This window comes from Actinoplanes cyaneus (assembly GCF_016862095.1).
Classification (GTDB): Bacteria; Actinomycetota; Actinomycetes; order Mycobacteriales; family Micromonosporaceae; genus Actinoplanes; species Actinoplanes cyaneus.
Window position 1 is genome coordinate 1 of the sequence record NZ_BOMH01000018.1, and the last position, 56,676, is coordinate 56,676.

Here is a 56,676-nt window from a genome sequence, read left to right on the forward strand (position 1 = left end):
GTGCGGTGGACGCCTTGTCGGAGACGACGCTCAAACTCAATGCCACAGCGGCGACGATCGAAGCCACTGATGTCGACAGCGCTGGCCGGTTGACCGAGGCGGGCCGAGGGCCCGAGCCGCTGTTGTGAGCGACAATCCGCTCGTCGCCCGGGCGCAGAGTTCGACGACCTGGTCTACTGGGCTGGGGTTGGTCGAAGATGCCCGGCAGGTCAGCGACGGCATCCGGAACAACAGTTGGGTCGATGCCACGCTCGGCGGGGTCGGCGGAAGCCTGGATGTCTTGGCGACGGCGGTGGATCCGTTCGGTTCGTTGTTTGCCTGGGGTGTCGGCTGGCTGATGGAGCACGTCAAGCCGCTCAAGGACGCTCTCGACTGGCTTGCCGGGAAGCCCGACGAGATCGCCGCGCATGCGGCGACCTGGCGGAACGTCGCTGCATCCACGGCGGAAGCCCATCAGCAGTATGCAGCGGCGATTCGCATGCAGACCGCTGACTGGTACGGCGCCTCGGGCGACGCCTACCGCACTCATGCCGGTGAGCAACTCGCCGCCGTCGACGGCATCGCGACCGTCGCGAACACGATCTCGTACGCGGTCGAGGGCGCCGGTCTGCTGATCGGGCTGGTCCGGGAGATCGTCCGTGACCTGATCGCCCAGTTTGTTGCGACGCTGGCGGTGCGGTTGCCGCAGTGGCTGGCCGAAGAAGGCGTCACGCTCGGCCTGGCGACCCCGGTGGTGGCTGCGCAGGTCGGCACCCTGGTCGCCAAGTGGGTCAACCGGATCCAGCACTTCATCCGGGCCCTGTTCAGTAGCCTGCGCCGCCTGAGGGGCAAGCTCGGCGAGCTCGCCAGCATCCTCGACCGTCTCAAGCAGCTACTCGCACGACTCGGCCGCAGCGAACCGGCAAGCCCGGCAGCACCTCGCGGCGTGAGTCTGTACTCGCGGCCCGGAGCATTGTCGAATCGTGAGGTTCTCGAGCAAGATGTCGGTTTGCCGCGAACGGCGGAAACTGTCCAGCACTTTGCCGAAATGGCTGGCGTTGATTTCCGGGGAGTACCTGTCGAAGTCGTCGAGAGTGCCGATGACATCGCCTACCTGGATTTCCAGGGTGCTGTGGCCAGGACCGACTCGCTCGGCATCCAGCTGGGCCCCGCGGCGTTCCAGGACGAGGAGACACTGGTGCGGACGCTCGGACATGAAAGTGTGCATGTCCGCCAACACGAGGATGGCCGGATCACGACCATGACGGGACCGCTGGAGGATGAGGCATACGGGGCTGAGGAAGGCTTCGTCGAGACATGGAGGAGGAACCGCGCATGACCCGGCTCACCATAGAGCGAGTGCACCGCTTGTCGAGCCGCCCATGGCTGTTCGTCACCGGGCACCTGGAGGGTGAAGCCCTACGCATCGGCGACGAACTAACAGTCCTGGACGGCGGCGTACCCTCCGGTCTTGCGGTGGTGAGATCCATCGAACTGCACGCCGCATCGTCGAAGACCACGGTTGCCGTTGACACGGACGTCGTTGACTCTGTTCGAGAAGGCGCGGTACTGGCCGGGGAGTGACTCGACCTCGATGCGTCGTCGGCATCGCCGCGGTGCTGGTTGCGGTTGGTGCCACTCAGCAGGACGGCGGGGTCGGTGCTGTCCGACTCGCGTCTCGTGACGTTCAGTCGCCGGTTGGTTGACTTCGTCAGCGTTCACGCCCGACCTCGATTGCCGCGTGAGCTGGTTAAACGTCCTGTTAGCGGGTTGCCGGGAACGGCCGTGCGGTGGTTCGCATGGTGCAACGTCCGGCCCACCGGGTTCGGCATTGCGCGAATCGGATCCGGTTCGTTGCCGTCGCCGGTGGACGCGGCGACACCCGCCGCGTCCACCGGCGACGGGCTCGTCGCGGGGCAGCCGGAACACCGGGATGATCTCGTCACCGATGATGCGGATCTCGGCGATCAGTTCCTCGATGATGGCTTTGCGCTCCGGGCGGTCGGTGGCTGGACTTCATCGATGCTCGGCCGGAAACCGGAATCGAACGGCGGATGAGACCCGGCTCAGCGGGAACCACGGGGAAGTCCCTGCCGAGCCGGGTGGTCTGGTTGGTCGTCAGATGTAGTCAGGCTCGAGTTCGGTCCGGGCGGTGTCGAGCAACTCGGCGGCGAACACTTGGATGTCGACCTTGCCGAGCCAGCCGACGAGGGTGCTCCGAGCCTCATCGATCTGCGCGGCGAGCGCGGCTTCGCCGACGATGTCGGCCGGGGCGATCACGCGTCGCAGCGGGGTCGACTCAATGGCGGCCTTGGCCAGCCTCTCGCCGATCCAGAAGCCGGTGCGTTCGCGGATTACGAAGGTCAGGTGGACGCTGTCCGCGCTCTGGTCGAGGGCGTGGGGGTTGTGGACCCAGCCGCGCGGAAGCACGAGGACCTGTCCCGGTTTGAGCTCGATCTCCAAGTCGGGGCCGTCAGCCTTGAGCTGTTCGACCAGTTCCCCGAGAGGCTGAGTGTTGGACGCCTTGTAACCGTGGTGCGGTTCTTCGACGACAGGCCGCCAGATCTGCCAGGTCTTGGTACCGGACGCCTGGTAGACGATGCCGATGTTCTGATCCCAGTGGTAGTCGAGGCCCTGGGTGCCGGCGGGTGTGACGAATGCGGTGACGTAGCAGCCGAAGCCGGTCTCGTGCTGGATGGCTCGGCACATGGCGTGCAGCGGCGGGTACCAGCGGTCCAGGTTGCGGATCTGGAAGCTGTAGCCGCGCTCGCGCCACATCGCGATCCGTGCGGGGTCGAGCTTGCCGGCGGTCGCGTACGCACGGGGGTGCCGGGCGGCGCCGTCCTTGACGACATTGATCTCGTCGGCGGGCGCGCAGCCAGTATCGAGGTAGGTGTTGAGCAGTTTCGCGTTGACGATGGCGGGAAGGTGGCTGCCTTCGGGTAGGTCGTGGACTGCTGGTTTGGTGGGCCAGGTGGTCATCATGGACTGGTACGTCGCTTGATCGAAAAGCATCCTGAGGGACACGTCGTCCTCCGCGGGCGGGAGTGGTCAGGGTCGGGGCGGAAGCGGGCAGGGGATGTCGGGCAGGTGGCTGTGCGGACAGCAGATGGCCGCACAGCCGATGACTCCGCCGTTCGGGTTGGTGTAGTACTGCCAGTAGGCGTCCACGCCGTTGATCAGCCCGTCACGGGAGGTCGTTCTGCGCGCGTCCAGTCCGACGTCGTAGGCCAGCGGTGAGGCACCGTTTACGGCGGGGAATCCGACGTCGCCTTCCATGGGCGGGTGGCTTTTGTAGGTGGCAGCCATCCAGTCGATGGCTTCGTCGACGTCGGTCCAGGTGAGATCGGCCGACACGGCGTTGCGGCGTAACAGGTAGTGGCCGAGCCGCATCGGTGGCAGTGACGACCGGAGGAATTCCTGGGCCTGAGGTGTGCCCGGTGCACCGGGCCGGCGCAGTGATTCGTCCTTCAGATCCTTGCTCGATCCAGTCCAGAGATACCCGTGCCAGTGCCCGGAGGTCATCCCGCTTCCTCAATCTTTTGTCAGGTGCGGTGGGCCGCCCTCCCGACGGCCCACCCGGTGTGAACTGGGCTTGCGGATCAGGCGTTGTCGCTCGGGCCGGTGATGGCGGTGACGAAGTCGGTCATCTCCGCCGCGCTGAAGCGCAGGGTCGGGCTGGCCGCGCCGAGCTTGGTGTCGCGGATGGCGTAGGCGCCGGGCTCGCCGGGGATGTCCGCGAACGAGACGCAGGACTCCAGGCTGCCGCCGATGTTGCCGCCGCACGGCGTGCGGAACGCCGTTTCCGGGACCTCGACCCAGTACAGGTCGTCGGTGTCCATGGCATGCTCTCCTTTGCGTGCGCGCCACGAGGTCCGTCCTCGCGGGTGGTGCATTCGCCCCGGTCTGGTCGTCGTCTTTGCGGGGAAGGCGACTGGACCGGGCGCTTAGAAGCCGAGAAGTCGATCGCTCGGCGTTGATGGAGAAGTGCTCGGCCGGTCGGGCTGGTGTGGCGTCCTCGGGACCAGCATCAGTGGCCGCCGTTCGCGCGGCGCCGCTGAGCCGGGGTGAGCGCTCCCGCTCGCCCGACCTGGTTGTAGGACTCCGTCGGCAACGCCGACCAACTCGGTGCGCTCGGCGTGTGTGGCGGGGTGGCCGGTGCGGGCAGGTCGGCGGTGGTCATCGCGCCGCAGTGCGGGCACCACCGGCTCTTGACCTTGAAGCTGATCAGGCCTGCCAGGAACCCCACCAGAAGCGCGCTCGTCGCCGCTATCGCCACCACTGGGGTGCACCTCCGCGAACGCGGTGGTTCGTGGTCGTCGCCATGTCCTGCCTTCCGTGATATCGAGGGCATGCCGACCAGCGACGTACTGTCACGGTGGTCCCACCGGTCCGCAGGTTGCTCTGGCGCGGCGGGGACTGCATGCCCGGTCTCGATCCAAGGGGGTGGCGGCCGGTGTGGTGCGACGGTCGCCGTGGGCTTCGCTGCTGTTCACCAGGTGTTTCGGTTACAGCGTGGCGGTCCGGTGACCCGGAAATGAAGCCGGCAGGCGTCAGCCGCTGTCAGCCGACGCGACAGGTGTCGGAGTACAACCCGGAAGGAGTACGGCTACTGTGCGCTGATGAGCGTTGAGCCGAAACGGGCCAGTGAGTGGACCATCCATGGGGAACGCGTCGTCGACGACACCCGGCGGGCGGTGCTGAGCATCGCGGACGTGGAGCTACCCGACGGCGTCCGTTTCGAGCAGTACGTTCTGCGTATCCCGGCCGCCGCGATGGTCATCGTGCTCGACGACGACGAGCGTGTGCTGATGATGTGGCGGCACCGGTTCATCGTGGACCGCTGGGTCTGGGAACTGCCCGGTGGCTACCTCGACCCGGCCGAGGACTCCATGACCTGCGCCGCCCGCGAGGTCGAGGAAGAGACCGGCTGGCGGCCACGCAGCATCGAGAAGCTGATCAGCTTCCAGCCGATGGTCGGCACGATCGACCAGGAGAACATCGTCTACCTCGCCCGAGGCGCCGACTTCACCGGCGCGGCCCCGGACATCAACGAAGCAGAACGCCTCGGCTGGATCCCCCTCGACGAGATCCAGCAGCACATCGACAACGGCACCATCGTCGGCGCCGGCTCCGTCTCCGGGCTGCTCGCCCTGCTGCTCCGGAAGGCGACCGGCAAACTCTAGGCGCTGGCCAGGACCGGCCGGGCCCGCTCGGCGAAGTCCTGCACCGCAGGTAACCCGACATGCTTGGAGAGACGATCGGCGAGGTCGGTCAGGTAGTCGCGAGCGCGTGACGAATACAGCCCTTCCGCGGCCTCGACCGCGTCGACACCGATCCGTGCGGCTTCCTCCGGCTCGCCGTTCTGCGTATGCGCCACGGCAAGCAGGACGAGGTTGAACTGCCGTCCCCGCGCATACTGCCGGCCATCCATGTCCAGCGACCGGGTGGCAAACCGTGTCGCGATGTCGCCTCGGCCGAGTGCGGTGAAGCAGTGACCGAACTTGGCCGCCAGGTACGACTCGTCGAAGTAGCCGATCCACTGCGGCTCGCTGGTCCGGTCAGCCTTGTCGAAGATCGCCTCGGCCCTATTCAGCGCCGTCGCGCAGGCTTTCTCGTTGCCGCCGACGGCATGACCTTGGGCTTCGAGGACCGCCGATTCCGCTTCGATCGCGGCGATACCCGCCTCGGCCGCTGCACGGCTGGCGGCCTTGGCCAGATCCACCGCCTCGCCGGATGCCCGCAGGAACGCGGCCTGATGGCTCATCGCTGCCAAGATCTCTGCTCCGAGCGCCCGATCACCGGCGCCAGCCGCCAGGCGAAGAGCTTGGATCAGGTACCGCTGCGCCAAGCCGTGCATACCGGCGTCGTACGAAGCCCAGCCCGCGAGTTGGGTCGTCTCCGCGACCGCGGACAGCAACTGGCGGCCGGTCGCCGCGTCGTAGCGACCATTGATCAGCTCGGTGACATCGGCGTTGAGGAACCGGACCAGGCTGTCGCGGATGTGGCCGCCGCCGAATTGATTGTCAAGCGTCCGGTACGTCGAGGTCATCCGGCGCACGGTCTCGACGTCGGCTGCCCCGATCAGCCGCTCACCGGTCCCGGCCGGGCGCTCGTCGAGCGACGACATCAACCATCGCATCGCCGCAGGCAGGAAGGCCGTCGCGCTGAAGCTCACCTGCTGAAGCAGGTTCCGCCGCTGCATATCGCCTCGCCAAAGATCAACAGCGACATCTATGCCCTGCCGCCAGTCCGGCGCGAACTCCAGCCCGGACGGCGCGGCCACCAACACTTGTCCGGAAGCGACGGGCCGGGCATCGGTGTCGGCTGACACCTCGGACACCATGGCGGACAACTGCCCACCCGCTTCGAGTGCCTGATCGAGCAGAACCGCGACGGACATGCTCGGTCGTTTGGTCCCCGATTCGAGATCCCACAGGTGGCCGTGCGAACAATGGATCATCCCGCCGAGTCGGCGCAGCGACAATCCATGCTGCTCACGCAGGTCCTTGAGCTTGCGGCCGAAGTCGGGATGGGCAACAACGATCCGCCGTGGCATCGGCCACCCCCAACGATTCCGATGAACGGTGATCCCGGCTTTCCCAACCGGGCATCACCGGACACCATAGCCCTGAGCCGGACGTTTCCGGAGGGCACACAATCTCTCGGTCCCGTTCCGGCGTGCAGCATCTACCCGATGCAGCGACCGCTGAGGTGGACCGTCACCCACTGATTCCGACGACCTCGACCTCGACCTCGAAACTGCGCAGGTGTCGTACTGCCCGGTGCAGTGGACTGCCGGGGACGACGGTGGGGTGGTTCGCATGGTGCAACGTCCGGCCCATGAGCGCGACTGGGCGACTTGCGTCCGCTAGAAACGTGGGCCCGGGTCGCCCTCGTCGTTTCCGCCTCGGGGGCGAGCCTTCGAAAACCCGCATCATGGTGATCGCGAAACGTTCGGTGCCGCAGTCCGAAAGTTTCGGAACGCTCGGTATTCACACTCCTCCCGTGTAGCCATGAGATAACACATCCGCATCACAATGCGGGTGAAAGGCGCCATCCACCAGGTCTTATCTTCCTCGCCATCACGCGGGACCAAGATCGATATTTCCGATACATTTCCGGAAGTTGTTGACAAGGCATGGCCGAACGGTCAGGATCACGCAATGACGGTGCTCAATGACTGTCACCCCCGCCACGGGTGCGATATCGCTGCACGGTGATGACCGTCTTCGTCGCCGGCACATCCCGACCTCGGGTGGTCGTGCCTGTGGAACCGCTCCCCGCCCCCTCTGTCAGGAGGACGCACTCAAATGACCGCAGATCTCGCTCCCCCCAACCGCCGCAGGCGCGGCCGCCTCCGCCTGCTCACCGGCGCCGCCTGTGCCGTGGCGATGACCGTCGCCGGGGTGCTGACGGCCGGTGCCGCGCACGCCGAGGCCGACCGGACCGTCAGCTCGAACACCACCGGGACCCACAACGGGTACTACTTCTCGTTCTGGAAGGACAGCGGCAACGCGAGCATGACGCTGCGCGCCGACGGCCGGTATTCCAGCAGCTGGGACCGCAGCACCAACAACTGGGTCGGCGGTAAGGGCTGGGCCACCGGCAGCCGCCGGACGATCACCTACTCGGGCAACTACAACCCGGGTAACAACAACACCTACCTCGCCCTGTACGGCTGGACGCGCAACCCGCTCATCGAGTACTACATCGTCGAGAACTACGGCAGCTACAACCCGAGCACCGGCGCCCAGCGGCTCGGTACGGTCACGACCGACGGCGGCACGTACGACATCCTGCGCACCCAGCGGGTGAACCAGCCGTCGATCGACGGCAACGCGACGTTCTACCAGTACTGGAGCGTCCGCCAGCAGAAGCGCAGCAGCGGCACCATCACCACGGCCAACCACTTCGACGCCTGGGCGCGGGCCGGCCTGAACCTCGGCACGAGCTGGGCCTACCAGATCATGGCGACCGAGGGCTACCAGAGCCAGGGCAGCTCCGACATCACCGTCCAGGAAGGCGGGGGCAACCCGACCACGCCGTCCAGCGGGCCGACGCAGAACCCCGGCAGCAACTGCACGGCCGTTCTCTCCGCCGGTCAGCAGTACGGTGACCGGTTCAACCTCAACGTCGCGGTGCAGAACGCCAGCAACTGGACCGTCACGCTGAACCTCAACGGCGGTCAGAGCCTGCAGAACAGCTGGAACGCCGCGGTCAGCGGCACGACCGGGAGCGTCACGGCCCGGCCGAACGGCAACGGCAACAACTTCGGCGTGACGATCATGGCCAACGGCAACTGGACCTGGCCGACGGTCACCTGCCGGACGAGTTGACAGTACCGGCACCCGGAGAACACCGGTGGCGCGGCGGGCGAACCCGCCGCGCCACCTTCCAAGATCGCCATCGGCGCGGATCCGTAAGTGTCGAAGGCAGAAAAGAGCAGCCGGTCAGGACTGGTGGCGCATTCTGGCGGCGGTCTTGCGGGCGTCGTAGCCGTGCGGCACCCCGTCGGCGAAAACGATGTCGCCGGTCACGTGGTCGGTGCGCAGGGGCAGGATCTCGCGGTACGCCGGGGAGTCGTACCACGCGTGGGCAGCGCCCAGATCCGGGAAGGCGATCATGACGAGCGCCCCCGGCCACTCCCCCTCGATCACCTCGACGGGGGTGCCGTGCACGAGGAAGCGCCCGCCGTAGGGGTCCATCGTGTCCTGGATCCGCTCGATGTAGTTCAGCACGTCCTCGTGGTCGCTGGTGGTGTGCAGGTGCGCGACGGCGTACGCGGTCATCTTGAGGCCTTTCGATGCGGCGGCGGTGCTGACCCCACCGATCGTGCCGTCACGAGGGAATGCCGGCGATTACCCGCGAGGTAATCGTGAGCCGGCGACGCTGCACCTTAGACCCGCACCTCGGGGTACGGGTCAACGCGATCCTCGTCGCGATGACAAGCGGCGCCCAGGACGGCCAGTCTGGTCCGGCAACGACAACCGACCAGGGAGTATGTGATGACGGCCATCAATCGGGTTTTCGGACGGCAGATCCTCGACAGCCGCGGCAATCCGACAGTCGAGGTCGACGTAGAGCTCGTGGACGGGTCGCGCGGCCGGGCCGCGGTGCCGTCCGGGGCGTCGACCGGGGCGAACGAGGCGGTCGAGTTGCGCGACGGCGATCCGGGGCGGTTCCACGGCAAGGGTGTGACCCGGGCGGTCGCCGCGGTCAACGGTGAGATCGCGGGGGCGGTGTGCGGGCTGGAGGCCGAGGACCAGGCGCTCGTCGACGCGACGATGATCGAGCTGGACGGTACGAAGGACAAGGGCCGCCTGGGTGCGAACGCGATCCTGGGGGTGTCGCTGGCGACCGCGAAAGCCGCGGCGGCCGCACATCGGCAGCCGCTCTACCGCTATGTCGGCGGGGTCGGCGCGACCCGGCTGCCGGTGCCGATGATGAACATCGTCAACGGCGGCGCGCATGCCGACAATCCGCTCGACTTTCAGGAGTTCATGGTCGCCCCGGTGGGCGCGCCGACGTTCGCGGAGGCGGTCCGGATGGGTTCGGAGATCTTCCACACGCTGCGGCGGCGGCTGGCCGCGGCCGGGCACAGCACGAACGTCGGGGACGAGGGCGGGTTCGCGCCGGACTTCGCGGACGCCGACGAGGCGCTGCGGTTCGTCACGGGGGCCGTCGAGGAGTCCGGGTACCGGCTGGGCAGTGACGTCACGATCTGTCTGGACCCGGCGAGTTCGGAGTTCTTCGACGGCAGCGCCTACGTCTACCGGGGTGAGGGTGTCACCAGGTCGGTCGACGAGCACATCGCGTACCTGCTGGAGCTGGCCGGCCGGTACCCGATCAGCTCGATCGAGGATCCGATGGCCGAGGACGACTTCGTCGGCTGGAAGGCGCTCACGGCGCGGGCCGGCGACCGGCTGCAACTGGTCGGCGACGACGTGTTCTGCACCGACGCGGACCGGCTGACCAGCGGCATCGAGGGCGGTTACGCCAACGCGATCCTGGTTAAGGTCAACCAGATCGGCACGCTGACCGAGACGCTGCGCACGGTGGAGACCGCGCACCGGGCCGGTTACCGCGTGGTGATGTCGCACCGTTCCGGTGAGACCGAGGACACCACGATCGCCGATCTGGCGGTGGCGACCGGGTGCGGGCAGATCAAGACCGGTTCGCTGTCGCGCAGTGACCGGACCGCCAAGTACAACCGGCTGATCCGGATCGAGGAGGAGCTGGGGCGGTCGGCCAGGTACACCCGCCCGGCGTGACCTCAGAACTCGCCGTGGTGACGGACGTCGTCGGCCAGCCCGGCTCGATAGTGCTCGGCGAACTCGGTCAGCTCCGCGATCTCGTGCTGCAGGGCGGAACGCCGATCGTTGAGCTGCATCACCGCCTCGCCGTCACGGCGCAGCGCGTCCTGCTCGATGTCGAGGGCCGTCGACCGGGCCTGCTGGACCAGCCGCTCGGACTGCTCCCGCGCGTCGGCCAGCACCTGGCCGGACTCCTGGTCGGCGTCCAGCACGTGCTGCTCGGCGGTGTGCTGCGCCATGGCCAGGACCTGCTCGTTCACCTCAGGCGCCGGAGCCTGCGCGGGCGCGGGCGGCGGGCCGGCGCGGCGGGCCTGCTCGAGCCGGCGTTGCAGAGCGTCGGCCTCACGTTCCGCCTTCTCCCGCGCGCGCAGCGCGCGGTTCAGCTCGTCGCTGACGACCGAGAGATCCTTCCCGGTCTCGTCGTCGGGGCCGGCGCGGCGGACCTGCTCCTCCAGGCTCTCGCGCTCCTCCAGGAGCCGGATCATCTCCTGGGTGACCTCCTCACGGAGGGCGTCGACCTCGTCCGCGTCGTAACCGCGCTTACCCAGCGCGGCCTTGCGGAAGGTGATGTTGTGGACGTCGGCCGGCGTTAGCGGCATGGATAACTCCCCGATTCGATCAGCTTCCGACTGTACGCCAGCCCGTCAGCACCCCGCTGTCATTGAGATGCGTCGATCGGTCTGCCAGGATGGCGGGCATGACTACCGCGCGGCGTCTGATCTCGGTCATGTCCGTGGCGATCCTGGCAGTGAGCGGAGCTGTCGCCGCGACCCCGGCCGGCGCCGCTCCGCCCGGTGGCACCGACCCGGAGACCCCGTGGCGGATGCGGCACTGGCCCCAGACACAGCCGTGGCAGCGCGACGAGGTGGCCGCGCTGGCGAAACGGGGCGGGCCGCAGCCGATCGACCCGCAGCACTACGAGCTGCCGGACACGATGACCTGGGCGGACTACCGTGCGGTGCCCGGCACGAACTGGGCGGACCCGGCGGTGCGGGGCTCGGAGCGTACGTTCAAGGGCGCGCTGGTGCTGGTGGATTTCCCGAACCAGCCGTTCGTGGTGACGCAGCCGGCCAACTCCACCATCTACGGCAACCCTTCCGGCGTACAGAATCTGGATCGTGCTGCCGTTCCGGCGTTCTATCGGGACTTCCTGAACAAGCCGGGCGAGCTCAATCGCGGTCACACCATTCACGAATACTGGATGGAGGACTCCAACGGCCGGTACGGCATCGACCTGAGCTCCTTCGGGGTCTACCAGATGCCGGCCAAGAGTCACGAGTACGGGATCGAGAACTCCATGCAGCGCGGGCTCGGGTGCCCGGCCGGCGACAAGTGTGGGCGCGACATCCGTACCGACGCGAAATCGGCCTGGACCGCGGCGGTGGGTGAGGAGGAAGCGGCCTCGTTCGACTTCGTGTTCTTCCTCTCCGCGGGCCAGGACGAATCGTCGACCTGGCAGGAGTTCGGGCAGATGAAGTTCCAGACCAAGAACGACGTCACCGAGGAGTTCGGGCCGCCGGACGACGCGCTGCCGAACTCCAACGCGACCCGGTACGTCGACTGGACCTCCTGGGCGGCCTCGTCGAACGTCTGGCCGAACGCCACCCAGGGCAGCTCGCTGCAGGCGGAGAGCTCGGGCATGTCGACCTACGCCCACGAGTTCAGCCACATCCTGGGCATCGGCGACAACTACAACAATCCCTACAGCGTCCCGGCCCGCCGCGATTACAGCGGGCCGTGGGAGATGCTGAGCCGCGGCACGTTCAACGGGCCCGGCGGGCCGCACAGCCGCTGGCTGATCCCGGGCACCGGAGGGTCGTCGATGGGCGCGCAGCACATGCTGCGCAACAAGATGAAGCTCGGGATCGTCGACGACGACGCCGTGCTGAAGCTCTCCCGCGACGCGCTGACCCGCTCGGGTGTGGTGCTGACCAGGGTCACGGCGCGGGAGGTGGAGGGCCGCGGCCTGGCCGGGATCAACGTCACACTCGACGGCGGCGACCACGCCCCGGCCTGCGACACCGCGACCGATCCCTACTGTGACGGCGGCGGCTACGACAACTACACCCTCGAAGTGGTCGACCGGATGGGCTTCGACTCGTTCACCCCGGACTCGGGGGTGCTGCTGGCCAAGACCAAGAACGCCGACAGCGCGCCGTTCATCTGGACCGTCGACGCGAACCCGCAGGACATCGACAAGGTCGACTTCGTGCTGCCGGACGGCACGCCGCAGAAGATGACGATCGGTGACTACCGGCAGTTGTCGGACGCGCTGTTCCACGCCGGGACCGGGTCGGGCAGCGAGTTCGAGCACACCGACGCCGCCAACCGCCTGCAGTTCTACGTGCTGGGCCGCCAGCGGGACCGGCAGGGGGTGCTCTCCTACCAGGTGGCGGTGCGTTCGCTGGACGGCGCCGGCCCGCTGCGCCGCGGTGTGCAGGCCTCCCCGGCGACGGCCCGCACGGATTCGTCCGGCTGGGCGCGCTGCAGCGTTCCGGTCCGCAACACCGGCCGTGGTGACGACGTGTTCCGGGTGTCGGCCTCCGGAGCCACCCTTCCGCGTACGGTCGTGGGCGTGCCCGCCGGCCGGACATCGTCGGTGGACGTCTACGTCAAGGGCCGGTCGCGCACAGCGGTGACGATCACGTCGGAGAGCAACCCGGCGGCGACCGTCACGACGTCCTGCACGGTGCGCCGCTGACCTCGTCCTCCTGGCCCTCGTACAAACGTCGGGTAAGTTCGCGGCATGATCAAGGACTCCGTCGAAGAGCTCACCCGAGCGAACCTGTTCGACGTCTTCAACGAGCGTGACGGCGACCGGCGCCGGGCGGCGATCGGCCGCGTCTACGCCCCCGGCGTGACGTTCTCCGATCCCGAGGAGACCGTGACCGGGCACGACGAGCTCGACGCCAAGGCGCAGAAGATCCTGGACGAGGCACCCGGTTTCGTCTTCTCCGCCGCCGGGCCGATCCACGTCGTGCAGGACCTGGGTTACCTGGCCTGGGGCTTCGGCCCGCAGGGGCAGCCACCGGTGGTGCGCGGCGTCGACATCACGCAGGTGGCCGGCGGCCGGATCGTCAGCGTCCACACGCTCCTGCTGGACGCCGGCGAGTAACGAACGGCAGCGGTGCCGGGCCACGTTCACGGCCCAGCACCGCCGTCGCGCTGCTACGGCTTCCTCGCCCCGGAACGGACGAAGACCGGCATGGTGTCCAGCGTCGTGGTGATCGAGGCGGTGGTCCCGCCCGCGTACCGCTTGCCGGTGAAGTAGTCCGTCCAGGTGTTGCCCGGCGGGAACCACACCGTCGTCGACGCGGTCGTGCCCGGCGTGGTCACCGGTGCGACGAGCAGGTCCGGCCCGTAGAGGTACTGGCTGCCCGCGCTCGCGTAGGCCTCCTGCTCGTTCGGGTACGCCAGGTACATCGCCCGCACGATCGGGGTGCCAGTGCGGGTGGCCTCCGCGGCTGCCGCGTACGTGTAGGGCTGCAGCTTCTTCCGCAGGTTCAGGAACTTCTTCGCGGAGGCGTTCGCGGCCGGTCCGTACTGCCAGGGCAACCGGTCGCTGTGGTTGGAGTGCAGCCGGTCGATCGGCTGGAACGTGCCCATCTGCACCCACCGCGCGTACAGGTCGTCCGGCAGCTTGGTGCTGCCCGGCTCACCGCCCGGCTCCTGCAGCCCGTTGGTGTGCCCGCCGATGTCGTGGCTGATCGCGGCCAGCCCGGTCGCCGCCGACTCACCGGGCGTGTAGCCGACCTCGAACCGCAGCGTCTCCCAGTTCGAGATGGCGTCGCCGGTGAAGTGCAGCGTGGTCCGCTTGTCGGCCCATGGTCCGGTCGCCAGCGGGCCCGGGTTGCCGTAACCGCCGGCCTGCAACGACCCGTAGGCCCGGGAGAACGCGAAGCCGGTCTTGTCGGCGTACTCCTGGTTGATCCGGGCGTCCAGGCCCTGGGAGGCGTCGCAGCACCAGTCCAGCCACCAGAAGTCGACGCCGGTCGCGCCCATCTGGTCGTGCAGCCAGAAGTACGCCTTCAACTGGTCGGCGTCATTGAAGTCGAAGACGTAACAGTCCGCGCCGCCGTTGCAGCCGGTCCGCTTCAGCTTGCCCTTGGCGATCTGCTGCGCCTGCGCGAAGTGCGGATCCGAGCCAAGGATGCTCGGGTGGATGTTCAGCCCGGTGTGCACCCCCTGCTTGCGCAGCCAGGTCGCGAACGCGGTCCAGTCCGGGAACCGGGTGGGGTCGATCGACCAGCCGTTCCACCTGTCCGGCGACTTGAAGTCGGTGTCGATGACCAGCGAGTCCAGCGGCACACCCTCGCTCTTGAAGCGCGACACGATCGACTCGAATTCGGCGGCGGTACGGTCGTAGTACTCCGAGTACCACACGCCGTAGGCCCACTTCGGCAGCAGCTTCGTCGGGCCGGTCAGCGTCGACAACTCGTCCAGCGCGCGACGGTAGTTCTGGCCGTAGGCGAAGACGTAACCGTCCGGGTGCGCCGCGGCCGAGTCGTCGACCAGCGACCACCCGTCCTGGAAGAGCAGCCCGGCATAGGTGCGCGCGCCACCGTCGACGCCGTCCAGGCCGCGCCGGTAACCGCCGAGCGGCGCGTGCGGAGCCAGCAGCGGCGCGTGCTTCGCGGTCACCGCGACGGTGTCCACGTTGACGTGGCAACTCTGGTCACTGGGACAGCCGAGGCTCACCGTGTTCGTCCCGGCCTTCAAAGAGACCAAGATTGACTGGGTACGCCAGTAGTCCCATCCGCTGGTCGGCGGCAGGGTCGCGGTGACCGCGGGGGCGTCGTTCGCCGTCACCGCCACCGTCCGGCTCTGCACCGGCTGGCTGCCGGCCTGCCCGTTCGCATACCGCAACTGCACCTGGTAGGTGCCCGCGGCCGGCACGCCGGTCACGGTGAGCGCGGTCCCGGCGCCGGTCCGTTCCAGCCCGGCCAGGAAGCCGTCGCCGGAGTACCCGTTGTGGTCGTCGGCGAGCTTGCCGCCACCGGTCAGGGCGCCGGCGTCCGCCTCGCACAGGGTGCCGAACGCGCACGGTTGCGGGGCGGGCGGGACCGGCCCCGGGTACGCGGCGCCCGGCGCGAGCACCGCCACACTGTCGATGTTCACGTTGCCGGAGTCCGTCGCCGCCCGCAGCAGGCTGACCTCGTGGCGCCCGGCGGTCAGGCTCAGCGGCACCGAGGCGAGCGCCCAGGTGTCCCAGTTCGCGGTCGGCGGCAGGCTCAGCGTCCCGGCCGCGACGCCGTCGACGGTGACGGTCAGCGTGCGGGTGACGTTCTGGCCGTCCCCGCCGGTGCTGTTCGCGTACCGCACCGTGAGCTGCTGAGCTTCCGCGGCGGCCGGGGTGACCGCGAACGTGGCCGACGCGCCGGTGCCCTCGAAACCGGCCGCGAAGCCGCGACCCGTGTAGTCCCGGTGATCCGTCGCCGCGCTCGGCCCGGCCAGCGCGAACTCCTCCGCCTCGCACAGGGCGCCGGGCACGCACTCGGGCGCGCCCCGGCCGGCCCACGGCGCGGCGGTGACGGTCTGCTTGCCGGTCCTGAGCCGTACCGTCAGGTTGTCGTCGGTGAAGGCTCCGGAGCCGACCTTGTACCGCAGGGTGGCCGCGCCGGTGTCGATGGTCAGCCAGCCGCGCGAGACGCGCTGGGTGAACCGGGCCGGCGTGAAGTCGTCGCGGCCGATCACATTGAAGGTGCCGGCGTCGGTGAACTTGCCGTTCGGCGCGTACTCGGTGCGGATCAGCGTGGGCGACAGCACCTGGAAGCGGGCGTTCCCGGAGACGACGCTCCGGGGCTTCTTCGAGTGGGCTTCGGCAGAGGTGGACGAGGCCAGGGTGAGGCCACTCGACACCAGAGCCAGGGAGGCCGCGACAGCGACCCTCCTTCGGACAAGATCGCGCAAGGGAAACCCCCATCGGTGGCGATGAGATCTGTCGGTGACAACGCTGTCATCCGCCAGTAACAAATGTCAATGGATCAAACAAACCTCCCGGCGTACGGCCTACGCTTGGACGATGCGTCTGGAACAGCTCGAGTACCTGGCGGCTGTGACGCAGCACGGCTCGCTGCGGCGCGCCGCCGAACAGCTGCACGTGTCGCAGTCGGCGCTCAGCGAAGGGATTAGCAGCCTGGAACGCGAGCTGGGCGTGCCGCTGCTGGAACGGCACCGGGCCGGCGCCCGGGTCAGCCCGGAGGGGCGGGACCTGCTGCCGGTGATCACCGAGATCCTGGCCGGGGTCGCGCAGCTCAAGAACGCGGCGACGATCCGGACCATCCGGGTCGGCACGGTCAACGCCGGGACCTCCGCGCTGCTGGTGCCGAGCGTGCGCGAGTTCGGGCGCGGCCACCCGCACACCACCGTCGACGTGGCGGCGCTGCTGCAGGCCGAGATCCAGGAGGGTCTGTTGGAGGGCCGCCTCGACGTCGGCCTGGTCAACGTCTTCCCGGACGATCCGATCCCGCCGGCCCTGGAACGGACCGTCCTGTTGCGCGGCACCCCGGTCGTCTGCTGCCGGGCCGACGACCCGCTCGCGGGCCTGCCCTCGGTCGGCGTCGAGGATCTGCGGGCCCGGCCGTTCGTGGCGATGCGCCCCGGATACCTGATGCACCGGCTCGCGCAGCGACTCTTCGGCGACACCCCGCCGGGCGAGACGATCTCCACCGACGGCGCCGAGATGGGCAAGGTGCTGGTCGCCAACGGCACCGGCCCGACGATCCTGCCCGACTACAGCATTCACGGCGACCCGCTGGAACAGGCCGGGGTGATCACCGCCCGGCCGCTCACGGAGCCGGTCCCGCCGGTCACGATGCTGTTGCTGCGGCGGCGCTTCGACCGGGTGCCGCCGACCGTCCACGACTTCGAGCAGACCATCCTCCGCCTGGCCGCCGGAACCACACCCTGACCGGTCAGCCGCGCCACTCCGGCAGCAGCGCCGCCACCTCCAGCCGGAACGGGAACGGCTCGTCCGGCGTGATCGTCTCCCCTGGGCGCGCCACCACGGCCGTCTTGTAGTGGTCGCCGACCAGGCGCTGAAGGTGCAATTCCACCGAATTCTGCGGCTGCTCCACACGCATATACCACTCGATCCCGGCTGCCGCGTACAGCTGCGCCTTGGACAATCGGTCCGTGCCCGCGTTGCTCGGCGAGACCACCTCGACAACCAGCTTGGCGTCCGCCCCCTCGACGGTCATACCCATGTCGTCGGTAGCGGCAACGACAATGTCCGGCTCCACGACGCGACCGCTGGCCAAACGCAGATTGACCTCCTGGAGTACGAGGAGGCCAACGCCTCGTGCCGCATCGTGGAGTTCCCTGGTGAGCAGGAATCCGATGTGCTGATGCCGCTTACTCGGTGAAGGACTCACCCACAAGCTCCCATCGATCAGCTCGACCCGATTCGGGGTCTCGCCGAGCGCGAAGTATTCCTCTTCGCTCCAAGGTCCCGGGTGCTCGATCACGGCCACGCTCATTCGCTCGCCTCTTCCTTCGGCATCAGCGTGCCACGTCGGACCGACCCGTGCGACACGCATCGGGCACGACCACGCCAACAAAAGAATACTAGCCCCGAGACCAGTTGTCATGGGGCATCTTGTCATACGATCGACGAACGGCGAAGTCGGGGTTCGGCGGGACCGATGGGGTGGTCGGGAGATCCGTACGCCGGAATGGTTGTCCTGGGGTCAAAACCTAGTGAGTCTGTAGGTAATCTCGGGTTCTAGGTGAGGAACACCCATGTCGTTGAAGTTTCACTGGTTCCTGCCCACCAACGGCGGCGACGGGCGGCAGGTGGTCGGCGGCGGCCACGGGCTGTCGGCGGGCAGTTCCGGGCGACCGGCCGACATCGGCTACCTCACGCAGGTGGCCAGGGCCGCCGAGGAGAACGGGTTCGAGGCGGCGCTGACCCCGGCCGGCGCCTGGTGCCAGGACGCGTGGCTCAGCACCGCGATGCTCAGCCAGACCTCCGAGCGGCTCAAGTTCCTGGTCGCGTTCCGGCCCGGGCTGGTCTCGCCCTACCTGGCCGCGCAGATGGCCGGCACGTTCCAGAACATGAGCGAGGGCCGGCTGCTGCTCAACGTGGTGACCGGCGGGGAGAGCCACGAGCAGCGGATGTACGGCGACTACTTGGACAAGGACGCCCGCTACCAGCGCTGCGACGAGTTCCTGGAGATAGTCCGGCGGCTGTGGGCCGGTGAGACCGTCGACTTCCGGGGCGAGCACCTGTCGGTGGACGCGGCCCGGCTGGATCAGATCCCGGACCCGGTTCCGGCCGTGTACTTCGGTGGCTCCTCCCCCGCCGCCGGCATCGTCGCCGCCAAGCACGCCGACGTGTACCTGACCTGGGGTGAGCCGCCGTCCGCGGTGGCCGAGAAGATCGCCTGGATCCGTCAGCTGGCCGCCGAGCAGGGCCGCGGGCCGGACCACCGGCCGATCCGGTTCGGGATCCGGATGCACACGATCACCCGGGACACCGCCGAGCAGGCCTGGGCCGAGGCGGACCGGCTGCTCGCCGGCATCTCCCCGGAGATGATCGCCAAGGTGCAGCAGGGTCTGCGGCTGAGCGAGTCGGAGGGGCAGAAGCGGATGCTCGACCTGCACGGCGGCTCGAAGGACGGTCTCGAGGTGTACCCGAACGTGTGGGCCGGGGTCGGCCTGGTCCGCGGTGGCGCCGGCACCGCCCTGGTCGGCAGCCACGAGCAGGTCGCCGACCGGATCGCGGAGTACGCGGCGCTGGGCATAGAGGAGTTCGTGCTGTCGGCCTATCCGCATCTGGAGGGCGCCTACTGGTTCGGCGAGGGGGTGCTGCCGATCCTCGCCGAGCGTGGACTGTGGAAGGACGAACGGCCCCGGCGCCGTCACCACGTCGCCGTGCCGTTCGCCGCCGCCGGCCGGGCCACGCGGTGACCCCGGCCCGCTTGCGCCGGGCGTTCGGCACGTTCCCGAGCGGCGTGGTCGCGGTCGCCGCCTCGGTCGACGGGCAGCTGACCGGGCTGGCCGCGAGCTCGTTCACCTCGGTCAGCCTGGACCCGCCGCTGGTGTCGTTCTCGGTCGCGAACACGTCGAGGACGTGGCCGGTCCTGCGCCGCGCCGGCCATCTCGGGATCACCGTGCTCGCCGACCATCACGACGCGGTCTGCCGGCAACTGGCCGGGCCGGCTGAGCACCGCTTCGACGGCGTACGGGCCTCGGTGACCCCGGCCGGCGCGGTGACCCTCGACGACGGCCTGGCCCGCTTCGACTGCTCGATCGAGCGGGAGGTGGAGGCCGGCGATCACACCATCGTGCTGCTGCGGTTGCACGCCGTCGCGGACGCGGACGGACCGTCGCCGCTGGTGTTCCACCGCTCCGGCTTCGGCCGGCTCCTCACTCCCTGACGGCAGGGCAAGGCAGGCTGCTCTTTCCCTGACAGCAGAGCAAGGCAGGCTGCCCGTTCCCCGGCGGCAGAGCAGGGCAGGCCGGCGCGGCCGCGGGTCAGCGGTCGTCGGCCGGGGTCGCGGTGACGGGCCGGAGCAGGGCGGCGGTCGTTTCCTGGCGCAGATGCTCGGCCCAGCCCAGCGGGGTCGCGCCGAAGCGCCGGTCGCGCAACCCTGGGTCGGCCCCCAGGTCCAGGAGCAGCCGGGTGAGCGCCGGATCGCCGTTGCCGGCGCCGTGGTGCAGCGCGGTCTCCCACGGCTCTTCGACCGGCGCGTCGCCGCGCCCGTAGGCGTTGACGTCGAAACCGAGCTCCACCAGCAGGGGAATCGCCGCGGACAGCCCTCGGGCCGCGGCCCACACGACGAGGCCGGGACGGGTGCGGCGGGCCTCGGCCACGGCATCGGGATGGCCGGCGCAGACCCGGCCCAGCATGTGGCGATCGGCACGCAGCACCGCGGCGATCAGCTCCCGCACCGGGTCGGGAGCGGGCGGCTCGGCGCCCCGGGCGACGAGGTGGGCGGCGATCCCGGTCTCGCCGTTGAGCTCGGCCAGCTCGACCGGCGTGCGGCCGTCTCCGGGTGCCCACGCGGGCCCGTCGCCCTCGAACGGTGAGCGGATGTCGACGCCGTGCTCGACCAGCAGCCGTACCCGGGCGGGCTGGTGGTGTTCGATCGCCCAGCGCAGCTGGGTTCGCAGCAGCCGCGCGGGCGGGTCGAGCTCGGGGATCCGGGTGTGCCAGGGACCGGCCCCGCCGGTGCCGAGGCCGTAGGCGAACAGCAGCTCCAGGTGGGCGTCGTCCGGGGTGAACATCGCGTTGTACAGGGCCTGCGCGTCGTTGGGGTCGGCGCCGGCGTCGAGCAGCAGCCGGCCCAGCGCCTGCCAGTGCGGGTGGCGGGGCTGATGCCGCGGACCCAGCTCGCCGAGGCCGATCACCCCGGTGAGCAGCGTGAACGGTGACGGCAGGGCATCGAAGAGGTAGCCCTCGTCCGGGTCGGCGCCGGCGTCGAGCAGGTGCCGCGCGACCGCGAGCACCTCCTCGGCCTGCGGCGCCGGGTCGAGTCGCGAGTAGGCGAGGTAGAACAGCGGCCGCCACCGGAACGGGCCGCCCCGTTCCACGGCCAGCCACGGCCGCGCGGCGAGCAGCCGGGCGACGTCATCGGGGCGGCCCGCCGCGGCGGCGGCCCAGATGTGGTTGGTGGTCAGGCCGGGATGCCGGGTGAGCACTTCCCGGGCCCGGGCCCGGCGCTCCGGCCCGTCCTCGCGTCCGTACGTCAGGCAGGCCAGGCGGCAGAACTCGTCGGCGGGGGCGGTGGCCGGGACGGCGCCGAGCCCGGTCTCCCAGCCGTGCTCGGCCACCGTGGCGAGGTATCGCCGGAGCCGGGGCCAGCTGGCGAACCCGTACTCCCGGGCGACGACCAGTTGCGCGGCGGCAAGGGGCGGGCCACCGGGAACCCCGCCGGGGAAGTGCTCGCCCAGCCGGGCCGTCGCGGCGGGGTCACCGGCCCGGGCGGATCGCTGCAGGGAACGGGCCTGCCTGCGGAAGTTGTCTAGGTCAGGGCGGTCGGGCATGTCCAGGACCGGCACGACGATCTCCTCTCGTCCGCCTGATGTCCGCTCGATCAGGCCGAAAGGAGAACGATGGTGGCCATGCCACAACCCCAGGCGGGCTGAGCCCGTTCCCGCGGACCGGCGGCTTCCTGGCAGCCGCCGCCAGCTTAGCCCGTGTCCTGCCCGGCCCGGCGGCGCGCTCGTCGCCGGTGCGGTGATCGGGCCGGTCAGCCGCCGGCCAGCCGGAACTTCTTGCCGTCCGCCTTGAGCAGCAGGAACTTGGGCACCGTGCGCGTGCCGTCGGCGTTGAAGCTGACCGTCCCCGACAGGCCGGCATGAGCGGTGGTGCTCAGCGCGGCCCGCAGGGCGTCGTGACCGGTGCTTCCGGCGCGTTTGATCGCGTCGACGGCGACCATCACCGCGTCGTAGGACTCGGCGCTCGACGGGCCCGGCGCGGCGCCGTAGGCCCGCTCGTAGCGCTGTGACCACTCGGCCAGCTCGGGCATGAACTCGGGAATGAGCAGCGCCGTGCCGTAGACGTCCCGGCTCTGCCCCTCGCTCAGGTCGGCGAGCAGCGGGCCGTCCGTGGCGCCGTCCCCGACGACGATCCGTCCGCTGAAGCCCTTCGTCCGCAGATCCTTGATCAGCTGGTTGGCCTCACCGTAGTAGCCGGTGTAGTAGACGGTGTCGGCCTTCGAGGCGATGACCGCCTGAGCGATCCGCTGGTAATCGGTGGCTCCCTGGCTCAGTTTCAGCTCACCGGCCACGGTCAGCTCGCCGGTGGCGCGGGCCCGTGCCGCAGTGGAGTCGGCCAGGGTGAGCGGGAAGCTGGTGCCGTCGTGGACGATCGACACCCGCTTGCCGCCGAGCCGTTTGATCCAGTCGACGGCGAACACCGCCTCCGCGGTGACCGTGCCGCAGATGAGGAAGACGCTGTCGTAGTGGGGCGCGATGAGGTCGGTCGAGTTCGCCTGCGCGATGACCATCGGCACCCCGGCGTCCCGGAAGATCTTCAGGGTGGGTACGACGGCGCTGCTGCAGTAACCACCGACCGACACCGCCACGTCCCGCTTCACCACGGCCTGGGCCGCCGTGACCGCGGTGCCCGGATCACACGCGTCGTCCTCGGCCACCAGCTCCACTTGTCGCCCGAGCACCCCGCCGACGGCGTTGACCTCGCTGACCGCGAGCCGGGCGCCGTTGAGCATGGACTCGCCGGTGTGGCTGCTGCGCCCGGTCAGCGGCAGCACGCCGGCCAGCCGGATCACGTTCGCGGACGGGGACGCGGCCGGCTCCGGGCCGCCGGAGCCCGAGCAGGCCGGCAGCCCGGCCAGCACGACGAGGGCGGCGGCGAGCGCGAAGGGTCTGCGGGCACGCACACCGGTCCGATCGACGCGATCCGCCCGGAACTGAACGGTTTTCCTTGGGCCGGTGCGGAAGCTGCCGAAACAGGGAATGTGTTCGGGCGCATACGGGGCCGCAGCCTTCTGCCGACGGTGTCGCTTGCCGTCGTGCTCCTCGCCCTGGCCGGCTATGTCCTGCAGGGCACGATCGGCACCACCCGGGCCACGAAGCAGCAGAGCGCCGCCCTGATCGTGGACGAGAAGTTCACCGAGGCCCGGATCGCGGTCGCGATGCAGGAGGTGAACCTGCGCCACTACCAGGTCGAGCCGTCGGTCGCCGTGCTGAGCAGGTTCGAACAGGTGGCCGGAAGCGCCGAGCGCACCCTTGCGGAGCTGGCCGAGTCGGCGGACCAGCAGATCCGGCGGGACGCGCAGGCCCTGCTGACCGGGCAGATCGCCTACCGGCGGCTCGCCGAGCAACTGATCGCCAAGGTGGCCGACAGCGACCCCGGCTTCGCGCAGTTCGACCGGCTCGAGGTGACGCCGGCCTTCTACTCCCTGCAGAACGACGTGGACGACGTCGCCCGCTCGTACCACGAGTACGCGCAGCGGCAGGTGACCCTGTTGCGGAACACGCAGGGCCGGCTGCTGGTGGGCACCGCGATCGGGTTCGGCGCCGGCCTGACGCTGGTGGCGATGATCATGCGGATGGTGCTGGGCTACCAGCGGCGCCTGGTCGAGCGGGCGGCGGACAGCCGGCACCAGGCCCTGCACGACCCGCTCACCGGCCTGCCCAACCGCGCGTTGTTCCAGCAGGACCTGCAGAAGGCGCTCGACCTGGCGGCCCGGGACGGCGGCCCGGCGGCACTGATGGTCATCGACCTGGACGGGTTCAAGGCGGTGAACGACACCATCGGTCATCACGCCGGCGACCAGGTGCTCATCGAGGCGGGCCGGCGGCTGTCCGGGCATGTAGCCGAGGCCGGTGTCGTCGCGCGCCTCGGCGGCGACGAGTTCGCGGTGCTGATCCCGGGCGTCAGCGGCCTGCCCGAGGCCGTCCGTCTCGCCGACCGGCTGGTGGCCGAGCTGAACCGCGACTTCCGGATCGAGGATCAGCTGGCCGCGATCGGCGCCAGCCTGGGGGTCGCCCTCAGCCCGGCGGACAGCGCCGACGTGTTGTTCCGGCACGCCGACACCGCCATGTACCGCGCCAAGCGCCGTGGTGGCGGGGTCGCCGTCTACGACCCGGGCACCGACGCCGACGCGCAGGACGACCGGATGCGGCTCTTCGCGGACCTGCGGGTCCTGCTCGAGACCGGCGACCCGGACGGGCAGTTGCAACTCTGGTACCAGCCGCAGGTGCGGCTCGGCGACGGCAAGGTCACCGCGGTCGAGGCCCTGGTCCGGTGGCAGCACCCCACGCACGGGCTCGTGATGCCGGCCACGCTGCTCCCGGTCGCCGAGCGGGGCGGCCTGGAGACCGGGCTCACCTACCACCTGCTGCGGGTCGCCGCCCGGCAGGCCGCGATCTGGCTGGCGTCGGGCTGGTCCTGCCGGGTCGCGGTGAACGTGTCGCCCGGTGCGCTCGGCGACGACCGGTTCGCCGAGACCGTGCTCGCGACGATCGTGGCCGCGGGCCTGCCCGCCGAGCTGCTGTGCCTGGAGCTGACCGAGACCGGGATCATGGGCGACGCCGGCTCGGCGTTGCGGATGCTGCGCCGGGTCAGCGAGAGCGGCGTCGCCGTGTCGGTCGACGACTTCGGCACCGGGTTCTCCTCGCTGTTGCAACTGCGGGACGTGCCGGCCGACGAGTTGAAGATTGACGGGACGTTCGTCCGCAACCTCGCGGAGGGCACCCCGGACGCGATCATGGTCCGCAGCTCCACCGACCTGGGCCACAACCTGGGGCTGCGGGTGGTGGCCGAGGGCGTCGAGGACCTGCCGACCCTCGCCCGGCTGCGGGAGATGGGCTGCGATCACGCCCAGGGGTACGTGCTGAGCCACCCGGTTCCCGCCGCGGAGCTGCCGGAGGCCTGCCGCCGGGCCGAGGCGGTGGCCAGGTCCGCGACCACCCGGCCGGCCGTCACCGACGCACCGCTGCGCTGAGGGATCCGGGCGGCGCGGTCCCGGCCGGGATCAGCGCGTCAGGTGCTCGTGCGCCCACCGGTCGAACGAGGTGAGCGGAACACCCAGGGCCCGGGCGAACTCCGGGCGGGCCGGCTGCCCGGCCACGTTCATCAACTCCATCGGCAGGCCCGCATAGGGCGGCATGCCCGCGGCGAGCGCCTCGCTCTCGGTCATGTCGGGTGCCGTGAGCGGGACACCGAGGGCGTCCGACAGGGTGTCGGCGATCGCGGTCATCGGCAGGTAGTCGCTCGCCAGCTCGAGCTCGACCCGATGGAACCGCCGGGGATGGGCCACGGCCTCGGCGACCACCGCGCCGATGTCGTCGACCGCGACGAGGGACAGCCGGGTCGACGGCCGCAGGACGGTGACGATGCCGCCGGCTGCGCCACGGGGCAGCAGGTAGGCCGCGGAGAGCAGGAAGTTCTCCATGAAGAAGGCGGGTCTTATCAAGGTCCACACCGAGAAACCCGCTTCCCGTACGCGATCCTCGACGCCCGCCTTGGCCGCGTAGTACGGCTCCAGGGGCGCCCACCGGCCGGTGTCGTGACCGGGCGCCGTGGCGAGCTGGTCCAGGCCGGACACCGACGAGTGCACGAACTGTGGCACCCCGGCGGCGCTAGCGGCCTCGACCAGGTTGATGCCCTGACGCAGCTCGCCGCCGAAGTCGTACGCCCCGTCGCGGACCTCGGGCATCTGGACGGAGAAGACGGCCCGGACGCCGTCCACCGCCGCCGCCAGGGACGCGCGGTCGCGCAGGTCGCCGGTCACCAGTTCGGCGCCGAGAGCGGCGACGGCTTTCGCCTTGGGGGTGTGCGGGTCGCGGACCAAGGCCCGTACGGCAAGGCCCGCCGTCAGCAGTTTGCGGGTGACCGCGCCACCTTGCTGCCCGGTGGCGCCGGCGACGAGAACGGGGTCGGACATCGGTGTGCTCCTCGGCAACTAAACGGCGTGGCCCGCCGTTTCTTGCGGGTTAAGATACGGCGGACCCCGCCACTTAGCAACCCCGAGGAGAACCGATGGCCGGCCAGCGCGCGGATGCCCGCCGCAACTACGAACTGCTGCTGGCGGTGGCGTCCCGGGCGATAGCCGAGCAGGGCGCCGACGCGTCCCTGGAACAGATCGCCCGCACCGCGGGGGTCGGCTCCGGCACCGTGCGGCGGCACTTCCCCACCCGGCACGCGCTGCTCGCGGCGGTCTTCCAGGACCGGACCGAGCTGCTCGCCGGCCGAGCCCGGGAACTCGCCGGCCGGCCGGACAGCCGCGCCGCGCTGCTGGAGTGGCTCGACGCCGTGCTGTCGTTCGCCACGACCAGCCGCGGCCTGGCCGAGGCGCTGCACCGCGACCATGTCGCCGATCCCGCCGACGTGCACGAGCACTGCGCCACCGCCCGCCTGACGGAGGCCGGCCGTCCCCTGGTCGATCGGGCGGCGGCCGAGGGCGCGCTGGCCCCGGACGTCACCGTCACCGACCTGCTGTCACTGGTCACCGGCATCGCCCTGACCACCGAGCACCACCCGGACGCCGCCGCCGAGGCGAGCCGGCTGCTCGGTCTCACCATCGCCGGGATCAGCCCGGGCCGACCATGATCGAGCCGGTCCGACGAGTCGTAGTGTTTCCGGTATGGCACAACGACTGGTCAGCGTCTGGCAACCGTTCTTCCTCGGCAGCGAGAGCCCGGAGGCGGCCCTCGACGCCGCGATCGAGCTGGAGAAGCTCGGTTACTCCCGGCTGTGGTTCTCGGCCGGCTTCGGCGAGAACATCCCGTCCCGTTTCCGCGAGCTCCTGGACGGCACCGAGCGCATCGGGATCGCCCCGGGCATCGTCTCCATCTGGCATTCCTCGCCGGCCGAGGTGGCGGCTTTCGCCCGGGAGGCCGAGCGGGATCACCCCGGCCGGTTCCTGCTCGGCCTCGGCGCCAGCCACGCCGTGCTGGTCGAGAACGACGGCACCGACTACCGCCGGCCGTACTCGAAGATGGTCTCCTACCTCGACGGCCTCGACGCGGCAGGGCTCGACGCCGGGCAACGGATCCTGGCCGCGCTCGGCCCGCGGATGCTGGAGCTCTCCCGCGACCGGTCCGCCGGCGCCCACCCCTACTTCGTCCCGGCCGAGCACACCGCCGAGGCGCGGGTGGCGCTCGGGCCCGACCGGCTGCTCGCCCCCGAGGTCGCTGTGGTCCTGGAGGCCGACGCCACCGCCGCGCGCGCCGTCGCCCGGCAGTACACGGCGGGATACCTGACGCTGCCGAACTACACCAACAACCTGCGCCGCTTCGGGTGGACCGACGAGGACTTCGCCGGCGGCGGCAGCGACCGCCTCGTCGACGCAATCATCCCCTGGGGTACGGCCGAGCAGGTCGCCGCCGGGCTGGAGAAGCACTTCCAGGCGGGTGCGGACGAGGTGGCCGTCCAGGTGCTCAACGGCGGCGACGCGTCGAGTTTCCCGGCCGAGGCGTTCCGCGCCCTCGCCGCCGTCCTGATCTGACGTCGCACGGATCGCCGCCGGGCCGTGACGCGAGACCGGCCGGCGCGGGGACGACAGGCGCGGGGACGGTTATCGTCGGGGTCGTGCCCCCGCTGACGGTCGCTTTCGCCGCCCCGCATCCGGCTGCCGCCGACGCCGCCCGCGCCGTGGTCGCGGCCGGCGGCAACGCCCTCGACGCGGCGCTGGCCGGCGCGGCGGCGCTGACCGTGGCGTACCCGCATCAGTGTTCGATCGGTGGCGACCTGGTCGCGATCGTCCGTCCCGCCGGCGCGGCGCCGCGCGCGGTGCTGTCCATCGGGGCCGCGGCGGCGGCCGTCGACGTGGCGGCGCTGCGCGCGGCCGGGCCGCTCGCCGACCCTACGGACAGCGGCGAACAACTCGGGCCGCGGATGCCGTTCGAGGGCCCGCAGACCGTGACCGTGCCCGGCGTGGTCGCCGGCTGGGCGGCGATCGCCGGGCTCGGCGCCCGCCTGCCCCTGGCCGAGCTGCTCGCCCCGGCCCGCGCGCTGGCCGCCGATGGCGTGCCGGTCAGCGCCGGTCTGCGGCGGGCCGTCCTCGGGCGACTCGACGGCGTCCGCGCCGACCCCGGCCTGTCCGCCCTGCTGCTCGACCGCGCCGGGGAGCCGGTCGGCACGCTGGTCCAGCCGGCGCTCGCGGCCAGCCTCGACCTGCTCGCCGGCGACTGGCGCTCGTTCTACTCCGGGCGCCTGGCCCAGCGGCTGGTGGCGGGGCTCGCCCGGCTGGGCATCCCCCTGTCGGCAGGGGATCTCGCGGCGCACCGGGCCGAGATCACCGACCCGCTGACCAGGGTGATCGACGGGGTCACGTGGCACGCCGCGCCGCCGCCGGTGCAGGGCGCCACGTTCCTGGCCGTCGCCGGCTCCCCGGCGCTGCTGGCCGATGCGCGCCGCGCTCAGCTCGCCCGCAACGTGCTGCTCGGTGACCCGCGCACCGGGCCGGTCGACCTGGACGGGCTGCTCCTGCGCAACCCGGTCACCGGCGCGGAGCGCACCGGACCGGTCGCCCCGGACGGGCAGGTGCGGCGCGATCCGGTCGCCGGCGCTGAGGTGGAGAGCACCGGCCCCCAGCCGGGCAGGGCGGAGAGCACCGGCCCACGGCCGCCCCGGGCGGAGAGCACCGGCCCACGGCCGCCCCGGGCCGAGAGCACCGGCCCACGGCCCGGCGGGGACACCGTGGCGGTGACCGCGGTCGACTCCGGCGGCACCGCTGTCACGCTGATCCAGAGCGTCTTCGGGAGCTTCGGGTCGGGCCTGCTGGAGCCGGGCACCGGCATCGTCCTGCACAACCGCGGTTCGTCGTTCAGCCTCGACCCCTCGCACCCGGGGCGGCTGGCGCCGGGTGTGCGTCCACCGCACACGCTGTGCCCGGCCCTCGCCGTCGGCGCGGACACCGTGGTGGCGCTGGGTTGCCAGGGCGGGCGCTCACAGCCGTGGATTCTCGCGCAGGTCGCCGCGGACGCGCTCGTCTCGCCGCGCCTCGACGAGGTGCTTGCGCGGCCGCGCTGGGTGATCGGGGCCGAGGAGATCGACCGCCGGGTGGCGACGCTGCTGCTGGAGCCGGGCACGCCGGGCGCGGCCGGCCTCGCGTCCACGGCGGCCGGGCTGGGGCTGGCCGTGGAGACCACCGGAGGCCGTCACGACGACGCCGGGCACGTGCAGGTGGCCCGCCTCAGCGGCGGGGTCCTGGCCGCGGCGAGCGACCCGCGCGCGGACGGGCAGGCGATCGTCACGTGACCGGCGGACCGCTGGTCGGCTACGCGGGTCGGCGAGTGCGCGACCGGTGACGGGAGTGGCCGATTCGCGCCATGACACAAGATCGCCATCAATCGGTTGAGCAGGCCACATAGCCTTACCCTTATATCGCGGTTAACGAGAACGTGACAAAACGTATTTACCGTCACCCATCGATAGTGGCATTACTGTCGGAGGGCGGGGCATGACGGATAGTGCGGTCCCATCGTTGGCCATCGGCATAGCTTCCTCACCGGACGACCGCAAGAAACTCGCGCAACTGCTGGGCGGCACCGAGGCGTTCGTCATCGTCTCCACGGTGGAGCAGGCGCGGCAGTTCCTCGACGGGGTGGCGCCGCCACCAACGCCCGGCGACGGATCGCCCGGGCTCCGCATCGACTCCGATCGGCGGGTGCTCTGCTGGCAGGATCGCGAGACCGGGCTCACCCCGCTCGAGCACGATTTCCTGCGCTGTCTGCTGGCCGCGCCGGGACAGGTCTGGACGTACGAGGAACTGCATCTGAAGGTCTGGGGCAACACGCACGTGGGCCGCGGCTCGAACATCCACTCGACGGTGCGCCGGCTGCGGGGCAAGCTCGCCCGGCTCGGCGCGCTGGTGACCATCCACGCGATCCGGGGCGTCGGCATCCGGCTCGCCTGAGCCAGCCGGCCCCGCTGAGCCAACCGGCCCCGCTGAGCCAACCGGCCCGTCCACCTGAGCGGACGGGCCGGTCTCGGTGCGGGGTTCGTCAGCAGCGCACCGGGAGGAGCTTGAAGTCCTCCACCTTCGGCGCCGCGGGGTTGATCTTCGAGGTACGGACCTGCGGCTTCCAGCCGTCCTTCGCGGCGATCAGCGTGAGCGGGTTGTTGCGCTTGTCGAGCCAGTACGCGTACGTCCCGTCGGCCCCCGTGGCGAACGTCAGCGACGTCGCCCAGGAGTCCACCTGGACCGTGGCCCCGGCCAGCGGCCCGGCGGTGGCACCGGCACAGGACGCACCGGTGACCGTGCCCATCAGCTTCGCCCAGGTCTTCGGCGGGGCGGCGTTGAGGGTCACGTCGATCGGCGCGACCGTGTACGGCGTGTTCTCCTTGACCGTGACCAGGCCCGTGTAGGCGCCCGGCTGGTCCACCGACGCGGTGATCGCGACCGTGACCGTGACCTTCTTGCCGGGGGCGAGGGTGACCGACGGCTTGTCGACGGTCATCCAGCTGACGTCACCGGACTCGGCGCACTCCTCCAGGCCGGGCAGTGCCTCACCGCTGGCCGTGGCGTTGAACGACCCCGACGAGCCGCCGACCTTGTAGAAGCCGCACGCCGCCGCGCCCCGGTACCGGGCCGTGTTGGCGTTCGGCAGGGCGGCCCAGGTGCCGGCCGCCGGGTCGAACGCGAAGCCGGCGTTGGTGATCGCGCCGCCCTGCGAGCCGCCGACCACGAGCAGTTTGCCGTTGGCCACCGCGTACGAGGCCGCCCAGTGATCGGCGGGCGCGTCCGCGATCGCGGTCCACGTCCCGGCCGCCACGTCGAGGGCGTAACCGGCCTTCTGGGAGGCCGTGCCGTCGTTACCGCCGGAGCAGTAGACGGTGCCGTCGATGCCACCGCACGAGGCGAACGCCAGCGACTTCGGGTAGTTCGCCGGCGTCGCCCAGCTGTCGGCCGCCGGGTCGTAGCTGACCACGGTGTTCGACATCGGCAGGCAGGACGCGGTGGTGCAGCCGCCGACGGCGTACAGCTTGCCGCCGACGACGGCCTGGCCCGCTGCGGACCGCGGCGCCGGGTTGTCCGCCTTGCGGGTCCAGGTGTTCGCACCCGGGTCGTACGACCAGGTCTCCGCGGCGGGGCCGGACGGGCCCCAGCCGCCGGTCGCGATGATCCGGCCGTCGACGACGCCCACGGTCATCGCCGAGCGGGCCTCGGGCAGGTCGGCGATCGGCGCCCAGCCCTGCACGGCCGGGTCGTAGACGAAGCTGGCCTTCGACGCCGTGGAACCGTCGGTGCCGCCGATCGAGTAGACCTTGCCGTCCAGGTTCACCACCCGGTTGTCCATGACCTTGGCCGGGTACTCGGCGATGTTCGCCCACGGCTCGGCCAGCGGGCCGTCCGCGGCGGCCGCCGCGGTGACCGCCTTGCCGGAGGGTGCCGACGCGAACGACGTGGCCACGGTCAGCCGCTGCGCCGCCGCTCCCGGCGCCGCGAGAATCTGCTCGCGCGTCGACCGGGTGCCGTCGGCCTTCAGCAACTGGAAGCCGTTGTCACGCTCGCCGAACTCCACGGCGACCGGCTGGGTGCCGGTGTTGGTGACGGTGAACTTCTTGTTCGCGGCACCGTCGGGCAGGCGCAGGTCGGCGCTGAGCGACGCCGGCGTCACCTCCAGGCGGCCGGCGCCCAGGGTGAACGCCACCGGGGTGACCCCGTCCGCCTCGACGTCGATCGCCGCGCTGCTACCGGCGTAGCCGCCCGCCTTGGCGTCGAACGTGTGGGTGCCGGTCTTCGTGGACAGCATCCAGAAGAAGCCGTCGGCCAGCCCGGTGTCGTCCGGCGTGGCGACCGTGGTGGCCTTCTCGGCCGGCGCGTCCTTGCTGGTGACCGTGGCGCCGTTGACGTAACCGCCGGTGTTGCCGTCCTTGACGTGGCCGACGACCAGGCCGCTCTCCACCGGCTCGCAGCGGACCTCGCTGCCGATCAGCACGTTGTCCACGGCCCACCACCAGGCGTACGAACCGTCGACGTAGTGGAACCGGACCTGCACCCGCGGCTTGCCGGCGGCCTGCGGGATCGCGACTTCGGTCTGCTTCGGGCCGGTCACGCCGGCGGTCTGGGACAGTACGGTCTCCCAGGTCGTGCCGCCGTCGACGCTGAGCTCGACGTCGGTGCGCTCCGTGCCGTACTGCCGGAACTCCTGGTCGAACCGGACCACCGGCGCGCTCACGCCGGTCAGGTCGACCACTGGGCTGACCAGCGACGTGTTCTGCTTGCCGCCGGAGCCGTACTTGTCGCTGTCGACGATGGCGAAGCCGCCGGCGCCGCCGGTGTGGTTGCCGCGGTTGCCGTCGTCGGTGAGCTTCCAGACCTGGCCGCTGCCGGCGTTGTCGACGACGGTCCAGCCGGTGGGCAGCGCCGCCGCGTCGAACGTCTGGTACTCGCCGTCGGAGGAGAACACGTAACCGGGCGCGGCCGTGCAGTCGCCGGCCGCGGCGGGCACCGCCACGTTCTGCGTGACGTTCTTCGTGCCGACCACGACGTCCTTGGTGACCGTCGCGTAGCCCGGGTACTGCGGGGTGAAGGTGAGCTTGTAGGTGGCGCCGGTCGGCAGCTTGACGCTGTACTTGCCGTTGGTGGGCGCGGTGTAGTCGGAGACTCCGCCCGGCCCGGCGACGGTCACCTTGGCGTAGAGCGGCCAGCCGTGGCCCGAGCCGTCGGTGACCGCACCGCCGACCGTCACCGCCGGCACCGCGGCCAGAGTCACGTCGGCCGTGCTGGTCTGGTCGGCCGTCACGGTGGCGGTCACAGTCTTGGCGGCGTAGCCGTACGCCGTCACGGCCACCTGGTACGCGCCGGCCGGGAGCCGCGCCGAGTACCCGCCGTCCGTGCCGGTGACGACCTGTCGCTCGGCGGCGCCGGTCAGCGCCAGGGTGGCGTTCGCGATCGGCTCGCCGGTGGCCGCGTCGGTGACCTTGCCGGCCAGCGTGCCGGTGTCCCCGACCGGCGCTGCGGTCAGCAACGCGAGCGCGTCGAGGCGGCCCTCACCGAAGACGTTGTTGTCGTCGGTGGTGCCGCCGCACTGGCTCGCCTCGCTGTCGATCGCGGTGCCGTCCAGCAGCGCCTTGGTGGCCGCGATGTCACCGGCCAGCGACGGGGCGCCGGACCACAGCAGCGCGATCGCGCCGACCAGGTGCGGCGCGGCCATCGACGTACCGCTGATGGTGTTGTATCCGCTGCCGGGCCAGCTGGAACGCACGTCCACGCCCGGGGCGGCGATGTTCGGCTTGAGGTCGCCGTTGCGCCCCGCGCCGCGGGACGAGAAGTCGGCGATCACGTTGTCCGAGCCGTACGCGCCGACCGAGTAGTTGGCCGGCAGGCTGCCCGGCGAGCCGCTGGTCTGACAGGCCGACCCGCTGTTGCCGTTCGACCAGACGCCGAAGATCCCGGACGCCTCCCACGCGTTCGTGATGTCGTCGAAGAACGTGTCGAAGGAGGGCTGCGTCGTACCCCAGGAATTGTTGATGATGTTCGGGCGCTTGCTCGCGTCCGGGTTCGCGCCGGTGTGGTCGGTCGGCTCGAGCAGCCACTGACCGGAGTTGATCAGCGCCGTGTCGGACGGGCAGCAGCCGTTGGCCGCGATCCAGCGGACGCCGGGCGCGACGCCGATGCCGGTGGCGCCGGCCATCGTGCCCATCGTGTGGGTGCCGTGGCCGTTGGTGTCACAGGGCGCGCCGCCGCTGCACGCGCCGGCCGCGTCGTACCAGTTGTAGTCGTGGGTGAAGGTGCCGTCGCCGTTGTTGCCACGGTAAGAGCCGGCGAGTTGCGGGTGGTCGAACTGGACGCCGGTGTCGATGCTGGCGATCGTGATGCCCTCGCCGGTGACGCCGAACCGGTCCCAGACCTTGTCGGCGTTGATGTTGGCGACGCCCCACTCGACAGCGGCGGCGGCCTTCTTGCTGACGCCCTCGCTGACCTTCGGCACCTGGATCGACACGGGCGCGTAGAGGCCCTCCACCTCGGCGTGCGTGGCGAGGCTGCGCACCAGCTCGGCGGAGCCGTTGCTGACCTTGATGGCGTTGGTGGCCCAGAACGTCTCGTACCTGGTGCCGGCCTGGTCGAGCTGGGCGCGCACGGCGCTCTGGCTGCCGGCCGCGGTCTTCTTCAGGGCGGCCGCCACGGCCGTACCCCGCTGATCCCAGTCCTTGATCTTGCCGGCCGCGCTCAGGTCGGCGCGCTCGCCGAACCTGACCCAGAAGTCACCGCCGCCGCGCGCCGCCAGCTGCGCGGCCAGCTCCGGCTTGACCTTGTCCTTGCCGGTCGAGTCCGGCGCGGCCTGGGCAACGCCGCCGGTCACGGCCATTCCCGCCCCGGCGACGATGATGATCGCCAGAGCGCGGACCCCGCGTCTGAACAGTGGACGTCTCGCCATGTGCTGTCTCCCTCGTGGAGTCCCGGGCGCCGGACGGGTCACGCCGGTCGCCTGGTCAGCACGCTAAGATCGCCAGACATCGATGTTCAAGATCGCGCTGTGAGCAACAGGTGAGCATCTGATCAGCAATCTGCGTCACCACGTTTCGCTCCACCGGCGAGGGCCGGGGCATCGTGCCGTGGACCACTAGGCTTTGCGGATGCGGAAGACGACCGTGCTCGACGCGCCCTCCAACCTCGGTCTGCGCCCGCCCGCCCCCGGGCTCGTCCCCGGCTGCTACAAGCTGGCCGGCGCGCTGCGCGACCAGGGCCTGCTGGGGCGGCTCGGCGCCCGGGACGGCGGCGTCGTCGTGCCGCCGCGGTACGACGTCCGCGACTGGAAGCCCGGTGACGGTGTCCTGAACGCGGACGCCCTGGCCGCGTACACCCGCACGCTCGCCGACCGCGTGGACCGGGTCGTCGGCAGCGGCGACTTCCTGCTGCTGCTCGGCGGCGACTGCTCGATCCTGTTCGGCGCCGCGCTGGCCCTGCGCCGGCGCGGGCGGTACGGCCTGGCCTACCTGGACGGCTCGATCGACTTCCGGCACACCGGCAACAGCGACAACGTGGGCGCGTCGGCCGGCGAGACCACGGCGATCGTCACGGGTCGTGGCCAGCCGGAGATCGCCGATGTCGACGGGCTGGCGCCGTACTTCCGCGAGCCGGACCTGGTCGTGCTCGGCGTCCGCGACTACGACGACGAGCTGGCCGAGGTCCGCGCTCTCGGCATGCCGGTCTGGACCACCCCGGACATCGTCGCCGAGGGACCCGCAGTCGTCGGCCGGCGCGTGGTCGAGCGGCTCGCCGGGTGCGACGGTTTCCTGGTGCACCTCGACGCCGACGTGCTGGATCCGGCCGTCATGCCCGCCGCTGACGCACCCGACCCGGGTGGGCTCGACTACCCGCAGCTTGTCGCCCTGTTGCGTCCGCTGCTGGCCGACCCGGCCTGCGCCGGCATGCTGGTCACCATCTACGACCCGGATCTCGACCCGGACGGGCGGCACGCCGCGGCCCTGACGGAGGCGATCGTCGCCGCCATGGGCCGGTGACCGGGCCCGGGCTTCTTGTCGGCAGCGTCAAGTTGTTGCTACGTTCTTGACCATGGAGTCAATCTTTCTGGCGGACACCGCTTCCCCGGCTTCCCCGGCGGACGCCGCGCCTGAGGCGCCCGCCACCGAGCAGCCCGCACCGGCCGTGCCGGCGCTGATCTTCCTGGAGTCGGCGGACGACGCCGGCGTCTGCGGCGTGGACGGGGTGTGCAACTGATGACCGCCAGCGCTTTCGGCCCCGCCGCCGAGCCCATCGTCGTCGACGTCTGGAGCGACGTCGTCTGCCCGTTCTGCTACCTGGGCGACAGCGTCCTGCAGCAGGCGATCGAGCAGTTCCCGCACGGTTCCGCGGTCGAGGTCCGCTACCACAGCTTCCAGCTGAACCCGGGCTTCCCGGTCGGCGAGGCGATCAAGGCCGACGAGTACCTGGCGAAGAACTACCGCATGCCGGCCGCCCAGCTCGAGGCCTCGCACTCGCATCTGACCTCGCAGGGCGCCGCCGCCGGTCTGGACTACCGGTTCGAGGACGCGATCATGGTGAACACGCTCGACGCGCACCGGATCATCCACCTGGCGAAAGCGGCCGGCCGCGAGCACGACATGGTGATGCGGCTGTTCAAGGCCGAGTTCACCGACGGGCTGAACCTGGCCGACCACGACGTTCTCGCCGACCTCGCCGCCGAGCTCGGGCTGGACCGGGACAGCGCGGTAAAGGCGCTCGCCACCGGCGCGTTCGAGGCCGAGATCCGGGCCGACATCGCGCAGGCTCAGGCGTACGGGATCTCCGGGGTGCCGTTCTTCGTCTTCGACAACAAGTTCGCGGTCTCCGGCGCCCAGCCCGTTCAGGCGTTCCTCCAGGCGCTGAACAAGACCTGGCAGGACCGCGCCGCCCAGTCGGCATGACCGTGCCGGAACAGCCGCGGCGCGCCGACGCCCGCCGCAACGTCGAGGGCATCCGCCGGGCTGCCCTCGACGTGTTCCGCACCGGCGGCCTCACCACCCCGCTGGACGAGGTCGCCCGCGCGGCCGGCGTCAGCAAGGGCACGATCTACCACCGGTTCGGCAGCCGTCGCGGCCTGATCGACGCGGTCGTCGACGACCTGGTCGCCGAGCGCATCCAGGGCATCATCGCGGCGGTCGGCGAACTGGACGAGCCGCTCGCGCGGTTCGAGGAGTACCTGCTGCGCATGTTCCTCCTGCAGTACGACGAACCGGCCGCCAACGACGTGCTGGTCCGCGCCCTGCCGGACTCCGAGCCGCTGCTGAACCTGTGCGAGAAGGCGCAGGAGTTCGCGTTCGGCCTGCTCCGGGCCGCGCAGGAGGCCGGCGTGATCCGCCCCGACCTGACCCCCGACGACGTGAACCACCTGATCCTGGAGCGTGGCGCGATCGTGCGGTCCTGCGGCTGCACGCAGTCGCGCGCCGACTACCAGCGCCGTCTCCGTTTCCTCCTCGACGGCCTCCGATCAAACCCCTTCCCGCGTACGTCGTGAGCCCCGCCCCCTGCGATCCCCTCCGGCCGCCGTCCCCCGCAGGCCCGGCGCAGCCCGAGCGGAGCGACGCGAGGCCCGCACGGGGCTGAGCCACCGACGCGACTCCCGCCCCTAGCTGGTTCTCATGGACGTTATGAGGCACGAATAACGTCCATGAGAACCAGCCCGCACCAGCGCCGCGCCGCCCAGCCCGACCCCGCGCAAAGGCCGCGCCAGACCCCCGCACAAGGGCTGGCTCGCGGCGTGAGGCCCGGCGGGGTCAGGTGGTGCAGGTGGCGCCGTTGAGGGTGAAGGCGGCAGGGGCCGCGGTCGAGCCGGTGTGGGTGGCCTGGAAGCCGAACGTCGTCGAGGCGCCCGCGGCGATCGTGCCGTTGTAGGAGACGTTACGGGCGGTGACCGCCCCAGCGGCCGGGGTGACGGTGGCGTTCCAGGCGCTGGTCACGGTCTGCCCGGACGGCAGGGTGAACGCCAGGGTCCACCCGTTGATCGGCGTCGTGCCGGTGTTGGTGACGGTCACCGAGGCGGTGAACCCGGTGTTCCAGGCGTTGACGCCGTAGCCGACCCGGCACGCCCCACCGGCGGGCGGGACGCTGGTGCTGCTGCTGGGCGACGACGACGGTGACGTGGGGGTGGTCGTGTCGAGGCCCAGGAAGTGGATCGTGGCGGCGGCGTCCACGGGCAGGTTGTGGCCGTAACCGGCGAGGCTGATCGCTTCCACCGGCGCGTGGTCGCCGGTGGATCCGTACCGCGTGCGGGTGTAATTGGCTTGTGGGGTGTCGGTGACCGCGGGCGTCTGCGAGAGCCCGTGCACGTTCGTCCACTGCTTGATCTCTTCCCCGAAGTTGGGGTATCGCAGGGTGTCGTCGAGCGTGCCGTGCCACAGCTGCATGCGCGGGCGCGCGCCGGTGTAACCGGGGTAGGCGTTGCGCACCAGGTCACCCCACTGCTGCGGGGTCTTGGTGATCAGGCCGTTGGCGCAGTCGCTGTTCCACTCGGAGCCGTTCGTGGTGGCGAAGCAGCCGAACGGCACGCCGGCCCAGGCGGAGCCGGCCGAGAAGACGTCCGGGTAGTCGCCGAGCATCACGTTGGTCATCATCGCGCCCGACGAGATGCCGGTCGCCGCGATGTTCTTCGCGTCGATCGGGTACCGCTGCCGCACGTAGTCGATCATCGACTTGATGCCGACCGGGTCGCTGCCGCCGTCGCGCTTCAGGGCTTGCGGCGAGGAGACGTCGAAGCACTGGCTGCTGCGGGTCACCGACGGGTAGATGACGATGAAGCCGTACTTGTCGGCGAGCTGGGCGTAGCCGGTGCCGCTGTACATGGCCGGGCCGGTGCCGGTGCAGTAGTGGATCGCGACCAGCAGGCCCGGGGCGGCGGCGAGCTTGTCCGGGACGTAGACGTACATGCGCAGGTTGCTCGGGTTGGTGCCGAATCCGGTCACCTCGGTGAGGGCGGCCGCCTGCGCCGGGGCCTGGACGGCGAGGAACCCGCCGACGGCGGTCAGCAGCGCCACGGCGAACAACAGGATGCGTCGTCTCACGGAGCATCGTTTCCGATCTATTGGGAGCGCTCCCAGTATTGCCGTGACGTTTTCAGAGATTCAAGTACGTCATTACTGCGAAGTGAGAAAGGTATCCAACTCGGCGGCCGGAGCAAGCAGCAGGATCGTGGACCCGTCGGTGAAGGCGAGGCGGAGCCGGCCCTCCCGCTCGGTCGCCGAGGCGAACTCCGGCCGCGCACACTCCCAGCGCAGGCGCAGCGAGCCGGAAGCCCGCCGCAGCAGGGCGCGCCGGGACAGCAGCATCAGCCGCTGGTCGGTCAGCACCAGGGTCCGGGGGTCGGTGACCAGGCGAACGTGCTCGCCCAGCCCCTCGGCGAGGGTGCGCCGCGGACCCGGAACGGCACGGCGTCCGGCGTTCGCGGGCCGGCGGAACCGGAAACCCGACATCTCGGCGCGGCTCATCCCGGTCGGGGTGGACCCGTCCGCCTTGCTGACCCGGATCGCGGCGCGGAACTCCTCGCCGGGCCGCAGATGCTCCCGCACGCGCGCACCGAGTTCGTCCCCGGATTCCATCGGCCCTCCGTCCCTGATCCGGTCAGTCGACCACGACGGCACGGGGCGAGAACCACCGGGGTCAGGCGCGGGCGCCGGCCGCGAGAGCGCGCAGGAGGAAGCCCGGGCTGGTCAGGGCGCTGGGATGGGCGACCATCGTGGTCACCTCGCCGAGTCGGTGGTTGACCTCGCGGTCGCGCATCGACGCCTTGAAGATCAGCCCGCTGGCCCACTGGATCGCCCGGTAGCCGCGCGGATAGGGCCCGTCCACGTGCGGCAGCGCCAGGTCGGCCATGGTCGAGACCTGCCACGCCGCGTCCACGACGACCTTCACGTCCTTGAAGTACGACAACGCCGGCGCGGCCAGGTCGGGGTTGCCGCGCAGGTACTCCGAGAGGCAGGACGCGTGCAGCGTCGCCGAGGTCATGCCCTGGCCGTAGACCGGGTTGAACGACGCCACCGCGTCACCGGCCGCGACCAGCCGGGCCGGGAACCGGCGCAACGTGTGGAAGTCACGCCGCCGGCTGTCCGCCTGGTGGTACGTGACCACGCCGCCCGCCGCGTCCGCCGTCGTCGCGACGTCACCGAAGTCGGCCGGGAAGTCCCGCACGCAGCGCTCGCGGTACTCGTCGTCGTCACGGCCGGGACGGTCGTCGGCGTACCCGGAGACCAGCATCGTCCAGCGATCACCCTCGATCGGGGTGAATCCGCCGATCCGCGCGGTCCGGCCCGGTCCGGGGTTCGCGATCGAGATGCACGTCCAGACCGGCGCGTCGGCCGGCCGGGCGAACAGCTTCGTCGCGTAGTTCAGCTTGATGTTCATGCGCTGCATCGGCGGTTTCGGGAACCCGGCCGCCTCGAGCCAGTCGCCGAGCCGGCTGGACCGCCCGGTCGCGTCCACCACGAAGTCGGCCGGCTCCCGCACCCCGTCGACGACGACGCCGGTCACGGTTCCGTTTTCGATCAGCAGGTTCTCGGCCCGGCCGACGACGGTCCGCACGTTCGGCAGCGCCAGCACGCGGTTGCGGATCAGCGCCTCGAGGAACGGCCGGCTGGAGATCAGGGCCTGCGCGGCCGGACCGGTCGGCGGGTCGTCGCGCAACTCGCCGTCCATGTAGAACCGGTTCGTCCCGGGCGGCGGGTCGATCGCGCCGGCGTCCAGGGCCTGCTGCCCGAAGCCGGGGAACCATCGCTCCAACTGCCTCTGCCCGGACGGCAGCAGCGCGTGCACCTGGCTGCCCTGCGGGACGCCGGGCCGCGGGCCGACCGCGCCGATCGGGTCAGCGGCGATCTCCGCGTCCGAGACGTCGATCGCCGCGAGGTCGTCGCGCTCGACGACGAGCACCTGGTCGGCGTGGTCGCTGAGGACCCGGGCGGCCATCAGCCCGGCCACACTGCCGCCGAGCACGACAGCTCGCCGGAACAGGATCCTGCCGCCGGTCGGTTGCTCGGACGTCGTGATCGCGGCGAACCGGCTAGCGACTGACATAGATGGCCCCCGTTGCAGTTAGGAGCCCTCACAATAGCGTCTAGTTGCTCTTGACGATGGCCGCGTTGAGCGCGGTCGCGAACATCGTCCACGCGACATAGGGCGCCAGCGCCGCGCCCGCGAGCCGGTCCACCTTCGCCGCCTGACGCAGGAGCAGCAGGTTGGAGACGTTCAGCAGGGCGATCTCCGCCAGAGCGAGCTTGGGCTGCTTGGCGCGGAAGAAGAGCGCCGTCCAGGCGGCATTGAGACCGAGATTGATCGCGTACGAACGAGCGAACGCCCGCCGCTCCCCCGCGTCCCCGCGGTTCAACGCCCGGGTCCCCGCCACCGCGATCAACGCGTAGAGCGGCGTCCACACCGCCGGGAACGCGGCCGGCGGCGGCTGCCACGGCGGCTTGCGCAGCGTGCGGTACCACCGCGAGCCCGGATCGGTGGCGATCGAGCCGGCGCCCGCCGCGGCGGCCACTGCCGCTGACGTCTTCATCCAGGTGGGAACAGTCATGGCGACTCCTTACCCGCCGGCGTCACGTTTACCCGATCGGGCGACGGGCACGGACTCACCATGGCTACCAACATTCACGGCAAGCGCATCGCGTTCCTCGCCACCGACGGCGTGGAGGAGGTCGAGTACACCGAGCCCCGCAAGGCGGTCGAGAACGCGGGCGGGACGGCCGAGCTCATCTCGATCAAGGACGGCGAGATCCAGGCCGTCAACCACATGGACAAGGCCGGGACGTACGCGGTGGACAAGCTGGTCAAGGACGCGCACATCACCGACTATGACGCTCTGGTGCTGCCCGGCGGCGTCGCCAACCCCGACTTCCTGCGGGCCGATCCGGGCGCGGTCCGGTTCGTCCGTGACTTCGTCGCCACCGGCAAGCCGGTCGCCGCGATCTGTCACGGCCCGTGGACGCTGGTCGAGGCCGGTGTGGTCGACGGCCGGACCCTGACCAGCTGGCCGAGCCTGCGCACCGACGTCACCAACGCCGGCGCCACCTGGGTCGACGAGCAGGTGCACGTCGACGGCAAGCTGATCACCAGCCGTAAGCCGGACGACATCCCGGCCTTCTGCGAGCAGCTGCTGGCCCAGGTCGCGGCCTGATCGGCGAGGCGGGAGCCCGCGGCACGACGCCGCGGACTCCCGGAGGGTCGCTCACACGGTCAGGTCGTCGAGGTGGCGGATCGCCGCTGACACCTGTTCGGTGAGCGCGGTCAGCGTGGCCGCCTGCTCGGCGGTCATCGACTGGGCACGGGCGGTCGTGACGTCGATGTCGGCGATCGCCGCGGTCATCCCGGACATGATCTCCACGACCGCCGCGACGTGCTCGGTCAGCTCGTCCAGCGTGGCGCTGATCGTCCGGGTGGACTCCGCGGTGGTCGTGGCCAGCGTCTTCACCTCGTCGGCGACGACGCCGAACCCCTTGCCGGCCTGCCCCGCGCGGGCTGCCTCGATCGTGGCGTTCAACGCGAGCAGATTCGTCTGCTTCGCGATCCCGCCGATGAACCGGGCCACCTCGTCGACCCGGCGCAGGCTGTCGTGCAGGGTGCCGACCGCGGCGGAGGCCTCGGCGTTGCCGGTCAGCAGGCGGCCGGCCACCGTGCGGACGTCGGCGACCTGGCCCTCGATCCGGGCCGCGGCGGCACTGACCGTCCCGGCGCGCTCCGACACGTCGGCCAGCTGGCTGCTGACCACGGCCGAGGTGCCGGTGACCAGCTCCCGGGCGGCACGCTGGGACTTCTCCTGGGCGGCCGACTGCTCCGCGTGGGCGCGTTGCAGTTCGTGCTGACGGTGCTCCTGCTCCGTACGCAGCAATTCCTCGTTGGTGGAGATCTTGTCGAGCATGCCGTCGATCGCGGTGCCCAGCCCCGCGAGATCGTCGCTGCCCGTCGCGCCGATCCGCAACGTGTGGTCGCCGGACGCGATGATCCGCTCGGTGGTCTCCCGCAGCGGCCGGACCCGGTTGCGCAGGGCACGGCGCGTCGACCAGCGCATCAGCACCACCAGCACCGCCGTGGCGACGATCATCAGGGCGAAGAGCCGCCAGGCGGTACGCGTCGCGGCCTGATAGATCGGCCGGGGCTGCACCGCCTCCAGGGTGAGGCTCGCCCCGTCCACTGTCGCGACGGTCGCGTCGACCGCCATCCGGTCCGACCCGAGCACGGCGGTGTGCACGTCGACCGCACCGACCGAGCTGCTCAGCGTGGGCTGCACGGTCGCGCCCGCGCGGACACCGCCGACGAGCCCGATGCTCAGGTTCAGGTCCTTGCCGAGCGCGCCGAGCCGGGCCGCGTCCAGCTTCTTGAGCATGACGAAGCCCCCCGACGGGGTGCCCTCGCCGCTGCTGCGGAACGCCCCGAGCCCGCAGAACAGGTAACCGCCGCCGGCCGACAGCACGCCGCAGGTGGGTGTCCCGGCCGCGGCGCCCGGGTCGTACAGCTTCCTGAGCAGCACCGGGTCGTCCAGCCCGGCCGGCAGCGCACTGAACTCGTCGGCGCCGGTGGTCATGCCGCCGACGCGCGGCGTCCCGTCCGGCCCGATGCCGAGCACCCCGTCCAGGCCGTTCGTGTCGTGCTGGGTCGCCGGCGAGAAGTCGGCCAGAAACGTTTCATCGTCATCGTTGCCGATGGCGTAGTAAGCGTCGTCCCAGATGCTGTTCGTCACCCCGAAGGCGGTCAGCAGCCGGGCCTGATTGTCCAGTCCTATCCGGATCCGGTCCGCGTCCTGCGCCACCTGACGGGCCTCGAGCCCGTTGAAGGCGCCGGTAGCGATCTGCCTGAGCAGCAGAAAGCCCAGGACGCACGCGGTCAGCGCGCCGAGGACCGGCCACAGCCGTCGTACCCCTGATTTCATAACGGACACATCGACCCCGGCCGGAAACGTCTGAGGCTTGGCCGCGCGTGCGCTCGCTCACACGTTTCAACAATCCAGGCTCACCGCCGGCCCCTCAGCCGGTCACACGCAGGCCCACACGTAGAGGGACTCGCCGTGCTCACGGGCACGCCCCGCCAGCGCGGCAAGCTCGGTCAGCACCTCACGCAGATGCTCGGGGTCGGCGTCGCCGTAGAACTCGTCGATCCGCGCCCACCGGGCGACCAGGTCCGGGATCCGCGCGGCGGTCAGGCCGGCGAGCACGTCGCGGGACTCGTCGCCGAGCACGCTCACCCACGGGCCCTCGTACTCCAGGTCACTCTCGGCGCCCACCGGCCAGATCAGCCTCTCCTGGACCAGGCCGGCCCGCCACTGCTGATCGGAGGCGAAGGCGATCAGCTGACCGAGCGTCACGCCCGGCTCGATGCCCTTGAGGCCCAGGCCGTCGAACACGCCCAGCGGCGAGTCCCCTTCCTGCTCGTCCAGGTGGTCGCGCACCGCGTCCGCCCCGGGCGCCCGGAAGTAGTCGACCAGCACACCCATCGTCCGCTCCGATCGTCCGGCTCCAACCGGCCGGAGCGTATCCGGTCCTTCCGCCGCCGCCTGGGCCACCCTCGCGGCCCTGGGGGATTCGCCCCATCGACCCTAAGGTGGACGGCGTGGAATCGGTGGACGCTCTGCGTGTGGCTTCGCGGCTCGGGCCGTACTTCGCCTGGCAGCCGTGGGACGGGGAACCCGGCTGGCGGCCCTTGCGCGACCTGCTCGACGAAGACGTCGTCGCGGAACGGGTCGAAGTGGCGCGCGCCACGCTGGTCCAGATGTCCGGTCGCGACCGGGAAGCCATCGGTGAACGTGCCGTCGCGTCGATCACCTTCCTCGGGATCGCCTCACGGTTGATCTCGCCGCTGCTCGGTGCGGCAGCCGCCGGGGACGCGCTGCCGATCCCGGACGTCGACCGCCTGTGGTGGCAGCCGGTCCCCGGAGGTCCGATGCCGATCGCCTACCGAGACCTCGCCGCGATGCCGTGCGCGGGCGAGCCGGCCCGGGCCATCGCCGGGGAACTCACCGCGAGCGGGACGATCGGGCTGGTCCAGCCGCTGCTCGAAGCGTTCCGGAGCCGGTTCGCGCTGTCACCGCAGGTGCTGTGGGGCAATCTGGCTTCGGCGCTGGGCGGCGCGGCCGGCATGATCGCCGACCAGCAGCCCGCCCACGCGGCGCGGGCCGCCTCGATCGTCGAGGAGGCACTGCGCAGGCCGCCGCTGCGGTTCACCGCGGACCTGGTCCAGCCGGATCTGGGCTGCGACCGCTGGTTCCTGGTCCGCCGCAACTGCTGTCTGTACTACCGGATTCCCGGCGGCGGCACCTGCGGCGACTGCGTGCTCACCCCGGTCGACGATCGGCAGCGGCACTGGCGGGCGGTCCTGGCCCGGATGAGCTCGAACCCGACGTGACCTTGCCATACCGCCCACGGACAGGTCGGGGGAGACGTCACCCCCGTAGACCTTTCGACAGGCGCGTCGGCGGGTAGGACCAGACCGGAATGAGCACGTAATCGAGTGGCCGCTTCGGCACCCCGCGTCGGCACGCCCGCCCACGGCGTCGTCGACGGCTACCGGGCGTGGTGTCGATGCGACGGTGGTCTGGAATGCGAACGGCGAGGAACCTATCGTCGTGGCATGGTGCCGACAAGGTTCGGAGCGGACCGCGACTGGGGCGAGCGCGCCGCCCGCTCACTGCGCCTGCTGGCCGGAAGCGGCGCGCGGCCGACCGGGCCCGAGATCGCCGCGCTGCAGGCCGGGCTCAACCGACGCGACGAGCCCGCGGCGGCACTGGTCAGGGCGGTCCGGGAGTCGCCCGGCCTCACGATCCGGGACCTGCACCGCCTGGTCGCAGCCGGGCCGGCCGACGACGTACCGGAAGCCTTCCGAGCTTTTCTCGCCCTTGTCCGCAAGCGTCCCTCCTGGGTCGACGACGAACTGCTGACACGCGGGGCCGAAGCCTGCCGGACGTTCGGCATGGACGCCGGCCTGGTTCTGGCCTACGGCTCGCTGCTCGGCGGTTACCGCACCGGCGCGGCCCTCGAGCCGCTGGTCCGGACCGGGCGGCTGACCGGCGGCGAGACGCTGCGCCGGATCCAGGAGACCACCCTCTGGTGGCGAGCGGTGACCTCGCCCGGAGGCATGGCGCCCGACGGTCCCGGCTTCCGGGCCACCCTGCACGTCCGCGTGATGCACGCGCTCGTCAACGCATCGCTGGAGGCCGACCCCGGCTGGGATCACGCGTTCCGCGGCGTGCCGATCAACCAGTACGACCAGGCGAGCACCCTCGGCGTCTTCTCGACCAGTTTCCTGCTTCACCTACGGCTGCTCGGCGTGCGCATCTCCCGGGCCGACTCCCGGGCGGTCATGCATCTCTGGTGCTACGTCGGCTGGCTGCTCGGCGTCGACGAGCAGTGGCTCCCGCACACGGAAAAGCAGGGTCGGCGCCAGCTCTACCACTTCCTCTCCCACGACCCGCCGCCGGACGCGAACAGCGTCGCGCTCGCCCGGGCGCTGATCGACATGACCGACGAGGCGGCCAGCGGCTGGCGACGCCCCTACGAGCGGGAACGTGCCCTCTCCGTGAGCACCTGGCTGCTCGGCCGCGCGGCGATGCGCGACCTGGGCCTGCCGTACCGCCCACCGTGGTACGGCCTGGCCCGCGTCGCCGCGAACGCGCTCATCAGCCAGGGCGCCGGACGCCTGCCCGGTGGCCGTTCCCTACTGCTCGCCCGCGGCGAACGCCAGGCGCGCGCTCAGTTCGCCCGGTGGGGCGTCACGCTGCCGGACTGAGTCCGTCGTTCAACCTCCCGCTCCCCCGGCGTTGCCGCAGACGGAAAGCTACGTCACCAAGCGCCGGCCAGCGCCCTGGACGCGGGCAGCGACGCGGCCCAGCCCGCGTTCTCTGCGGCAGGTGAGTAAGCGCTGCGGCGCGGGGTTTCGGCTGGTCACCACCGTGGTTCTCGCGGTCGCGTCACCACGGTGAACGCCAGCCGGAAGCGCGCTGGTTCTGACCGTGGTTATCCGGCCGTGACAACCACCGTGGAGACCAGCCACGAGCCGCCGGCTGGTCGTCACAGTGGTTTTGCCGAGGCTTCACCACGATGATCCCCAGCCGGGCCAGCCCGCAGCGTGCGTCCGGCCGTGAGCAATGTCCATGCGCCTTTCCAATGCGGTCCGACGGCGGACGACGGGGCAGCGGGATTGGGGGAGAGGACGGCAGTATGGCCGGATGACGGGGACTGGTAACGACGCGCGCAGGCCAAGTGGCTTCCTGATCGGATCGATCATCGCGCTGAGCTTCGGCACGGTGTTCGTGATGGTCAACAGTGGAGGCCTGTCCAGTCCGTGGCCGATCGTGATCCGCGTGGTGGGCCTGGTGATCGCGGTCGCGCTGCTCGTCGCGGTGCTGCGCGTGCGTCACCTCGCCGGGCAGGGGCGCCCGGGGACGTCGACGGGTTCGCCGACCGGCGGTACTGGTATGTGGTCGCCGGTGAGGTCATTGCGTTGTTCGGCGGGCTCTACCTGATCAATCAGGTCTTCGAGATGCCGGGGGCCGCGATCGCCTGGGTCGCCGTCGTGATCGGGGTGCACTTCTTCGCGCTGGCCTGGGCGTGGCGGATGCCGATGTACCACTGGCTGGGCGCCGCGATGACGCTGCTCGGGCTGGCCGGCTTCGTGGCGTATGCGCTCGGTGCCTCGGACGGCATCGTCGCGCTGATCGCCGGGGTCGGCTCGGGGGCCGCGCTCTACGGTGCGGTCGCGGCAGGCATCCGGGACACCCGGAGTCGCGCCGCCGCACGAGTCTGACCACGCGCTCAAACCGCCACACCGCCACACCGCCACGCCGCCACGCCGCCACGCCGCCACGCCGCCGCCCGGTCGCGAGGTCGCCCGGGCGTCCGATCGGCCATGTCACCCCGAAGGCGGAACACACGAGGTGAAGCCCGGGCGCACAAACCACCCCGAAACAGGACGAAGGAACAGGACGGCGCAGGTGAATCCCGCCTGTGTGCGAGCTGTGCGCCTTCCTCCACCGTTACCGGATCGATAAGGTACGGTGCCTGATCAAAGCTCACGGGGAGGGCACCACATGGCCGACATCAGTTGGGCACGCCGGATGGACGCGACCACCGGCGGCGCGATGGTGCTGACCGTCGACGCGGTCGTCTTCCTGATGACGGCACTGGTGGGGGCGCCCTTCGTGCTGTTCTTCATGGCGGACGGCGACGACCCGGTCGGCCCGATCTGGCCGATGGTCACCGTGTGGGTCGTGTCCGCGGCACTCGGTTCAGCGTCGGCCGCCGCCGCGTTCCTGATCGGCGCCCGCGGCACCCAGCGCATCCGTCAGGCCGGCGCCACCACCGCGCTCGTCACGGCGGCGGCGACCGCGGTGCTGGTGGCCACCTCGGTCAGCGCGTCGCCGGTGCTGGCCGCGGTCAGCGCGGTGTTCGCCGCCGCGAATCTGGGCGCCGCGAAACTTCTGTACAGCTCGGAGCCGGAGGCCGCGGCGGCACCGTCCCTGCCGGAGGCGTTCCTGCTGGCCGCGCCCCTCGCGGAGGCCGAGGTCCGCACCCGCGACACGCTGGAGATCGATCTCCGGCGTGCGAGCGACGATCTGCCGGACGAGCCGGAGCACGAGTCGGGCGAGGACCCGGAGCCCGACCAGCGCCCGGAAACAGAGGCCGCGGCGACGAACGAGAGCCCGGCGGCGACGAACGAGACCCCGCGTGCCGAGTCGGCGGCGACGAGCGAGAACTCGCAGGCCGAACCGGCGGCGACGCACGAAAGCCCGCACACCGAGCCGGAAAGCACAGGGACGGACCTGGTGCAGATCACCCGGCTGAGCCGCCCACGGGCCCGGGCCGCCCTGCGCACGCTATCCGGCATCCAGCTCCCGCCACGCGCCCGCCGCCCCCGGCCCGTCCGGAACTGATCGTCCAAGCAGGTCCAGCGCCGCCTGGTTGAACGCCGGCACCCCGGCCGGCGCGTCACCCCGCCAGGCGAGTCCCCACTCCACCGTCTCCCCGTACTCGCCGGGGAGGTAGGCGACGTCCGGCCGCGCGTAGTAACGCCGCACGTGACTACCCACCGCAAACACCCCGTGACCAGCTCCGACCCTGGTCAGCACCTCAGAGATCGTCGTACCCCCCGCCGGGACACGTGGCAGCCCGGCAACGTCCGCGGCATCCGCGGGCACGGCCCACCACCGGGCCTCCCGGATCAGCACTCCCCCGGCGACGAGCCCCGCCCCGGCCACGGGATACGGCGCCAGAAGAACATCAAGCCCCATTTCCCGTACGGCCTCAGCCCCGCCGCCAAGCCGGGCCTCCCGGAGCTCCACCTCCCAGCCGGGCCGCCGCGTCCGGAAATGATCAGCGATCCGGGTGAGCAGCTGGCTGCCACCGGCGCTGACGAACCCGGCGGTCAGTGTTCCGGTGCCACCGTGTGCGGCGCCGATCGCCCGCTGCACGCCGGCCGTGACACCGGCCCACGCCGGCCGTACCTCGTCGAGCAGGATCCGGCCGATCGGAGTGAGCACGACCCGCCTGCTCGTCCGGTCGAAGAGCGGGGCACCGATCCGGCGCTCCAGCTTGCGGATCGTCTGACTGACGCGGGTCGGCGTCACGTGCAGGCGTGCCGCCGTACGCCCGAAGTGAAGCTCTTCGGCGAGGGTGAGGAACGCTTCCAGCTCGTGTCGCTCCAGCATCGCGCCCGCCCATCGTGAAGTTCCGCTTCACGATAGTCGCGTGAGGCGTCGTTGATCGGGTCGTGGCGCCGGCCCGAGACTCGGTCTCATGCACGTCATTCGCGACCATGCCCTCGGCGGCGACGACCCGCGTGATCACCTGGAGATCGTCGATGCCCTTTACCGTTTCGGCCTGGGTCAGGACCTTCCGGACCGTACGTTGCTCGCGTCGGCCTTCACCGCCGGCGCCGAGCTGGATTTCCGCCCGGCGGCTCGCCGCTGGGGTGGCGAACCGCCCCTGATGACCGGCCGGGACGCGATCGTCGACACCATCCTGAGCGGGTTCGCGGGCCGGGTCACCACCTCGCATCAGGTCACCAACCCGCGCGTCGCGATCGACGGCGAGCTCGCCACGATGACCGCGCTGGTCGAGGCGCAGCATGTGCTGACGGCGAGCCCGGCGACGTACGCGCTGCTGAAGAACCGTTACGCGGTGAGCCTGTCCCGCGATGGCGGCCGCTGGCTGATGAGCCACGTCCGCATCGACAACGTCTGGTATCTCGGCGACCCGGCCGCGATCTTCAGCTGACCGGGACCGGCGTGTCCCGTAACGGCAGGCGGACGCAGACCACGGTGCCGGTCGGCTGGTTGTCGGAGAGCGAGATCGTCCCGTGGTGCAGGTGGACGATCGCCCTGGCCAGGCTCAGCCCGAGTCCGTGACCGGCGATCCCGTGATGGCGGACGTTGCTGCCGCGGAAGAACCGGTCGAAGACCCGGCCGTGCTCCCCCGCCGGCACGCCGATGCCGAGGTCGGTCACGTGCAGGTGGATCGTCGTCGGGTCGGTGGTCATGGTGATCCGCACCGGCTCGCCGGCCCGGCTGTAGGTGATCGCGTTGGCCAGCACGTCGTCGACCACCTGCCGGAGCCGGACGCCGTCGCCGGTCGTGGTCAGCCGTTCCGGGAGGGCGGCCTCGATGCGGACACCGGCGTCGGCCGCGGTGTGCCGGGCAACGGTGATCGCGTCGCTGACGACGGCGGTCAGGTCGACCGGGCTGAGCTGCAGGTCGGTGTGCCCGGCGTCGAGGTGCGCCAGGTCGAGCAGCGCGTCGACGATGCTCTGCAGGATGGCAGCGTTCCGGTCGATCGCGGTCACCATCTGCCGGTGTTCGTCGTCGAGCAGGCCGGCGTCCTCGGCGAGCATCCGCGCGTTGGCGGTGATCGACGTCAGCGGCGTACGCAGCTCGTGCCCGACCAGGTTGACGAAGTCCTCCTGAACCTGGCTGAGCTGCCGCGCGAGTTGCTCCGAGCGGCGCAGCGCCACGTACGCGCCGATCTGCGACGCCACCCCGTTGAGCAGCACCACCAGTTGGTCCTCGTGGACCTCGGGCGCGGCGGCGTAGCAGGTGAGCACTCCGAGCAGGGTGCCGCCGTCGCGGACCGGAACGCCGAGCGCGGTACGCACCCCGTTGCGCAGGCAGGCCTCCTGCCGTTCCCGCTCATATCCGGTGATCCGATCATTGCGTACGGTGAGGTCCGGTACGAGGATCGGCTGACCGGTCGCCCAGACCCGCCCGGTGATGCCCTGGCCGTGGACCGGCTGGTGCCCGAAGATCTCGTCCGCGGCGCCCCAGTGCCCGGCGGGGCGTAACGTGCCCGATCCCTCGTCGAGCAGGAACAGTTCGGCGCCGGGCCAGCCGAGGGTGCCGGCCACGGTTCGCAGCAGGTCCGGCGCGACCGCGGTGATCGACGGCGACGTGCCGAGCAGCTTCTCGATGGTGTCCTGGCAGGCCCGGAATCGTTCGAGGCGGCGGACCGCCGTGACGTCCTGGCCGACCGCGACCGCCCCGATCTGCCGCCGGTCCGCCCCGTGGATCGGCCGGGCCGTGGTGGCGAGCGTCCGGGCGCTGCGGCCGGGCACCTCGACCACGACGTCGGTCGGCGCGACGTGTTCGCCCTGGCAGGCCCGGCCCAGCGGGGTCTGTTCCCAGGCCAGCGGCACGGAACGCCCGTCGCGCAGGATCGTGCCCGCGGTGATCTTCCCCGGCTCCGGGACCGGACCGTCGGGGAGCAGCCCCAGGTCCGAGCGGGCGGCCTGGTTCAGCACCACCAGCCGGCCCCTGTCGTCGCAGGCGGTGACTCCCACCGACAGGCTGTCCAGCAGCGCGGCGAGGAAGCTGTCGTTGCGGTCGGCGCGTGCCTCCGCGTCCGCCTGGCCGGAGAGGTCGGTGAGGAAGATGCAGGCGATCGGGCTGCCGGCCGCGGGGATCACCGACACCGTGGCGCGGACCGCGAGCATCCGGCCGTCGCGGTGGCGGACCCGGATCTCCCGTGCGACCGGGCGCCGCGGGGCGGACGCGAACAGCCGGGCCAGCGCGGGAGCGGTCGGGCCGTCGTGCTCGGGGTGCAACGTGTCGTCGAGGTGGCGGCCGCAGATCTCCTCGGCGGGGAAGCCGAGCAGCTCCTCGGCCGACCGGTTGACACCGCGGACCAGGCCGGTGGAGTCCACCGCCAGGAACGCCTCCTGCACACTGTCCAGCAGCGCCGCACTGTCCAGGGCCGCCATCCATTCCGGGCCGGCGACCATTCCGTTCACCGTCACCTATAAAGTGTGCGCTGGAACAGTGCAGTATTTTACGTTCTGCAACAATTACCGTCGGACGTGCCGAGCCGGTGACGGACACGCGGGCCGCTCAGGCGGTGAACTCGCTCAACCGCGCGGCGATGTCCCCGCTGACCGCCGCTCGCTGCCGCTCGATCTGCGCGGCGAGGTCACCGATCTCGTCGAGCATCGCGGCCCGCTGCGCCTCGATCCCGGAGATCGCCTCGGCGTGTGCGTGCCGGGCGTCCGCCACGATCGTCGAGGCCCGCAACTGGGCGTCGCTGACCAACTGGCCTGCCCTGGTGCTGGCCTGCTCGACCAGGGCATCGGCCTCGCGGCGAGCTTCGGCGACGTGCTCGTCCGCATTCCGCTGAGCCAGCTCCAACATGTGCGGATTGTCCAGCTTTATCGTTGCATTCTTGGCTTTGTCTAGCTCGGCCCGCAGGGCCCGCGCGTGCTCCTCGGCCCGCAGGCAGTCCAGCTCGGCCCGCCGGACCCGTTCCGCCAGGTCATCGGGGGCCAGCCGATCGCTGAGCGCCCGGTTCTCCGCCTCGAGCCGTTGCAACTCGCCGGCCACGTCCTGAAGGAACGCGTCGACCTGATCCTCGTGGTATCCGCTCGTGCCCGGCCGTGGCCGCCGGAACGCCATGCTGCCGATCTCGGCTGGGGTGATCCCCACGGCGGGTACCTGCCTTCCTGCGCCTGTGCACGTTCCCCCACCGGTGTCGGAACCCCGATGTCCGATCCAGCCAGGTCAACGTCGGAAGGCAGTACACCCGGCCTCACGAGTCAATGTCAACATGGTGTGCCCGTCAAGCCCCGTTTGCGTGAGCCGACGCCACGGACTCGCCCACCATCGCGAGCAGTTCGACGGCAGTGAACGGCTTCTGCAGGATCGGGATCTCCGGCCCCAGCCCGTGCTCGCGGCGCACCTCGGCGTCGCTGTAACCGGACATGAACAGCACCCGCAGGTCCGGCCTGCGGGCCCGCAGGCGCGCGGCGAGCACCGGACCCGAGTGGCCGCGCATCACCACGTCGGTGAGGACGAGAGAGACGTCGTGCAGGTCCATGCCGGCCAGCGATTCCTCCCCCAGCACCGTGGCCCGGTAGCCGTTGTCGCGCAGAATGCGGGTCACCACATCGCGTACGTGATCGTCGTCCTCCACCACCATGACCAGCTCACCGTGACCGTGGGCGAGCTCGCCCGACGACGGATCGGCGGGCGTGTCCCCGGTCGGCGTGGCCGACGGCAGCAGGATGCGGAACGTGGTCCCGATGCCGGGCGCGGACTCGACTCCGATCGTGCCTCCCGCGTCGCCGACGATGCCGTAGACCGTGGCCAGCCCCAGACCCGTACCGCGATCGGCGGATTTGGTCGTGAAGAACGGCTCGAAGAGCCGGTCCCGGACCTCGGCGGTCATGCCGCAGCCGGTGTCGCTGACGGTCAGGCGGGCGTAGCGGCCGGGCGGCAACGGCGCGGCCGGGCCGTCACTGATGGTCACCACATCGGTCTCCACCACGACGACACCACCGTCGGTCATCGCGTCCCGCGCGTTGATCACCAGGTTGAGCAGGATCTGGTCGAGGCGCCCACGGTTCGCGCGGACCGGCATCGAGCCCGCGGACGGCCGGCAGACCAGCCGCACGTTCTCGCCGATGGTCCGGCCGAGCAACTCGTCGGCCTCGATGACCACCTGGTTGAGATCGATGATCTCCACCTGCGTCGGCTCCCGTTTCGCGAAGAGCAGCAGCTGCCCGGTCAGCGATTTGGCCCGCTCAGCGGCGTTGCGGATCTTCGACAGGTCGTCGGCCGCCTCGCCGCTGACCTGGTCGGCGAGGAAGTCGGCGTAGTTCAGGATGATCGCGAGCAGATTGTTGAAGTCGTGCGCGACCCCACCGGCGAGCTGCCCCAGGCTCTCCAGCCGATCGGCTCGCGCGGACCGCTCCCGGGCGAGCTTCTCCTCGGTGATGTCACGCTCGGTGGCGGCGGCCGCGACCACGATGCCGTTGTCGTCGCGGATCGGCCAGACGTCGACGGAGACCAGGAACGGCGTGCCGTCCCGGCGCACCCGGCGCGTCTCGTCGAGGTGGATCCGTCGTCCGGTGGCCAGCTCGGCCAGCCCGTCCTCGAACGCCGGGCCGCGGTCCTGCGGGAGGAGCTCGGCGAACGGCCTGCCGACGACCTCGGCGGCCCGCCAGCCGTACAACCTGTCGGCGCCGCTGTTCCAGGCGATCACCGTGCCGTGCAGGTCGGTCGCGATGATCGCGTTCCCGGACTGCTCGGCGATCACGGCCAGCATCTCCCGCTCCCGGGTCGCGACGGCGTTCGCCCGGTGCAATCGCTGCTGGTGCGCGGCGAGCGCCCAGCAGATCACGGTGGCCGCGATCACCAGCGCGAGCCGCGCCAGCTGGTCGGCCGTGCCGAACAGGCCCTGCGAGGTGGAGACGGCCAGCGCCACGCCGAACGCGTACACCCCGACCAGCAGCACCGCGTCCGGGACCGCCGCGATCGCGGCCAGCGCCGGCCCGATCGCCACCATGCCGAAGGTCAGAGAGCGCGCCGGCGTCAGCGCGGAGACCACGCCCAGGACCGTCACGGTGAGGACCGACACCAGGACGACGGACGATCGCGCGCGTGCGCGTACGCCCGAACCGGGTGCCGGGTGTTTCGCCACGGTTGACCTTTCGTGCCCATCGGCCGGGAGCGTCCCCCGGAAGCCTAGACGCGGGCCGACCGCATCAGAGCATGTTCGCCGGAAGGAACAGGGCCCGGACCCTGTCACAGATCACCGGCCTGCCCGGTCATGACTGGCGAACCCAACAGGAAGGCAATGCCATGAAGATCGCCGTCATCGGGGGCACCGGGCTCATCGGTTCCCAGGTCGTCACGCTGCTCGACGCCGCCGGGCACGACGCCGTGCCGCACTCCCCCTCGACCGGTCTCGACCTGATCACCGGCAAGGGGCTGACCGAGGCGCTGACCGGCGCCGACGTCGTGGTGAACCTGACGAACTCGCCCACCTTCGACGAGGCGTCCCCGGAGTTCTTCCGCACCACGATGGACAACCTGCTCACGGCCGCCGCGGAGTGCGGTGTCGGGCACGCCGTCATCCTGTCCATCGTCGGCGCGGAGCTCGTCCCGGACCTGGTCTACTACCAGGCCAAGGTGCTGCAGGAGGACACTCTCAAGGCCGGCCCGATCCCGTGGTCGATCGTTCGCGCCACCCAGTTCTTCGAGTTCGTGGGCGCGGTGCTCTCGTGGACCACCGACGGCGGCACGGTCCGCCTCCCGGCCACCCCGATCCAGCCGATGGCCTCGGCGGACGTCGCCGCGGCGGTCGCCGAGGTCTGCGCCGGCGCCCCGCTGAACGCGACCCGCGACGTCGCCGGCCCCGAGGTCTTCACCCTCGACGAGCTGGGCCGCGTCTTCCTCGCCGCCAAGGACGACGAGCGGACCGTCGTCGTGGACCCGGCCGCCGGCATGTTCGCCGCGGTCAAGGGCGACGCGATCATCGCGGGACCGGGCGCGCACCTCGCCACCACCACGTACCGCGAGTTCCTCGCCCACGCCTAAGAACTTCATCAGGTCCGATCTCCGCTGTGGTCCATCTCCGCTGCTCCCGCGGGGACCCTTGCGGGCCGAGCAGGGCGCGGGGCGCCCAGAACGCTCAGCCCGCAAGGGCGGCGTCCTTGGGTGGTCGCGGTCGGAGCAACAAACCCGTCCACAGCTCCCACCTGCCGCGGAGCCCCGCCCGTAGGACTCCGCGACGTGGCAGCCGCGTCACGGCAGCAACGCGGCGCGCTCTCCTGGCTGGTGCTCATGGTCGTTATTCGTGCCTCATAACGACCATGAGCACCAGCCGGACGCCCGCGCCGCGCCACCGGCCGGCCCCGGCGCTACCTCGCGCCCCCACCGCACGCGAGGCCAGCCACGGCTCACCGCGGCGAAGCGCTGCGAGGCAGGGCGGGTCAGCGCGGGCTGGGCAGGGCAGGGAGGAGTTTGTCGAGGCGGGCGGGCAGCGAACGGATGCGGACTCCGGTGGCGTGCCAGATCGCGTTCAGGATGGCGGCGGGTGAGCCGACGATGCCGATCTCGCCGATGCCCTTGCTGCCCATCGGGTTGAGGTCGGACTCCGGGGCGTCGAGCCACGCCGCGTCGATCCACTCGACGTCGGCGTGCGTCGGGATGTGGTACTCGGCCAGGTCGTGGTTGACCCACGTGCCCTGGGCCGGGTCCAGCACACCCTCCTCGTGCAGCGCCATGCCCATCCCCATGATCATGCCGCCGAGGAACTGGGAGCGGGCGGTACGCGGGTTGAGGATGCGGCCGCCGTCGAACATGCCGAAGAGGCGGGACACCCGGACCTCGCCGGTCACGGTGCTCACGCGTACCTCGGCGAAGTGTGCGCCGGAGGCGTGCCTGCCCTCCTTCTGCTGCTGAACCAATGCGGTCGTGTCGAAGGTCGCCTCCTCCGTCGACCCGCCGGCGGCACGCAGCTCGCGGCAGGCGCCGGTGACGGCCCAGCCCCAGGAGGCGCTGCCCGAGGAGCCACCGGCGACCGACGCCTGCGGCAGGGTGCTGTTGCCGATCCGGATGTGGATCTGCTCGACGGGCACCCCGAGCTCGTCGGCGGCGATCTGGGTGAGAATCGTGCGCGCGCCGGTGCCCAGGTCGGCCGCGGCGATCGCGACCTCGTACTCGTCGTTGCCGAGCGCCCGGACCCGCGCGGTCGACGGCATCGCCTGCGCCGGATAGGTCGCCCCGGCCATCCCGAAGCCGATCAGCCATTCTCCGTCGGTGCGGCGATCGCGCTCGGACCAGCCGAAACGTTCGGCCCCGGAGCGCAGGCACTCGACGTAGCGGGGATTCTCCGGCGAGTTGCGGACGCGCAGCTCGACCGGGTCGACGCCGAGCTCCGCGGCGAGCTCGTCGAGCGCGCATTCCAGGCCGACCATGCCGGGCGCCTCACCGGGCGCGCGCATCCAGCGCGGCGTCGGCATGTCGAGGCGGACCACCTGATGACCGGTGCGGAGGTTCGGCACGGGGTACACCTCCCGCGTCACCACCGAGGCCGATTCGACGAATTCGAACAGCCGGCTCGACTGTGTGCACGTTTGATGATCGATCGCGGTCAGGATGCCGTCCCGGGTAGCGCCGACGCGGATCCGCTGGACGGTCGGGGCGCGATGGCCGACCATGCTGAACATCGCCTGGCGCGGCAGGGCGATCTGCACCGGCCGGCCGGTGACCAGGGAAC

The 56,676-nt window shown here is 71.0% G+C and carries 52 protein-coding genes (1 of these 52 only partly in view); 28 read left to right on the top strand and 24 right to left on the bottom strand.

The features are described from left to right. Positions 1–124 precede the first annotated feature (124 nt). The 3 genes from Acy02nite_RS12450 to Acy02nite_RS12460 all read left to right on the top strand — a co-directional run bounded on the left by Acy02nite_RS12450 (position 125) and on the right by Acy02nite_RS12460 (position 2,037). On the top strand, positions 125–1,318 hold the full coding sequence (locus Acy02nite_RS12450; protein WP_203740136.1) for a WXG100 family type VII secretion target: 1,194 nt from the start codon (positions 125–127) through the stop codon (positions 1,316–1,318). Then, a complete protein-coding gene (locus Acy02nite_RS12455; RefSeq protein WP_203740137.1) occupies positions 1,315–1,563 on the top strand; it encodes a hypothetical protein in 249 nt (82 codons plus the stop codon). Before Acy02nite_RS12450 ends, Acy02nite_RS12455 begins: the two co-directional genes overlap by 4 nt. 114 nt (positions 1,564–1,677) lie before the next feature. Then, positions 1,678–2,037, top strand: coding sequence for a hypothetical protein (locus Acy02nite_RS12460; protein ID WP_203740138.1), 360 nt, complete (start codon positions 1,678–1,680; stop codon positions 2,035–2,037). A gap of 60 nt (positions 2,038–2,097) precedes the next feature. Here the strand turns inward: Acy02nite_RS12460 and Acy02nite_RS12465 are convergent, their stop codons facing one another. The 4 genes from Acy02nite_RS12465 to Acy02nite_RS12480 all read right to left on the bottom strand — a co-directional run bounded on the left by Acy02nite_RS12465 (position 2,098) and on the right by Acy02nite_RS12480 (position 4,261). Continuing rightward, positions 2,098–3,006 carry a JmjC domain-containing protein gene (locus tag Acy02nite_RS12465; RefSeq protein WP_203740139.1) on the bottom strand — a complete coding sequence of 303 codons (909 nt, stop codon included), beginning with the start codon at positions 3,004–3,006 and terminating at the stop codon, positions 2,098–2,100. Positions 3,007–3,030: 24 nt separating this feature from the next. Beyond that, on the bottom strand, positions 3,031–3,504 hold the full coding sequence (locus tag Acy02nite_RS12470) for a hypothetical protein (protein ID WP_203740140.1): 474 nt from the start codon (positions 3,502–3,504) through the stop codon (positions 3,031–3,033). A gap of 77 nt (positions 3,505–3,581) precedes the next feature. Continuing rightward, positions 3,582–3,821: a DUF397 domain-containing protein gene (locus Acy02nite_RS12475; protein ID WP_203740141.1), complete on the bottom strand. Its 240-nt coding sequence runs from the start codon at positions 3,819–3,821 to the stop codon at positions 3,582–3,584. Between the two features lie 188 nt (positions 3,822–4,009). Then, positions 4,010–4,261, bottom strand: coding sequence for a hypothetical protein (locus Acy02nite_RS12480; RefSeq protein WP_203740142.1), 252 nt, complete (start codon positions 4,259–4,261; stop codon positions 4,010–4,012). Between the two features lie 337 nt (positions 4,262–4,598). Between Acy02nite_RS12480 and Acy02nite_RS12485 the strand changes: the two genes are divergently transcribed. Further along, on the top strand, positions 4,599–5,165 hold the full coding sequence (locus tag Acy02nite_RS12485) for an NUDIX hydrolase (protein ID WP_425548274.1): 567 nt from the start codon (positions 4,599–4,601) through the stop codon (positions 5,163–5,165). On the opposite strand, the gene Acy02nite_RS12490 is transcribed toward Acy02nite_RS12485, so the two are convergent. Next, complete coding sequence (locus tag Acy02nite_RS12490; RefSeq protein ID WP_203740144.1) at positions 5,162–6,538, bottom strand: helix-turn-helix domain-containing protein; 1,377 nt, start codon at positions 6,536–6,538, stop codon at positions 5,162–5,164. The two genes, Acy02nite_RS12485 and Acy02nite_RS12490, sit on opposite strands and share 4 nt — an antisense overlap. 754 nt (positions 6,539–7,292) lie before the next feature. Here Acy02nite_RS12490 and Acy02nite_RS12495 point away from each other — a divergent pair. After that, positions 7,293–8,318 carry a glycoside hydrolase family 11 protein gene (locus tag Acy02nite_RS12495; RefSeq protein ID WP_239174643.1) on the top strand — a complete coding sequence of 342 codons (1,026 nt, stop codon included), beginning with the start codon at positions 7,293–7,295 and terminating at the stop codon, positions 8,316–8,318. Between the two features lie 114 nt (positions 8,319–8,432). On the opposite strand, the gene Acy02nite_RS12500 is transcribed toward Acy02nite_RS12495, so the two are convergent. Continuing rightward, positions 8,433–8,771, bottom strand: coding sequence for a DUF1330 domain-containing protein (locus Acy02nite_RS12500; RefSeq protein ID WP_203740145.1), 339 nt, complete (start codon positions 8,769–8,771; stop codon positions 8,433–8,435). Positions 8,772–8,987: 216 nt separating this feature from the next. On the opposite strand from Acy02nite_RS12500, the gene eno reads away from it, so the two are divergent. Further along, on the top strand, positions 8,988–10,253 hold the full coding sequence (eno, locus tag Acy02nite_RS12505) for a phosphopyruvate hydratase (protein WP_203740146.1): 1,266 nt from the start codon (positions 8,988–8,990) through the stop codon (positions 10,251–10,253). A 2-nt stretch (positions 10,254–10,255) separates the two neighbouring features. On the opposite strand, the gene Acy02nite_RS12510 is transcribed toward eno, so the two are convergent. Next, the gene (locus Acy02nite_RS12510; protein ID WP_203740147.1) at positions 10,256–10,894 is read right to left on the bottom strand and encodes a DivIVA domain-containing protein; all 639 of its coding nucleotides are present in this window, start codon (positions 10,892–10,894) and stop codon (positions 10,256–10,258) included. A gap of 98 nt (positions 10,895–10,992) precedes the next feature. Between Acy02nite_RS12510 and Acy02nite_RS12515 the strand changes: the two genes are divergently transcribed. Together Acy02nite_RS12515 and Acy02nite_RS12520 are read left to right on the top strand one after the other, a co-directional pair. Further along, entirely contained in the window at positions 10,993–12,996 is a 2,004-nt protein-coding gene (locus Acy02nite_RS12515) for a M6 family metalloprotease domain-containing protein (protein ID WP_203740148.1), read from the top strand. Between the two features lie 45 nt (positions 12,997–13,041). Then, positions 13,042–13,410, top strand: coding sequence for a nuclear transport factor 2 family protein (locus Acy02nite_RS12520; protein ID WP_203740149.1), 369 nt, complete (start codon positions 13,042–13,044; stop codon positions 13,408–13,410). Positions 13,411–13,463: 53 nt separating this feature from the next. Here the strand turns inward: Acy02nite_RS12520 and Acy02nite_RS12525 are convergent, their stop codons facing one another. Further along, positions 13,464–16,154, bottom strand: coding sequence for a TIM-barrel domain-containing protein (locus Acy02nite_RS12525; protein ID WP_239174645.1), 2,691 nt, complete (start codon positions 16,152–16,154; stop codon positions 13,464–13,466). A gap of 163 nt (positions 16,155–16,317) precedes the next feature. On the opposite strand from Acy02nite_RS12525, the gene Acy02nite_RS12530 reads away from it, so the two are divergent. Beyond that, positions 16,318–17,205 carry a LysR family transcriptional regulator gene (locus tag Acy02nite_RS12530; protein ID WP_203740151.1) on the top strand — a complete coding sequence of 296 codons (888 nt, stop codon included), beginning with the start codon at positions 16,318–16,320 and terminating at the stop codon, positions 17,203–17,205. Positions 17,206–17,209: 4 nt separating this feature from the next. Here Acy02nite_RS12530 and Acy02nite_RS12535 read toward each other — a convergent pair whose 3' ends face one another. Beyond that, on the bottom strand, positions 17,210–17,773 hold the full coding sequence (locus Acy02nite_RS12535; RefSeq protein WP_203740152.1) for a Uma2 family endonuclease: 564 nt from the start codon (positions 17,771–17,773) through the stop codon (positions 17,210–17,212). A gap of 262 nt (positions 17,774–18,035) precedes the next feature. Here Acy02nite_RS12535 and Acy02nite_RS12540 point away from each other — a divergent pair, with 262 nt between their 5' ends. Continuing rightward, the gene (locus tag Acy02nite_RS12540; protein ID WP_203740153.1) at positions 18,036–19,205 is read left to right on the top strand and encodes an LLM class flavin-dependent oxidoreductase; all 1,170 of its coding nucleotides are present in this window, start codon (positions 18,036–18,038) and stop codon (positions 19,203–19,205) included. Beyond that, entirely contained in the window at positions 19,202–19,675 is a 474-nt protein-coding gene (locus Acy02nite_RS12545; protein ID WP_203740154.1) for a flavin reductase family protein, read from the top strand. Before Acy02nite_RS12540 ends, Acy02nite_RS12545 begins: the two co-directional genes overlap by 4 nt. Positions 19,676–19,772: 97 nt before the next feature. Here Acy02nite_RS12545 and Acy02nite_RS12550 read toward each other — a convergent pair whose 3' ends face one another. Both Acy02nite_RS12550 and Acy02nite_RS12555 read right to left on the bottom strand, forming a co-directional pair. Next, on the bottom strand, positions 19,773–21,299 hold the full coding sequence (locus Acy02nite_RS12550; RefSeq protein WP_203740155.1) for an ankyrin repeat domain-containing protein: 1,527 nt from the start codon (positions 21,297–21,299) through the stop codon (positions 19,773–19,775). Between the two features lie 191 nt (positions 21,300–21,490). Beyond that, the gene (locus Acy02nite_RS12555) at positions 21,491–22,642 is read right to left on the bottom strand and encodes a branched-chain amino acid ABC transporter substrate-binding protein (protein WP_203740156.1); all 1,152 of its coding nucleotides are present in this window, start codon (positions 22,640–22,642) and stop codon (positions 21,491–21,493) included. A gap of 117 nt (positions 22,643–22,759) precedes the next feature. Between Acy02nite_RS12555 and Acy02nite_RS12560 the strand changes: the two genes are divergently transcribed. Further along, positions 22,760–24,712, top strand: a complete 1,953-nt coding sequence (locus tag Acy02nite_RS12560) for a putative bifunctional diguanylate cyclase/phosphodiesterase (protein ID WP_203740157.1) — start codon at positions 22,760–22,762, stop codon at positions 24,710–24,712. 30 nt (positions 24,713–24,742) lie between these two features. On the opposite strand, the gene Acy02nite_RS12565 is transcribed toward Acy02nite_RS12560, so the two are convergent. Continuing rightward, positions 24,743–25,654 (bottom strand): NmrA/HSCARG family protein, encoded by a 912-nt coding sequence (locus Acy02nite_RS12565; RefSeq protein WP_203740158.1) that lies wholly within the window; start codon positions 25,652–25,654, stop codon positions 24,743–24,745. Positions 25,655–25,749: 95 nt separating this feature from the next. Here Acy02nite_RS12565 and Acy02nite_RS12570 point away from each other — a divergent pair, with 95 nt between their 5' ends. The 4 genes from Acy02nite_RS12570 to Acy02nite_RS12585 all read left to right on the top strand — a co-directional run bounded on the left by Acy02nite_RS12570 (position 25,750) and on the right by Acy02nite_RS12585 (position 29,629). Continuing rightward, positions 25,750–26,319, top strand: a complete 570-nt coding sequence (locus tag Acy02nite_RS12570) for a TetR/AcrR family transcriptional regulator (RefSeq protein ID WP_203740159.1) — start codon at positions 25,750–25,752, stop codon at positions 26,317–26,319. 34 nt (positions 26,320–26,353) lie between these two features. Next, a complete protein-coding gene (locus Acy02nite_RS12575; RefSeq protein ID WP_203740160.1) occupies positions 26,354–27,217 on the top strand; it encodes a TIGR03620 family F420-dependent LLM class oxidoreductase in 864 nt (287 codons plus the stop codon). Positions 27,218–27,300: 83 nt separating this feature from the next. Continuing rightward, the gene (locus Acy02nite_RS46455) at positions 27,301–28,971 is read left to right on the top strand and encodes a gamma-glutamyltransferase (protein ID WP_239174648.1); all 1,671 of its coding nucleotides are present in this window, start codon (positions 27,301–27,303) and stop codon (positions 28,969–28,971) included. A gap of 226 nt (positions 28,972–29,197) precedes the next feature. Continuing rightward, positions 29,198–29,629 carry a winged helix-turn-helix domain-containing protein gene (locus tag Acy02nite_RS12585; protein WP_239174651.1) on the top strand — a complete coding sequence of 144 codons (432 nt, stop codon included), beginning with the start codon at positions 29,198–29,200 and terminating at the stop codon, positions 29,627–29,629. Positions 29,630–29,717: 88 nt separating this feature from the next. Here the strand turns inward: Acy02nite_RS12585 and Acy02nite_RS12590 are convergent, their stop codons facing one another. Then, entirely contained in the window at positions 29,718–34,097 is a 4,380-nt protein-coding gene (locus tag Acy02nite_RS12590) for a S8 family serine peptidase (protein WP_203740162.1), read from the bottom strand. Positions 34,098–34,296: 199 nt separating this feature from the next. Here Acy02nite_RS12590 and Acy02nite_RS12595 point away from each other — a divergent pair, with 199 nt between their 5' ends. From Acy02nite_RS12595 to Acy02nite_RS12610, 4 genes are read left to right on the top strand one after another with little or no spacing between them, the layout of a single operon-like run. Beyond that, the gene (locus tag Acy02nite_RS12595) at positions 34,297–35,184 is read left to right on the top strand and encodes an arginase family protein (protein WP_203740163.1); all 888 of its coding nucleotides are present in this window, start codon (positions 34,297–34,299) and stop codon (positions 35,182–35,184) included. A 52-nt stretch (positions 35,185–35,236) separates the two neighbouring features. Next, on the top strand, positions 35,237–35,401 hold the full coding sequence (locus Acy02nite_RS12600; protein WP_203740164.1) for a hypothetical protein: 165 nt from the start codon (positions 35,237–35,239) through the stop codon (positions 35,399–35,401). Then, positions 35,401–36,087, top strand: a complete 687-nt coding sequence (locus tag Acy02nite_RS12605; protein WP_203740165.1) for a DsbA family oxidoreductase — start codon at positions 35,401–35,403, stop codon at positions 36,085–36,087. Before Acy02nite_RS12600 ends, Acy02nite_RS12605 begins: the two co-directional genes overlap by 1 nt. Further along, positions 36,084–36,677 (top strand): TetR/AcrR family transcriptional regulator, encoded by a 594-nt coding sequence (locus Acy02nite_RS12610; protein WP_203740166.1) that lies wholly within the window; start codon positions 36,084–36,086, stop codon positions 36,675–36,677. Before Acy02nite_RS12605 ends, Acy02nite_RS12610 begins: the two co-directional genes overlap by 4 nt. Positions 36,678–36,936: 259 nt before the next feature. Here the strand turns inward: Acy02nite_RS12610 and Acy02nite_RS12615 are convergent, their stop codons facing one another. The 4 genes from Acy02nite_RS12615 to Acy02nite_RS12630 form a co-directional block, all read right to left on the bottom strand. Continuing rightward, positions 36,937–38,220, bottom strand: coding sequence for an extracellular catalytic domain type 1 short-chain-length polyhydroxyalkanoate depolymerase (locus Acy02nite_RS12615; RefSeq protein WP_239174654.1), 1,284 nt, complete (start codon positions 38,218–38,220; stop codon positions 36,937–36,939). Positions 38,221–38,292: 72 nt separating this feature from the next. Next, entirely contained in the window at positions 38,293–38,754 is a 462-nt protein-coding gene (locus tag Acy02nite_RS12620; RefSeq protein WP_203740167.1) for a hypothetical protein, read from the bottom strand. A gap of 61 nt (positions 38,755–38,815) precedes the next feature. Further along, on the bottom strand, positions 38,816–40,222 hold the full coding sequence (locus tag Acy02nite_RS12625; RefSeq protein ID WP_203740168.1) for an FAD-dependent oxidoreductase: 1,407 nt from the start codon (positions 40,220–40,222) through the stop codon (positions 38,816–38,818). Between the two features lie 40 nt (positions 40,223–40,262). Then, a complete protein-coding gene (locus Acy02nite_RS12630; RefSeq protein ID WP_203740169.1) occupies positions 40,263–40,724 on the bottom strand; it encodes a TspO/MBR family protein in 462 nt (153 codons plus the stop codon). 60 nt (positions 40,725–40,784) lie between these two features. On the opposite strand from Acy02nite_RS12630, the gene Acy02nite_RS12635 reads away from it, so the two are divergent. Next, positions 40,785–41,324, top strand: a complete 540-nt coding sequence (locus tag Acy02nite_RS12635) for a type 1 glutamine amidotransferase domain-containing protein (protein ID WP_203740170.1) — start codon at positions 40,785–40,787, stop codon at positions 41,322–41,324. A gap of 51 nt (positions 41,325–41,375) precedes the next feature. On the opposite strand, the gene Acy02nite_RS12640 is transcribed toward Acy02nite_RS12635, so the two are convergent. Both Acy02nite_RS12640 and Acy02nite_RS12645 read right to left on the bottom strand, forming a co-directional pair. Next, a complete protein-coding gene (locus Acy02nite_RS12640) occupies positions 41,376–43,073 on the bottom strand; it encodes a methyl-accepting chemotaxis protein (protein ID WP_203740171.1) in 1,698 nt (565 codons plus the stop codon). A 102-nt stretch (positions 43,074–43,175) separates the two neighbouring features. After that, positions 43,176–43,634: a hypothetical protein gene (locus Acy02nite_RS12645; RefSeq protein WP_203740172.1), complete on the bottom strand. Its 459-nt coding sequence runs from the start codon at positions 43,632–43,634 to the stop codon at positions 43,176–43,178. A gap of 116 nt (positions 43,635–43,750) precedes the next feature. On the opposite strand from Acy02nite_RS12645, the gene Acy02nite_RS12650 reads away from it, so the two are divergent. The 5 genes from Acy02nite_RS12650 (at position 43,751) to Acy02nite_RS12665 (ending at position 48,065) form a co-directional block, all read left to right on the top strand. Further along, on the top strand, positions 43,751–44,542 hold the full coding sequence (locus Acy02nite_RS12650; protein ID WP_203740173.1) for a (2Fe-2S)-binding protein: 792 nt from the start codon (positions 43,751–43,753) through the stop codon (positions 44,540–44,542). Positions 44,543–44,767: 225 nt separating this feature from the next. After that, on the top strand, positions 44,768–45,922 hold the full coding sequence (locus Acy02nite_RS12655; RefSeq protein WP_203740174.1) for an oxygenase MpaB family protein: 1,155 nt from the start codon (positions 44,768–44,770) through the stop codon (positions 45,920–45,922). A gap of 439 nt (positions 45,923–46,361) precedes the next feature. Continuing rightward, positions 46,362–46,658, top strand: a complete 297-nt coding sequence (locus Acy02nite_RS46460) for a hypothetical protein (protein ID WP_239174657.1) — start codon at positions 46,362–46,364, stop codon at positions 46,656–46,658. Beyond that, positions 46,637–46,939 carry a hypothetical protein gene (locus Acy02nite_RS46465; RefSeq protein WP_239174659.1) on the top strand — a complete coding sequence of 101 codons (303 nt, stop codon included), beginning with the start codon at positions 46,637–46,639 and terminating at the stop codon, positions 46,937–46,939. The genes Acy02nite_RS46460 and Acy02nite_RS46465 overlap by 22 nt, the downstream gene beginning before the upstream one ends. A gap of 283 nt (positions 46,940–47,222) precedes the next feature. Further along, on the top strand, positions 47,223–48,065 hold the full coding sequence (locus Acy02nite_RS12665; RefSeq protein ID WP_203740175.1) for a hypothetical protein: 843 nt from the start codon (positions 47,223–47,225) through the stop codon (positions 48,063–48,065). Here the strand turns inward: Acy02nite_RS12665 and Acy02nite_RS12670 are convergent. Next, positions 48,009–48,839 (bottom strand): LysR family transcriptional regulator, encoded by an 831-nt coding sequence (locus Acy02nite_RS12670; RefSeq protein WP_203740176.1) that lies wholly within the window; start codon positions 48,837–48,839, stop codon positions 48,009–48,011. The two genes, Acy02nite_RS12665 and Acy02nite_RS12670, sit on opposite strands and share 57 nt — an antisense overlap. An 88-nt stretch (positions 48,840–48,927) precedes the next feature. On the opposite strand from Acy02nite_RS12670, the gene Acy02nite_RS12675 reads away from it, so the two are divergent. Beyond that, positions 48,928–49,407, top strand: coding sequence for a nuclear transport factor 2 family protein (locus Acy02nite_RS12675; protein ID WP_203740177.1), 480 nt, complete (start codon positions 48,928–48,930; stop codon positions 49,405–49,407). Here Acy02nite_RS12675 and Acy02nite_RS12680 read toward each other — a convergent pair. From Acy02nite_RS12680 to Acy02nite_RS12690, 3 genes are all read right to left on the bottom strand, one after another. Continuing rightward, entirely contained in the window at positions 49,400–51,418 is a 2,019-nt protein-coding gene (locus Acy02nite_RS12680; RefSeq protein ID WP_239174662.1) for a sensor histidine kinase, read from the bottom strand. The genes Acy02nite_RS12675 and Acy02nite_RS12680 overlap by 8 nt on opposite strands. Before the next feature lie 91 nt (positions 51,419–51,509). After that, positions 51,510–52,097 carry a DivIVA domain-containing protein gene (locus Acy02nite_RS12685; protein WP_203740178.1) on the bottom strand — a complete coding sequence of 196 codons (588 nt, stop codon included), beginning with the start codon at positions 52,095–52,097 and terminating at the stop codon, positions 51,510–51,512. Between the two features lie 133 nt (positions 52,098–52,230). Further along, positions 52,231–54,030, bottom strand: a complete 1,800-nt coding sequence (locus Acy02nite_RS12690; RefSeq protein WP_239174665.1) for an ATP-binding response regulator — start codon at positions 54,028–54,030, stop codon at positions 52,231–52,233. A gap of 224 nt (positions 54,031–54,254) precedes the next feature. Here Acy02nite_RS12690 and Acy02nite_RS12695 point away from each other — a divergent pair, with 224 nt between their 5' ends. Beyond that, positions 54,255–54,992, top strand: a complete 738-nt coding sequence (locus tag Acy02nite_RS12695) for an SDR family oxidoreductase (protein WP_203740179.1) — start codon at positions 54,255–54,257, stop codon at positions 54,990–54,992. A gap of 395 nt (positions 54,993–55,387) precedes the next feature. Here Acy02nite_RS12695 and Acy02nite_RS12700 read toward each other — a convergent pair whose 3' ends face one another. Beyond that, positions 55,388–56,676, bottom strand: partial view of a xanthine dehydrogenase family protein molybdopterin-binding subunit gene (locus Acy02nite_RS12700; protein ID WP_203740180.1) — the 3' portion only. It continues 745 nt past the right edge of the window; 1,289 of the gene's 2,034 nt are visible here — the last part of the coding sequence; the start codon falls outside the window, past its right edge; the stop codon is at positions 55,388–55,390.

Coding starts and splice junctions, on each gene's coding strand:
- Acy02nite_RS12455 (WP_203740137.1), top strand. CDS start 1,315: ATGACCCGGCTCACCATAGAGCGAGTGCACCGCTTGTCGAGCCGCCCA.
- Acy02nite_RS12490 (WP_203740144.1), bottom strand. CDS start 6,538: ATGCCACGGCGGATCGTTGTTGCCCATCCCGACTTCGGCCGCAAGCTC.
- Acy02nite_RS12620 (WP_203740167.1), bottom strand. CDS start 38,754: ATGGAATCCGGGGACGAACTCGGTGCGCGCGTGCGGGAGCATCTGCGG.
- Acy02nite_RS12605 (WP_203740165.1), top strand. CDS start 35,401: ATGACCGCCAGCGCTTTCGGCCCCGCCGCCGAGCCCATCGTCGTCGAC.
- Acy02nite_RS12520 (WP_203740149.1), top strand. CDS start 13,042: ATGATCAAGGACTCCGTCGAAGAGCTCACCCGAGCGAACCTGTTCGAC.
- Acy02nite_RS12595 (WP_203740163.1), top strand. CDS start 34,297: ATGCGGAAGACGACCGTGCTCGACGCGCCCTCCAACCTCGGTCTGCGC.
- Acy02nite_RS12635 (WP_203740170.1), top strand. CDS start 40,785: ATGGCTACCAACATTCACGGCAAGCGCATCGCGTTCCTCGCCACCGAC.
- Acy02nite_RS12540 (WP_203740153.1), top strand. CDS start 18,036: ATGTCGTTGAAGTTTCACTGGTTCCTGCCCACCAACGGCGGCGACGGG.
- Acy02nite_RS12510 (WP_203740147.1), bottom strand. CDS start 10,894: ATGCCGCTAACGCCGGCCGACGTCCACAACATCACCTTCCGCAAGGCC.
- Acy02nite_RS12640 (WP_203740171.1), bottom strand. CDS start 43,073: ATGAAATCAGGGGTACGACGGCTGTGGCCGGTCCTCGGCGCGCTGACC.
- Acy02nite_RS12470 (WP_203740140.1), bottom strand. CDS start 3,504: ATGACCTCCGGGCACTGGCACGGGTATCTCTGGACTGGATCGAGCAAG.
- eno (WP_203740146.1), top strand. CDS start 8,988: ATGACGGCCATCAATCGGGTTTTCGGACGGCAGATCCTCGACAGCCGC.
- Acy02nite_RS12575 (WP_203740160.1), top strand. CDS start 26,354: ATGGCACAACGACTGGTCAGCGTCTGGCAACCGTTCTTCCTCGGCAGC.
- Acy02nite_RS12625 (WP_203740168.1), bottom strand. CDS start 40,222: ATGTCAGTCGCTAGCCGGTTCGCCGCGATCACGACGTCCGAGCAACCG.
- Acy02nite_RS12600 (WP_203740164.1), top strand. CDS start 35,237: ATGGAGTCAATCTTTCTGGCGGACACCGCTTCCCCGGCTTCCCCGGCG.
- Acy02nite_RS12665 (WP_203740175.1), top strand. CDS start 47,223: ATGGCCGACATCAGTTGGGCACGCCGGATGGACGCGACCACCGGCGGC.
- Acy02nite_RS12475 (WP_203740141.1), bottom strand. CDS start 3,821: ATGGACACCGACGACCTGTACTGGGTCGAGGTCCCGGAAACGGCGTTC.
- Acy02nite_RS12675 (WP_203740177.1), top strand. CDS start 48,928: ATGCACGTCATTCGCGACCATGCCCTCGGCGGCGACGACCCGCGTGAT.
- Acy02nite_RS12645 (WP_203740172.1), bottom strand. CDS start 43,634: ATGGGTGTGCTGGTCGACTACTTCCGGGCGCCCGGGGCGGACGCGGTG.
- Acy02nite_RS12515 (WP_203740148.1), top strand. CDS start 10,993: ATGACTACCGCGCGGCGTCTGATCTCGGTCATGTCCGTGGCGATCCTG.
- Acy02nite_RS12695 (WP_203740179.1), top strand. CDS start 54,255: ATGAAGATCGCCGTCATCGGGGGCACCGGGCTCATCGGTTCCCAGGTC.
- Acy02nite_RS46460 (WP_239174657.1), top strand. CDS start 46,362: ATGACGGGGACTGGTAACGACGCGCGCAGGCCAAGTGGCTTCCTGATC.
- Acy02nite_RS12570 (WP_203740159.1), top strand. CDS start 25,750: ATGGCCGGCCAGCGCGCGGATGCCCGCCGCAACTACGAACTGCTGCTG.
- Acy02nite_RS12610 (WP_203740166.1), top strand. CDS start 36,084: ATGACCGTGCCGGAACAGCCGCGGCGCGCCGACGCCCGCCGCAACGTC.
- Acy02nite_RS12535 (WP_203740152.1), bottom strand. CDS start 17,773: ATGAGCGTGGCCGTGATCGAGCACCCGGGACCTTGGAGCGAAGAGGAA.
- Acy02nite_RS12530 (WP_203740151.1), top strand. CDS start 16,318: ATGCGTCTGGAACAGCTCGAGTACCTGGCGGCTGTGACGCAGCACGGC.
- Acy02nite_RS12495 (WP_239174643.1), top strand. CDS start 7,293: ATGACCGCAGATCTCGCTCCCCCCAACCGCCGCAGGCGCGGCCGCCTC.
- Acy02nite_RS12655 (WP_203740174.1), top strand. CDS start 44,768: ATGGTGCCGACAAGGTTCGGAGCGGACCGCGACTGGGGCGAGCGCGCC.
- Acy02nite_RS12500 (WP_203740145.1), bottom strand. CDS start 8,771: ATGACCGCGTACGCCGTCGCGCACCTGCACACCACCAGCGACCACGAG.
- Acy02nite_RS12630 (WP_203740169.1), bottom strand. CDS start 40,724: ATGACTGTTCCCACCTGGATGAAGACGTCAGCGGCAGTGGCCGCCGCG.
- Acy02nite_RS12565 (WP_203740158.1), bottom strand. CDS start 25,654: ATGTCCGACCCCGTTCTCGTCGCCGGCGCCACCGGGCAGCAAGGTGGC.
- Acy02nite_RS12590 (WP_203740162.1), bottom strand. CDS start 34,097: ATGGCGAGACGTCCACTGTTCAGACGCGGGGTCCGCGCTCTGGCGATC.
- Acy02nite_RS12670 (WP_203740176.1), bottom strand. CDS start 48,839: ATGCTGGAGCGACACGAGCTGGAAGCGTTCCTCACCCTCGCCGAAGAG.